General features: G+C 34.5%; 48 protein-coding genes (1 of these 48 running past the window's edge). 32 read left to right on the top strand and 16 right to left on the bottom strand.

Features of this window, described 5'->3' with window-relative positions; translation table 11 throughout:
* The 11 genes from M0051_RS14130 to M0051_RS14080 form a co-directional block, all read left to right on the top strand.
* On the top strand, window positions 1-949 hold the 3' portion of the coding sequence (locus M0051_RS14130) for a nucleotide sugar dehydrogenase (RefSeq protein ID WP_306742155.1). It extends 305 nt beyond the left edge of the window; 949 of the gene's 1,254 nt are visible here — the last part of the coding sequence; its start codon lies off the left edge, out of view; it ends in the stop codon at window positions 947-949.
* A gap of 5 nt (window positions 950-954) precedes the next feature.
* The gene (locus M0051_RS14125; RefSeq protein WP_306742154.1) at window positions 955-1,881 is read left to right on the top strand and encodes a glycosyltransferase family 2 protein; all 927 of its coding nucleotides are present in this window, start codon (window positions 955-957) and stop codon (window positions 1,879-1,881) included.
* Window positions 1,878-2,912, top strand: a complete 1,035-nt coding sequence (locus M0051_RS14120) for an EpsG family protein (protein ID WP_306742153.1) — start codon at window positions 1,878-1,880, stop codon at window positions 2,910-2,912. Before M0051_RS14125 ends, M0051_RS14120 begins: the two co-directional genes overlap by 4 nt.
* 12 nt (window positions 2,913-2,924) lie before the next feature.
* Window positions 2,925-3,500, top strand: a complete 576-nt coding sequence (locus tag M0051_RS14115; RefSeq protein WP_306742152.1) for a DapH/DapD/GlmU-related protein — start codon at window positions 2,925-2,927, stop codon at window positions 3,498-3,500.
* 5 nt (window positions 3,501-3,505) lie between these two features.
* A complete protein-coding gene (locus tag M0051_RS14110) occupies window positions 3,506-4,585 on the top strand; it encodes a glycosyltransferase (RefSeq protein ID WP_306742151.1) in 1,080 nt (359 codons plus the stop codon).
* A 12-nt stretch (window positions 4,586-4,597) separates the two neighbouring features.
* Window positions 4,598-5,410: a glycosyltransferase gene (locus M0051_RS14105; protein ID WP_306742150.1), complete on the top strand. Its 813-nt coding sequence runs from the start codon at window positions 4,598-4,600 to the stop codon at window positions 5,408-5,410.
* A gap of 7 nt (window positions 5,411-5,417) precedes the next feature.
* A complete protein-coding gene (locus M0051_RS14100) occupies window positions 5,418-6,410 on the top strand; it encodes an NAD-dependent epimerase/dehydratase family protein (protein ID WP_306742149.1) in 993 nt (330 codons plus the stop codon).
* Between the two features lie 41 nt (window positions 6,411-6,451).
* Window positions 6,452-7,612 carry a GDP-mannose 4,6-dehydratase gene (gene gmd / locus M0051_RS14095; RefSeq protein ID WP_306742148.1) on the top strand — a complete coding sequence of 387 codons (1,161 nt, stop codon included), beginning with the start codon at window positions 6,452-6,454 and terminating at the stop codon, window positions 7,610-7,612.
* A gap of 207 nt (window positions 7,613-7,819) precedes the next feature.
* Entirely contained in the window at window positions 7,820-8,974 is a 1,155-nt protein-coding gene (locus M0051_RS14090; RefSeq protein WP_306742147.1) for a GDP-L-fucose synthase, read from the top strand.
* 221 nt (window positions 8,975-9,195) lie between these two features.
* Entirely contained in the window at window positions 9,196-9,489 is a 294-nt protein-coding gene (locus tag M0051_RS14085; RefSeq protein ID WP_306742146.1) for a GIY-YIG nuclease family protein, read from the top strand.
* 206 nt (window positions 9,490-9,695) lie between these two features.
* Window positions 9,696-10,883: a mannose-1-phosphate guanylyltransferase gene (locus M0051_RS14080; protein ID WP_306742145.1), complete on the top strand. Its 1,188-nt coding sequence runs from the start codon at window positions 9,696-9,698 to the stop codon at window positions 10,881-10,883.
* A gap of 405 nt (window positions 10,884-11,288) precedes the next feature.
* Here M0051_RS14080 and M0051_RS14075 read toward each other — a convergent pair whose 3' ends face one another.
* From M0051_RS14075 to M0051_RS14060, 4 genes are all read right to left on the bottom strand, one after another.
* The gene (locus M0051_RS14075; RefSeq protein ID WP_306742144.1) at window positions 11,289-11,639 is read right to left on the bottom strand and encodes a hypothetical protein; all 351 of its coding nucleotides are present in this window, start codon (window positions 11,637-11,639) and stop codon (window positions 11,289-11,291) included.
* A gap of 458 nt (window positions 11,640-12,097) precedes the next feature.
* Window positions 12,098-13,006: a carboxypeptidase-like regulatory domain-containing protein gene (locus M0051_RS14070; protein WP_306742143.1), complete on the bottom strand. Its 909-nt coding sequence runs from the start codon at window positions 13,004-13,006 to the stop codon at window positions 12,098-12,100.
* 424 nt (window positions 13,007-13,430) lie between these two features.
* Window positions 13,431-13,559 carry a hypothetical protein gene (locus M0051_RS14065; RefSeq protein ID WP_306742142.1) on the bottom strand — a complete coding sequence of 43 codons (129 nt, stop codon included), beginning with the start codon at window positions 13,557-13,559 and terminating at the stop codon, window positions 13,431-13,433.
* A 1,670-nt stretch (window positions 13,560-15,229) separates the two neighbouring features.
* Window positions 15,230-15,367, bottom strand: a complete 138-nt coding sequence (locus tag M0051_RS14060) for a hypothetical protein (protein ID WP_157471414.1) — start codon at window positions 15,365-15,367, stop codon at window positions 15,230-15,232.
* 988 nt (window positions 15,368-16,355) lie between these two features.
* On the opposite strand from M0051_RS14060, the gene M0051_RS14055 reads away from it, so the two are divergent.
* The gene (locus M0051_RS14055; RefSeq protein WP_306742141.1) at window positions 16,356-17,525 is read left to right on the top strand and encodes a hybrid sensor histidine kinase/response regulator; all 1,170 of its coding nucleotides are present in this window, start codon (window positions 16,356-16,358) and stop codon (window positions 17,523-17,525) included.
* A gap of 35 nt (window positions 17,526-17,560) precedes the next feature.
* On the opposite strand, the gene M0051_RS14050 is transcribed toward M0051_RS14055, so the two are convergent.
* From M0051_RS14050 to M0051_RS14025, 6 genes are all read right to left on the bottom strand, one after another.
* Window positions 17,561-17,920 carry a four helix bundle protein gene (locus M0051_RS14050; RefSeq protein ID WP_306742140.1) on the bottom strand — a complete coding sequence of 120 codons (360 nt, stop codon included), beginning with the start codon at window positions 17,918-17,920 and terminating at the stop codon, window positions 17,561-17,563.
* A gap of 83 nt (window positions 17,921-18,003) precedes the next feature.
* Window positions 18,004-19,911 carry a DUF3857 domain-containing protein gene (locus tag M0051_RS14045; RefSeq protein WP_306742139.1) on the bottom strand — a complete coding sequence of 636 codons (1,908 nt, stop codon included), beginning with the start codon at window positions 19,909-19,911 and terminating at the stop codon, window positions 18,004-18,006.
* Between the two features lie 208 nt (window positions 19,912-20,119).
* The gene (locus tag M0051_RS14040; protein WP_306742138.1) at window positions 20,120-22,096 is read right to left on the bottom strand and encodes a DUF3857 domain-containing protein; all 1,977 of its coding nucleotides are present in this window, start codon (window positions 22,094-22,096) and stop codon (window positions 20,120-20,122) included.
* Between the two features lie 165 nt (window positions 22,097-22,261).
* A complete protein-coding gene (locus tag M0051_RS14035) occupies window positions 22,262-22,864 on the bottom strand; it encodes an HD domain-containing protein (protein ID WP_306742137.1) in 603 nt (200 codons plus the stop codon).
* 137 nt (window positions 22,865-23,001) lie between these two features.
* On the bottom strand, window positions 23,002-23,664 hold the full coding sequence (locus tag M0051_RS14030; RefSeq protein ID WP_306742136.1) for a DUF2461 domain-containing protein: 663 nt from the start codon (window positions 23,662-23,664) through the stop codon (window positions 23,002-23,004).
* Between the two features lie 11 nt (window positions 23,665-23,675).
* The gene (locus tag M0051_RS14025) at window positions 23,676-24,020 is read right to left on the bottom strand and encodes a DsrE family protein (RefSeq protein WP_306742135.1); all 345 of its coding nucleotides are present in this window, start codon (window positions 24,018-24,020) and stop codon (window positions 23,676-23,678) included.
* A gap of 303 nt (window positions 24,021-24,323) precedes the next feature.
* Between M0051_RS14025 and M0051_RS14020 the strand changes: the two genes are divergently transcribed.
* Genes M0051_RS14020 through M0051_RS14000 form a run of 5 tightly spaced genes read left to right on the top strand, consistent with a single transcriptional unit; the run spans window position 24,324 to window position 30,791 of the window.
* Window positions 24,324-25,496, top strand: coding sequence for a hypothetical protein (locus tag M0051_RS14020; protein ID WP_306742134.1), 1,173 nt, complete (start codon window positions 24,324-24,326; stop codon window positions 25,494-25,496).
* Between the two features lie 33 nt (window positions 25,497-25,529).
* Window positions 25,530-26,828 (top strand): YaiO family outer membrane beta-barrel protein, encoded by a 1,299-nt coding sequence (locus tag M0051_RS14015; protein ID WP_306742133.1) that lies wholly within the window; start codon window positions 25,530-25,532, stop codon window positions 26,826-26,828.
* A 6-nt stretch (window positions 26,829-26,834) separates the two neighbouring features.
* A complete protein-coding gene (locus tag M0051_RS14010) occupies window positions 26,835-28,148 on the top strand; it encodes a CotH kinase family protein (protein ID WP_306742132.1) in 1,314 nt (437 codons plus the stop codon).
* A gap of 10 nt (window positions 28,149-28,158) precedes the next feature.
* Window positions 28,159-29,349 (top strand): HEAT repeat domain-containing protein, encoded by a 1,191-nt coding sequence (locus M0051_RS14005; RefSeq protein ID WP_306742131.1) that lies wholly within the window; start codon window positions 28,159-28,161, stop codon window positions 29,347-29,349.
* Window positions 29,346-30,791, top strand: coding sequence for a glycosyltransferase (locus M0051_RS14000; RefSeq protein WP_306742130.1), 1,446 nt, complete (start codon window positions 29,346-29,348; stop codon window positions 30,789-30,791). The genes M0051_RS14005 and M0051_RS14000 overlap by 4 nt, the downstream gene beginning before the upstream one ends.
* Here M0051_RS14000 and M0051_RS13995 read toward each other — a convergent pair.
* From M0051_RS13995 to M0051_RS13980, 4 genes are all read right to left on the bottom strand, one after another.
* The gene (locus M0051_RS13995) at window positions 30,788-33,793 is read right to left on the bottom strand and encodes an ABC transporter substrate-binding protein (RefSeq protein ID WP_306742129.1); all 3,006 of its coding nucleotides are present in this window, start codon (window positions 33,791-33,793) and stop codon (window positions 30,788-30,790) included. The two genes, M0051_RS14000 and M0051_RS13995, sit on opposite strands and share 4 nt — an antisense overlap.
* 104 nt (window positions 33,794-33,897) lie before the next feature.
* On the bottom strand, window positions 33,898-34,479 hold the full coding sequence (locus M0051_RS13990) for a DUF3332 domain-containing protein (RefSeq protein WP_306742128.1): 582 nt from the start codon (window positions 34,477-34,479) through the stop codon (window positions 33,898-33,900).
* Window positions 34,480-34,674: 195 nt separating this feature from the next.
* The gene (locus tag M0051_RS13985; protein ID WP_306742127.1) at window positions 34,675-35,916 is read right to left on the bottom strand and encodes an ammonium transporter; all 1,242 of its coding nucleotides are present in this window, start codon (window positions 35,914-35,916) and stop codon (window positions 34,675-34,677) included.
* 37 nt (window positions 35,917-35,953) lie between these two features.
* A complete protein-coding gene (locus tag M0051_RS13980) occupies window positions 35,954-36,301 on the bottom strand; it encodes a P-II family nitrogen regulator (RefSeq protein ID WP_306742126.1) in 348 nt (115 codons plus the stop codon).
* Window positions 36,302-37,110: 809 nt separating this feature from the next.
* Here M0051_RS13980 and hisG point away from each other — a divergent pair.
* The 8 genes from hisG to hisIE all read left to right on the top strand — a co-directional run bounded on the left by hisG (window position 37,111) and on the right by hisIE (window position 44,290).
* Window positions 37,111-37,971: an ATP phosphoribosyltransferase gene (hisG, locus tag M0051_RS13975; protein ID WP_120239391.1), complete on the top strand. Its 861-nt coding sequence runs from the start codon at window positions 37,111-37,113 to the stop codon at window positions 37,969-37,971.
* Window positions 37,972-38,011: 40 nt separating this feature from the next.
* A complete protein-coding gene (gene hisD, locus M0051_RS13970) occupies window positions 38,012-39,310 on the top strand; it encodes a histidinol dehydrogenase (RefSeq protein WP_306742125.1) in 1,299 nt (432 codons plus the stop codon).
* Window positions 39,307-40,359, top strand: coding sequence for a histidinol-phosphate transaminase (gene hisC / locus M0051_RS13965; protein WP_306742124.1), 1,053 nt, complete (start codon window positions 39,307-39,309; stop codon window positions 40,357-40,359). Before hisD ends, hisC begins: the two co-directional genes overlap by 4 nt.
* Window positions 40,360-40,362: 3 nt before the next feature.
* The gene (gene hisB, locus M0051_RS13960; RefSeq protein ID WP_306742123.1) at window positions 40,363-41,508 is read left to right on the top strand and encodes a bifunctional histidinol-phosphatase/imidazoleglycerol-phosphate dehydratase HisB; all 1,146 of its coding nucleotides are present in this window, start codon (window positions 40,363-40,365) and stop codon (window positions 41,506-41,508) included.
* A 3-nt stretch (window positions 41,509-41,511) separates the two neighbouring features.
* Entirely contained in the window at window positions 41,512-42,102 is a 591-nt protein-coding gene (hisH, locus tag M0051_RS13955) for an imidazole glycerol phosphate synthase subunit HisH (RefSeq protein ID WP_306742122.1), read from the top strand.
* Between the two features lie 10 nt (window positions 42,103-42,112).
* On the top strand, window positions 42,113-42,844 hold the full coding sequence (gene hisA, locus M0051_RS13950) for a 1-(5-phosphoribosyl)-5-[(5-phosphoribosylamino)methylideneamino]imidazole-4-carboxamide isomerase (RefSeq protein WP_306742121.1): 732 nt from the start codon (window positions 42,113-42,115) through the stop codon (window positions 42,842-42,844).
* Window positions 42,845-42,847: 3 nt separating this feature from the next.
* Window positions 42,848-43,603 (top strand): imidazole glycerol phosphate synthase subunit HisF, encoded by a 756-nt coding sequence (gene hisF / locus M0051_RS13945; protein WP_306742120.1) that lies wholly within the window; start codon window positions 42,848-42,850, stop codon window positions 43,601-43,603.
* Window positions 43,604-43,669: 66 nt separating this feature from the next.
* The gene (hisIE, locus tag M0051_RS13940; RefSeq protein WP_306742119.1) at window positions 43,670-44,290 is read left to right on the top strand and encodes a bifunctional phosphoribosyl-AMP cyclohydrolase/phosphoribosyl-ATP diphosphatase HisIE; all 621 of its coding nucleotides are present in this window, start codon (window positions 43,670-43,672) and stop codon (window positions 44,288-44,290) included.
* A gap of 192 nt (window positions 44,291-44,482) precedes the next feature.
* Here the strand turns inward: hisIE and M0051_RS13935 are convergent, their stop codons facing one another.
* Together M0051_RS13935 and M0051_RS13930 are read right to left on the bottom strand one after the other, a co-directional pair.
* Window positions 44,483-46,123: an ATP-binding protein gene (locus M0051_RS13935; RefSeq protein WP_306742118.1), complete on the bottom strand. Its 1,641-nt coding sequence runs from the start codon at window positions 46,121-46,123 to the stop codon at window positions 44,483-44,485.
* 133 nt (window positions 46,124-46,256) lie between these two features.
* A complete protein-coding gene (locus M0051_RS13930; RefSeq protein WP_306742117.1) occupies window positions 46,257-46,775 on the bottom strand; it encodes a nitroreductase family protein in 519 nt (172 codons plus the stop codon).
* A gap of 174 nt (window positions 46,776-46,949) precedes the next feature.
* Between M0051_RS13930 and M0051_RS13925 the strand changes: the two genes are divergently transcribed.
* The 7 genes from M0051_RS13925 to M0051_RS13895 all read left to right on the top strand — a co-directional run bounded on the left by M0051_RS13925 (window position 46,950) and on the right by M0051_RS13895 (window position 57,543).
* Window positions 46,950-47,978 carry a carbohydrate-binding family 9-like protein gene (locus tag M0051_RS13925; RefSeq protein ID WP_306742116.1) on the top strand — a complete coding sequence of 343 codons (1,029 nt, stop codon included), beginning with the start codon at window positions 46,950-46,952 and terminating at the stop codon, window positions 47,976-47,978.
* A gap of 284 nt (window positions 47,979-48,262) precedes the next feature.
* Window positions 48,263-51,439 carry a TonB-dependent receptor domain-containing protein gene (locus tag M0051_RS13920; RefSeq protein ID WP_306742115.1) on the top strand — a complete coding sequence of 1,059 codons (3,177 nt, stop codon included), beginning with the start codon at window positions 48,263-48,265 and terminating at the stop codon, window positions 51,437-51,439.
* A gap of 103 nt (window positions 51,440-51,542) precedes the next feature.
* Complete coding sequence (ggt, locus tag M0051_RS13915) at window positions 51,543-53,246, top strand: gamma-glutamyltransferase (protein WP_306742114.1); 1,704 nt, start codon at window positions 51,543-51,545, stop codon at window positions 53,244-53,246.
* Between the two features lie 474 nt (window positions 53,247-53,720).
* Window positions 53,721-54,266 carry an NUDIX domain-containing protein gene (locus M0051_RS13910; protein WP_306742113.1) on the top strand — a complete coding sequence of 182 codons (546 nt, stop codon included), beginning with the start codon at window positions 53,721-53,723 and terminating at the stop codon, window positions 54,264-54,266.
* Window positions 54,250-54,999: a hypothetical protein gene (locus M0051_RS13905; protein WP_306742112.1), complete on the top strand. Its 750-nt coding sequence runs from the start codon at window positions 54,250-54,252 to the stop codon at window positions 54,997-54,999. Before M0051_RS13910 ends, M0051_RS13905 begins: the two co-directional genes overlap by 17 nt.
* 76 nt (window positions 55,000-55,075) lie before the next feature.
* Entirely contained in the window at window positions 55,076-56,458 is a 1,383-nt protein-coding gene (locus M0051_RS13900; protein ID WP_306742111.1) for a capsule assembly Wzi family protein, read from the top strand.
* A 125-nt stretch (window positions 56,459-56,583) separates the two neighbouring features.
* Complete coding sequence (locus tag M0051_RS13895) at window positions 56,584-57,543, top strand: glycosyltransferase (RefSeq protein WP_306742110.1); 960 nt, start codon at window positions 56,584-56,586, stop codon at window positions 57,541-57,543.
* Window positions 57,544-57,671 lie beyond the last annotated feature (128 nt).

The following is a 57,671-nucleotide window of genomic DNA, read 5'->3' as shown; positions in this document are numbered from 1 at the left end:
TGCTAAATTCCTTAAAAAGGAGGATGTTGTTATATATGAATCAACTGTATATCCGGGATGTACAGAAGAGGTTTGTGTACCTATCTTAGAAAAAATATCTGGGTTAGTTTATAATAAAGAATTTTATTGTGGCTATTCACCAGAAAGAATCAATCCAGGTGATAAGGTTAATACATTAACAAAAATCAAAAAAGTGACTTCAGGTTCTAATGAGAAAACTGCTGGTTTTGTAGATGATTTATATAAATCAATTATCGAAGCAGGTACGCATTTAGCATCAAATATCAAAGTAGCAGAAGCATCAAAAGCTGTAGAAAATGCACAAAGAGATGTAAATATTTCATTTGTAAATGAGTTAGCGTTGATATTTGATAAATTGGATATTGATACATCTGAAGTTTTAGATGCAGCCGGAACAAAATGGAACTTTTTGAAATATAAGCCAGGATTAGTTGGAGGGCATTGTATTAGTGTTGATCCATACTACCTTGCTTACAAAGCAGAATCAGTTGGTTATTTGCCTAATGTTATATTGTCAGGAAGAAGAGTTAATGATAATATGGGAAATTTTGTTGCAAATAAGGTTGTAAAACTTATGATACAGAATGGACACCGTATTAAAGATGCTAAAGTGCTTATTTTAGGTATAACATTTAAGGAAAACTGTCCCGATATACGCAATACAAGGGTTGTAGATATCTATGATGAATTAAATGAGTTTGGTGTAAATGTCGATATTTTTGATCCTTTGGCAAGTCATGAAGAAGTTAAAGAAGAATATGGCATAGATATGATCTCAGAAATTAAAGATAAGTACAATGCAATTATTTTAGCAGTTTCGCATACGGAAATTTTAGAACTAAATATTTCAAACCATTTGCTTGAAGATGGAATTGTATATGATACAAAGTCTGTATTAGATAAGAAACTAGTTCATGGTAGACTATAATTAATATGAAAAAATTAGTAAGTGTTATAATTCCTACATACTCAAGACCTACTTATTTAGTTCGTTCAGTGCGAAGTGTCTTAAACCAGACTTATAGTTGTATAGAAGTTCTGGTTATTGATGATAACAATCCCAATACTCAAGGAAGAAGAGAGACGGAAGCTGTAATGAGACAATTTAAGAATGATAAGAGGGTAAAATACATTCAGCATCCTAAAAATTTGAATGGTTCTGCAGCTAGAAATTCGGGTATAGCGAACTCAAAAGGGGAGTATATTGCACTTTTAGACGATGATGATGAATTTTTACCTCAGAAGATAGAGTTGCAAGTTAAAAAATTAGAAGACCTTGATGACTCATGGGGGGGATGTTATTGTAGTTATCAATTTTCACTTAAAAATAAACCTTATCGAAAAATAGAAAAACTTGAAGAAGGTAACCTATTAGAAAGCTTACTATTAATAAAAAATTCGATTTGTGGTGGATCAACGTTAATGATTCGAAAAAGTGTTTTTGAAGAACTGCAAGGTTTTGATACATCTTTTCGACGGTATCAAGATTGGGAGTTTCTGGTTCGTTTTTTTCGTCGATACAAATTAGCTCAATCAAAAGAAGTATTAACCAATATCAATATGGATTCTCGTATTAATGCGGGCAGTGCAAAAAATGCAATTGAGTTTAAGGAAAAGTTTTTAAATGAATTTGAGAAGGATATAGATAAATTACCTAATCGAAATTTGATTTATAAGACACATTGGTTTTTAGTTGCAAATCTCTTATTTGAAAAGAGAAGTTATTTTTTAGCAATACAAATGCTAAAAAGAGCTAAAACATACTCACCTATTTCATTTAGAGATATAGCGTATTGTATATTTAATATTATTGAAGGAATAATACCTGTTAAGAAACTTATTCAGAGACGAATGTTATGATAGTTTACATTGTGACTTTTTCTGTAATGATTTTGTTGACACATAATATGTTTAACGGAAAATATGATTTTGGTAGAATTATATCTTTCGTGATTCTATCATTATTCGTAGGTTTTAGGTATGATGTAGGTGTTGATTATCTTTCTTATAAAGCTGCATTTGAAGATTTGACCAATAGCAAATGGCTTGAACCTGGTTACTATGCTATTAATGTTATTGCAAATGAGTTTATAGGAAAATTTTTTGGTGTTACTTTATTAACTGGAGTAATAACATTAGGTTTTTTTTATAGCGGAGCAAAGTCTTTAACACGTTTTTTTGCTTTTACTTATTTTTTATTTTTAGTATCTCCAAGTGGTTATGGATTTATAGTAAATGGAATGAGGCAAGGAATTGCTGTAGCGATCTTTTTTTATGCTTCTAAGTTTATTGTTGAGAAACAATTGTTTAGATATGCGGTATTTATTGTATTTGCAGCTTTATTTCATAAATCAGCAATTTTACTATTGTTAGTATACCCAATAGCACATATTAAACTAAAACCAATTTACTATTTAATTAGTTTTTTAGGAGCATTGCTTCTTTCTTTTTTCAAGGTGTTCTATAATGTTTTTATTTCTATTCTTTCACTAACTCCTTATGGAAAATATGTGTTATTAGATGATATGATTAAAAATGTTGAAACAAATTCAGGCCTGGGTTTTCATTTTTCTAATCTGGTAGGAGTGTTTGTGCTGATATTTGCAAGAAAAATAATTAATAGAGGAAGTGCTGCCTTGGTGTATTTTAACTTATATTTTTTGTTTTTAGTATTACGAAACGTATTATTTGATATTAAGATTCTATATCGATTTATTGTGTATTTCGATTGGTTTTCTTTTTTGGTTATTCCATTTTTCGTTTATTACTCATTTACTGATAAAAGTAGAAAGGTAGTTTGCATAGTATTGATATTAGCTTATTCTTTAATTTTCATTAAAGCTATTAATAATGAAAGTTATAAACTAATTTATCATCTTGTTTCATTTTAGAATTGTTATTTTATGATCGCTAAAATTGTAAAAGGGATTTTAAGGTATCCCTATTGGTTTATCAAAGAGTTTATAGCCTTAATGAATTTAAGGATTTGCAATCCTACTTGTTATATCGCAAGAAGGACTTTTTTGAATATCGATAAGGTAAGTTTTTGTGAATTTGGTCAAGAGGTATCGATTGGTAATTTTACTACAATACATATTCGGAATTATTGTAAAAATAAAAATAATTCGAAATTGATTATTGGTGATAATACATACATTGGAGAATTCAATAATATTCGTGCTTCAGGTGCCGAAATAACAATTGGTAAAAACTGTTTAATTTCACAACACGTATCTATAATTGGTTCTAATCATAACTATGATAAAGGTAGTAATATTGAGGAACAAGGATGGGATGAGACTAAAAATTTTATACAAATTGGAGATGATGTATGGGTAGGTGCTAATACTGTTATATTGCCAGGAGTTAAGATTGGTGATGGTGCAATTGTTGGTGCTGGATCAGTAGTTACGAAAGATGTTAAACCATTTGATATAGTGGTTGGGCATGCTGCTAAGGTTTTGAAGCATAGAGAATAAATAAAATGAAAGTAAGGAAAAAACAATTAAATGTTCTTCATGTGGTATCAGGAGAATATAAACCTGGAAATGGGATCTATACAGTTGTAAATACTTTATTAGAAAATCTACAAGATGATATTCAATGTTCACTTTTGATATCAAATGATTTTCAATCGGAAAAATACAATGTATATTCTCGTAACCAGATCAAATTTAATGCATTATTACAAAGTGAAAAGATAGATTTAGTTATATTTCATGGAATTTTTTTTCCTCAATATCTAAAGGACTATAAATATTGTATAAAATTTAATATTCCATACCTTGTAAAACCACATAGTAGTTTAATGCGATCTTCTTGGAGTAAAGGTAGATTAAGAAAGAAAATATTCTATTATTTAGGACTTAAACAGTTTCTGTATAAATCAAAAGGGATACTTTTTATTAATAAAGAGGAGGAGAAGAATTCATTTAACTTTTGTCCTAATTCGTTTATTGAAAGAAATGGAATAAACTTCAATGATGAATATTTTCCTAAAAAAACCTCGTCAAAGGTTCGTTTTTTGTTCTTTTCCAGAATTGATTTTCATCATAAAGGATTGGATTATTTGCTAAAATCATTGCTACTACTAAAGAAAAAGAATTTATCAGATTTAATTGAATTTAATTTCTATGGTCCTGGCTCAAAAAGTGAAGTTAAAAAAATGGTAAGTTTTCTAAAAAGAAACAACTTAAGTTTTGCACAATATTTAGGACCAGTTTATGATAAAATTGGAAAGCAAAAAATGTTTGAGAATTCTGACATTTTAATATTAACAAGTCGTTATGAAGGTTTTCCAACCGTAATTCCTGAATCATTATTTAATGGGATTCCTCCGTTAGTAACTCCAGGTACAAACGCAATGTTTTTAAATGAGGATAAAATAGGGTGGAATTGTAAACTAAATGCAAATGAAATTGCTGAGAAAATTATTTCTGCAGCCAAAGAATATAAAGAAAATGGGGATTTGATTAATAATAGGTGTATTTCATATGTAAAAGAAAACTTTGTTTTAGAGAGATCACTTAAAGAGACAATGGATATTTACAATGTGTTTAAATAGAATTTTAGAGTTATGAATTTTTCAGTTTTATTATCGGTATATTATAGGGAAAATCCCATTTTCCTCAAAGCAGCTTTAAATAGTATTTGGTCTGAACAAACTGTTAAGCCAAGTGAAATTGTTCTTGTAAAAGATGGCCCTTTAAGCGAACCGTTAGATCAGGTGATAGATGAATTTCGAAATGTAGCACCATTAAAGGTAATTGCACTTGAAAAAAATGTTGGTTTAGGAATGGCTTTAAATATTGGCCTTGAAAAATGTAATTATGAATTAGTTGCACGTATGGATACTGATGATATTGCATTTAAAACAAGATTTGAAAAGCAATTATGCTTTTTGGTGAATAATCCAGAAATTGATATTGTTGGCAGCTGGTTGGATGAGTTTGAATCAACCCCAGATAATGTAATTTCTCAAAGACGAGTACCTGAATCGGCCATTGAAATAAAAGAATTTTTAAAGAAGAGAAATCCTTTAAATCATCCTACGGTAGTTTTTCGTAAATCATCAGTTCAAAAAGTAGGTGGTTATAAGCACTTTCATTTGAATGAAGATTATTACTTATGGGCCAGAATGGTTGCTAGCGGAAGTAAGCTTTATAATATTCAAGAAAGTTTACTTTATTTTAGAGCAGGTCGAGAAGTATTTAAGCGCAGAGGTGGCTTTAATTATGCTCTTCAGGATTATAAACTTCAAAAAGAGTTTAAAAGATTAGGAATTGTAAATAGGAAAGAATTTATTATCAATTGTTGTACAAGGTGTACAAGTCGCTTATTACCTAATTTTATTAGAGGAGCTTTGTATAAAAAATTACTAAGAAATTAATATTCAGATGAAAAATATAACTCTTATAGGCGCCTCTGGTTTTGTAGGCACCAGACTTACCAGTATCATAAAGGAGGATTTTGAGCTGAAAATTTTTGATAAGCAAGTAAGTCATTTTTATCCGGAATTAGTGACCATAGGGGATGTTAGAAACCAGGATCAATTGGATGCCGGATTAGAAGGGCAGGATACTGTAGTTTTATTGGCTGCAGAGCATCGTGATGATGTAAGTCCTACATCCCTATACTATGATGTGAATGTACAGGGAACTAAGAATGTTCTGGAAGCTATGGATAGAAATGGTGTAAAGAATATCGTTTTTACAAGTTCAGTTGCTGTTTATGGATTAAATAAAAAGAATCCGAATGAGGAACATCCTGCCGATCCTTTTAATCACTACGGAAAAAGTAAGTGGCAAGCTGAAGAAGTTCTCAGAGAATGGTATGAAAAAGATCCAGAGAACAGATCTTTAACTATTGTTAGGCCAACTGTGATTTTTGGCGAGCGTAATAGAGGGAATGTGTTTAATTTATTAAAGCAGATTGCATCAGGTAAATTCTTGATGGTTGGAAAGGGGACAAACTTCAAGTCGATGGCTTATGTTGGGAATATCGTTGCCTTTTTGAAATACCACTTAGAAAATGTAAAACCTGGATATCAGGTCTACAATTACATTGATAAGCCAGATTTGTGTATGAATGATCTTGTAACACAGGTAGAAAAAAGTTTGGATAAAAAGATCCCATCAACGCATTTCCCATATTGGTTGGGAATGCTTGGAGGTTTTGGATTTGATTTATTAAGTTCGATTACCAGAAAGAAGTTTACGGTGAGTTCTGTGCGTGTCAAGAAATTCTGTGCAACCACTCAGTTTGATGCTACAGCAGCTCATTCTAGTGGTTTTAAAGCTCCTTACTCTTTGGCAGAAGGCTTACACAATACTTTACATTATGAATTTGTAGAAGATAATAATGATGGTATAACCTTTGTGACAGAGTAGTTTACTGCAATATTAGTTCAATCAATAAAAAATTAAATATAATGTCAAAAAAAGTAGCATTAATTACAGGAGTTACCGGTCAGGACGGAGCTTACCTTTCAGAATATTTACTAAAAAAAGGATACATTGTTCATGGAATGAAACGTCGTTCCTCTCTATTCAATACAGAAAGAATTGATCACATTTACCAGGATCCACATGTAGAAGATCGTAATTTCATTTTACATTATGGTGATTTGACCGATTCAATGAACATCACAAGAATTATTCAGGAAGTACAACCAGATGAAATTTACAATTTGGCTGCCATGTCACATGTAGCGGTAAGTTTTGAAACGCCTGAATATGTTGGTAATGCGGATGGATTGGGAACGCTTCGTATTTTGGAAGCGGTTCGTTTGTTGGGCTTAACAGAGAAAACTCGCATTTACCAGGCATCTACTTCTGAATTGTATGGTTTGGTGCAGGAAGTGCCACAAAAGGAAACCACTCCTTTCTATCCTCGTTCACCATATGCAGTAGCAAAAATGTATGCATACTGGATTACTGTAAACTATCGCGAGGCTTATAAAATGCATGCTTCAAATGGGATTCTTTTCAATCACGAATCGCCAATTCGTGGAGAAACTTTCGTAACCCGTAAGGTAACACGTGCCATGAGTCGTATTGCATTGGGAATGCAGGAAAAAGTTTACATGGGTAACCTAAGTTCAAAACGTGACTGGGGACATGCCAAAGATTACATTCGTGCAATGCATGCCATTCTTCAACAAGATGAGCCTTCAGATTACGTAATTGCAACAGGTATTACAACGACAATTCGTGATTTCATTTTATTGGCAGGTAAGGAAGCAGGTTTAACAATCGAATTCCGCGGTGAAGGAGTGGAAGAAAAAGGTCACTTGGTTGCTGTGGATGAAGTTTTATTTGCAGAAAGAGTGGGAGCTCAATATTTAGAAGCCATCAAAGACCGTGTAGCAAATCAGGAGCAAATTGTTGGTGTAGATCCACAATATTTCCGTCCAACAGAAGTAGATCTATTGATTGGTGATCCAACAAAATCGAAAACTGTATTGGGTTGGGAGCCGGAATACGATTTGGCAGGATTAGTAGAAGACATGATGCAATCGGATATCAAATTGTTCAAGAAAGATGCTTACCTGAAAGAAGGTGGGTATAAAGTATTGAATTATTTTGAATAGTAACCTATAATAAAGGCTGTCATTGCGAAGCCGACAGGGGAGGCTGTGGCAATCTCTTTGAATTAGTAGTCTCCAAATTATTAGGGAGTACACAATGGCGACAGATTGCTTCATTCACTCTCGTTCATTCGCAATGACAGAATAATTAGAGGAAGCGAAGTAGTATCTTATACAGATTGCTTCGCTTCGCTCGCAATGACAGAAGACATGAATAAAGAAAGCAAAATATACGTTGCAGGCCACCTTGGTCTGGTTGGTTCTGCAATAACCAAGAACCTTCGTTCTAAGGGCTATAACAATTTGCTGTTTCGCTCTTTAGAGGAATTGGATTTGACGAATCAAGCTGATGTAGATAAATTCTTCGAAGAAGAGAAGCCGGAGTATGTGATTTTGGCTGCTGCAAAAGTTGGAGGAATTGTTGCGAACAACACGTATCGAGGTCAGTTCATTTATGAAAACATGCAGATTCAAAACAATGTGATTCACCAATCCTATGTACATGGAGTGAAGAAATTGTTGTTCCTTGGATCTACTTGCATCTATCCGAAAATGGCACCACAACCAATGCCCGAAGATTGTTTGTTGACCGATACATTGGAATATACCAATGAACCATATGCCATTGCAAAGATTGCAGGTTTAAAGATGTGTGAGTCGTACAACTTACAGTATGGTACCAATTTTATTTCGGTAATGCCTACCAATTTGTATGGACCAAATGACAATTTCAATTTGGAGACATCTCATGTATTGCCAGCAATGGTTCGTAAAATTCACTTGGCAAAAGCATTAGAGGATCAAAACTGGGATACCATTCGTGAAGACTTGAACCGAAGACCAGTGGAAGGAGTTGATGGAAATGCTAGCGATGAGGATATTCTTCAGATATTAAATAAATACGGTATCTGTCATTGCGAGGGAGCGATAGCGGACGAAGCAATCTCTTCGAATCGAGTAAAACTTGACCTTTGGGGTACTGGAAAACCAATGCGTGAATTCCTATGGTCAGAAGACATGGCTGATGCTTGTGTATTCCTTTTGGAGAATCGCAATTTTGCAGATGTCATTGCGAGCTCTTCCTGTCATTGCGAGGGAGGAACGACCGCGGCAATCTCTTCGAATAAGGAAATCCGCAACACCCACATCAACATCGGAACAGGAAAAGAAATTTCAATTAGTCAATTGTCCGAAGCAATTCAAAAAGAAATTGGCTTCAAAGGCATCATTGAGTTTGATATCACAAAACCAGATGGAACCATGCGTAAACTAACTGATCCTTCTAAACTTCACAATTTAGGTTGGAAGCATACCATTGAATTGGAAGAGGGAATCAAGTTGATGTATGAGCATTACCTAAAATAGAACTGTCATTGCGAGGAGGAAGAATGACGACGCGGCAATCTGCCCAATTATTCTGTCATTGCGAGCGCAGCGAAGCAATCTGTTCGCAATAGGCAGAATGCATAATAGAGGGACTACTGATAGTTGATAGATTGCTTCAGTCACTATCGTTCCTTCGCAATGACAAATAACACCTGTCATCACGAGCATAGCGAAGTGATCTGTCCGAATAAAGAGTAATAATGGAATACCGTACCTATCAAGTATACATTCTCACCAACAAGAACCGAACAGTTCTTTATACTGGTGTGACTTCAAACTTGAAAGAACGTGTAGATCAGCATAAAGAAAAGTTAAACTCTAAGTCATTTACTGCTCGATATAATGTAGACCATTTGGTTTATTATGAGCAGTTTTTTGATATAGGAGAAGCCATTGCAAGAGAAAAGCAAATAAAAGCTGGCTCAAGACAAAAGAAGTTGAATTTGATTAATGAGTTCAATCCGGAATGGAAGGATTTGTTTGATCAATTATGACTGTCATTGTCCATTCAAAACTGTCATTGCGAGGAGAAGGAACGACGACGAAGCAATCTGTTCGAATACGGTATTTCTGCTAGCACAAAAGACAACACAATTTTCAACAGATTGCCACACTCACTATCGTTCCTTCGCAATGACAGATGAAGGGACGTTCTTTCGCAATGACAGAAAAAATTATCACACTACAAAAAAACTACAAAATGAATCATAACAACTACATCATCATCATGGCTGGGGGAGTAGGCTCCCGTTTCTGGCCCATGAGTACAGAAGAAAAACCAAAGCAATTTTTGGATGTCTTGGGCATAGGCAAGAGCTTGTTGCAACAAACTGTAGAGCGGTTTAAAACCATTGCCCCGGCTGAAAACATCCTAATTGTAACATCGGCCAAATACAAGCAATTGGTAACGGACCAATGTCCGGAATTGTTAGAGGGCAATATTCTGTTGGAGCCTTGTATGCGAAATACAGCACCATGCATTGCCTATGCCGCCTATAAAATCAAAGGATTAAATCCTGAGGCAAACATCGTTGTAGCTCCTTCGGATCATTTGATTACCAATGAGTCTGAATTCATCCGAATTATCGAAAATGGCTTGGACTTTACTGCAAATAATGATGCCTTATTAACTTTGGGAATTCAGCCACATCGTCCTGAAACAGGGTATGGGTACATACAAGCGGCTTCGCCTTCAATTAATAATGAACAATTAATAATTAATAATAAGGAAGGAGTGCACATTGGCTCAGAAGGTCAATCTTATGAGATAATGCCAAATACAGAAAATGGTGCGCAGGCTGACTTTCCCCCTTTAGGGGGAACCGAAGGGGGTGTGCGTAGGGTTTCTGCCTTCAAAGAAAAACCAAACTTAGAAACCGCCAAAAAATATCTTGCAGCAGGCAACTATTTCTGGAATTCAGGTATTTTCTTGTGGTCACTGAAAAGTATTCTTTCTGCTTTTGAAAGTTTCGTGCCAGAGGTGGCAGCCATTTTCCAAAAAGGAGAAGAGTTCTACAATACAGATAAAGAACAAACCTTTATTGATGAAATGTTCCCTACCTGTACCAATATTTCTATCGACTATGCAGTGATGGAAAAGGCCAATAATATTTTTGTTCAACCGGCAGATTTTGGATGGTCTGATTTGGGGACTTGGGGATCACTTTGGGAAAAACGTGAGAGAAATGAAGCTGGAAATACCGTAGTAGGAGAGAAGGTTCATTTGTTTGAAGCGGACAATTGCATTGTAAACATGCCCAAAGACAAGAAGGTTGTAATTCAAGGTCTACAGGATTACATTGTGGTAGAAGACAATGAGGTTTTGCTAATCTGTAAAAAAGAAGAGGAGCAGCGTATTAAAGAATTCCGCGCAGCGGTAATAGAATAAACTATCGATCTTCCTCTCCAAACAGGTAATTCTTTACCCGTGGAATCGATGGTTGAAAGCTCGAAGAAAAACTCTTCGGGCTTTGTATTTTGACAGAGAACCCTCTCCCGACCATTCGGGATCGGGATGACAACTGGCTCGAACTGCCTAGAAAAACTTCTGATCATCCTGAGCGCAGAGAAGGATCTGTCTTTTTTTTGAAGGGATTCCTCGATACCCCGGAATGACTTTGTTTCGCACTTTTCTCCTTTATATTTGTTTTTTGGATAATATCATGAGATGCCTCTCCCGACCATTTGGGATCGGGATGACAACTGGTTCAAGCTGCCTGCAGAAAGCTGTATGCTGTGAGCTGATAGCTTTTCAAAAAAGATTGTCAGTCTGCGAAATATAGAACCTAAGTGATCAGTGTATATCATATCCATCATCAACATCTGCGTCTAAATGCTTTGAGTCTTTTTTGAATCTTCTTCCTTTCACCTTGGGATTTGGGCTTTGTGTTTTGGAGTTTAAATTGAGAGATCCCTCGACAGGCTCGGGATGACTGCAGCTTTCTCCTTTCTCCTTTGACCTTGTTTCTTGAGCTTTGGGTTTTGTGTTTTGGAATTTGAATTTTGGGCTTTGGAGTTTAAATTGAGAGATCCCTCGGTTCCTCGGGATGACTGCAAGCTCGGGATGACTGCAAGTTTGAGCTAACTGCAAAAATACCTGGTCATCCTGAACGGAAGAATATAGTGAAGGATCTGTTTTCTTCATGCTACTACCTTTTCATCTGTTTAAATTTTATTTTTTGGTTAGATGGAACTCTCGATGAATTTAATCATTCTCGTGTGTGTAATTTAGAATGCTAAAATTCATGTTCGTTTCATTTTAACAATTCCACTCTTTACATTGAAGAGATCCTTCTCCCGATCAATAGGAATCAGGATGACCAGAAAATTGCAGTGGCCAGATCATAAATAATCATCTATAGGGAAGTTTAAATAACAGCAGAATATGCCATCCGTAATCGCAATGATTTTGCAGGATTCAAAGAAATAAAATCATAATAATCTGCGTCTATAAAAAAAGAGATACAAATCAATGCACCTCTTTTAATTACTCATTGTTAATTATTCATTACTAATTGAGAGTTCGCACCCCCTTGTCAGCCCTGATTTTAGCGATAGGCACAATTACCTTTCTACCATTCGACTTTTCTACTATTCCACTATTCATTCGACTGTCTCAAGTTCAATCTCCAGCACATTGGTTTCTCCCAGTCTATGAATCAGATCCAGGCTGATGCTTTTGTAGGTAACCGCTTCCACTTTTACGGTATAAGTACCAGGCTCCAGTTTTTTGATTCGAAAACCTCCCTTTTTCCCTTTTACCTCATGATCCAAATCGATGGATTCGATAATCACGTGAGCTTGTGGAACGGGTAATTTGGTGCTCTTGTCCAAAATGGAACCTTTTACAGCCAGAGTGCTAGAGTTGGGCTTCTCAATTTCCGAGGCTTCCACATAGGTATGATAGAAATCGGGTTCCGCATCCTCAAACATCGATTCCATCACCTTGTCCAACCTTTCCTGAATGATGTGCAGACCATCTGCATGAGCCTCACTTAGGTCTTGTTGGGCAATTTTCTGTTTGCCAATCAAAACCTTTGGCCTTGGAGCCAAGGCTTCGTAGTTGGTAAATAGGGTTTTCAGATCTTCCAAATCCTGGCTTGCAAGGCCAGTTTCACTGATGGTTTCACCCAATTTTTCCAGGTATTGAATACTATATTCACATCTACTAATCAACTTTTCATCCGAAAGTCGATTCAAACTGCCTTCACTGCCTTTAAAATTTGGCAATTCTGCTGTGATCTCATTTTTGATACAATAGTTGTATATCAACATATTGCATTTGGAGAGATGCTTGGCCAATTGATTTTTTACATTCCTTTTGCTTAGGGTAGAGCCCGAATAATCCTGAGTGAGGATTTCCCAGGACAGTTCAAACTTGTTGAAGCTGGCAAAGAGGGCATCAAAGATTTCCTTCAGAACAGGGATGGCATCAATTTTTGCCTGGTTTGCGCTATAGAAGTCCTCAAGTCTTCTTTTCATTTCACGATAAGTAAAAAAAATTCTTTTCATTGTTAGAGTAGTTTTTAATGACAAGTGCTGCATGGGCAGGAACATGTCAGATGAAAAATAATTGGTATGTACAAGTGGTATTTTAGACGATTACAAGTTCGTCAAGTAGGCTATCATTGGATAGTTGAGAGAGTTGGTGGTTTAAAGCAACAGTTATATAGACTTCTGTGCTAATCCCACAATTTTTTGTGTCGAAAACAGCTTGCTCTGTATTCCAAACAGATGCTTTTATATCGTCACTGAACTTTTCTGTGTCATAAACAGGGTCAGCAGTGTAATCCCCAGAATTTTTTGAATCGCAAACGTCTTGCTCTGTATCATCAACAAACATTTTGTATCGTCCCCACACTTTTCTGTGTCATAAACCGAGGTTGCTGTGCCATCCCCGTAACTTTTTGTGTCGTAAACATCTTGCTCTGTATGGTCAGCATACACCATTTGTATCATCCCCACACTTTTCTGTGTCATAAACCAAGGCTGCCGTATCACCCCTGCAACTTTTTGTATCCTCAACGTCTTGCTCTGTATCGTAAACCAATATGCTTTGTATCATTCCCGAATCTTTCTGTATTACAAACACAGGCTTTCATCTTGCTCTCGGGCACTTCTCTAGCATTAACAGCAGCATTTCAATCTCTTGCAGTAATTTTATATATTGGATACATTAAAATTTATTTGTTCATTTAGGGAGACTTTATTTTAATCCGGTGACTTACTGTTTGTCTACAAATTCTTCCATTTATACTACTTGTATGCATGAAAAAATCAATAAGCCACCGGATACTTTTAGTTTCTTTCAATGGGTGATCTTATAGATCTGCCTGTTTCAAGCAATAAGTTTACGCTATACATCATACTTATTTATAAATTACAACAACTGCAAAGTACAATACAAGCGGAAATATATGTTCGTGAGATATATTTAGGCTCATTTAAAGAACCTTATAAATAGAATATCGGTATCCCGATTAATTTGTAGACAATATAAAGGTAAACAAAATAAATTGATAAGAGCAAAAAAAAATATTGGATAATTGAAATAAATTTTAAAATAACTTAAACCATTGGAGAAAAATCAATGATACATAAGGCATTCAAAAGGGATGACAAACAAAAGCTCGTAGAAATACTAAGACATTTATAATTGTTGTAGAAATACACTTCATCAGCACAAATCATATCCATCCTCAACATTTGCGTCTAAACCTTTGAACTCTTCGTAAATCTCCTTCCTTTATCCTTTATCCTTTATCCTTGGGATTTTTCTTCCGTCGCATGTGAACGATCTTCATTAATCAAGGGCATGTAGTTGCAACGATATTTGCATGAACCATATACCTTGGGCTACATTCGCTTTGCTCCTTTACCCAAGGCTATAAAGATTACGCCTCTCTGGGGCTTTATTTACCAATGATTAATGACCAATGACCATACCTTTTCTCGGTGACTGTCCAAAAAGCTTTCGGGATTAGCCTATGTACACTCTTCAAGACTTTTCTAGACCATTTGACTGTATATTCTAAAGAAAATAAGAACGTAGTTCCAAACTCCCTCTCCTTGAGGAGAGGGTTGGGGTGAGGTAGTTGTAAGAAAAGAGGCACAAACCAATGCATTGCATGTAACTGTTCATTACTCATTGTTAAAATGACCAATTGCAGGCTAGAAATTACTCCCATCCGGGATTGGAGTGACAACTGGTTCGATCTGCTTGCTGGAAGCTGAATGTTGTCATTTGTGTTCATCTGTGGACAAAACTTATCCGCGAAAATCATATCCATCCTCAACATTTGCGTCTAAACCTTTGAACTCTTCGTAAATCTCCTTCCTTTATCCTTTATCCTTTATCCTTTATCCTTGGGATTTGTGCTTTGGAATTTGGGATTTAAATAGAGAGATCGCTCTCCCGACCATTCGGGATCGGGATGACTGCCTTGAGTAATTAACAATGAACATTACTGTTTTGAAACCATACGGTTCTTTACGAAACAGCTTCATTTGAGTTCATCTGTAGACAAAACTTATCTGCGAAAATCATATCTATCATCAAGATCTGCCTTTAATCCTTTGTGTCCTTGGTGAATTCCCTTGGTTTGCCTTTGTGGTTAAAATTTACAATCCGTAGCGATCCATTTGTGTTCTTTTTTATTTGTGGAGAATCATTGGAAAAGAATAAAGCCCCAAAGATAAATTCCTTGAGGCTTTTATTATTGAATATTTATTTCTTTAGAAACAAAAATCCAAAACTTTAGCGGCATTTTCCTGGTCACCATTCTCTAAAAGATCCTGGGCCATTTTAATCAATTGATTGTCTGCCGCCCCATTTTTAATAGCTTCCGCTATTTCCTTTGGCAAGTTTTCCATTGTAGTAAGTGTTTTAAAAAAGTAGTGTCACACAAATGTATGAAAATAATTTGTACTGTCAAGCTGTCAAATGTGTCAACTTATATTTTTAATGGTAAAATTAGGTCATTTTATTATCGAAAACGTTTGATTCGTCTAAAGGCAGTCGAACAGTCAAACAGTCGAAAAGTCTAACAGTCTAAGAGTTTGGGAAATTCATTGCTGTTTCCATAGCCACTTGGCTTTAGCCTACTCCCAAAACCTAAGGGATCATTCGGGATCGGGATGACTGCAACTTTCTCCTTTCCACTATTCCACTTTTCTACCATTCTACCTTTCTCCTTTTTGTATTTTCTTTCGTCGCATGTGAACGATCTTCATTAATAAAGGGTATGTAGTTGCGACGATATTTGCATGAACCACATACCTTGGGCTACATTCGCTTTGCTTATTTACCCAAGGCTATAAAGATTATGCCCCTCTGGGGCTATATTTACTAATGATTAATAGCCAATTGCTGTTAAACCTGCCTGCTGTAAGCTGAATACTTTTCTGTAGAGTCACATGGTCACACAGTCAAATTGTCCTACAAAGTCAAGCATTCCTATTTTTACGTCATCCTTTAAACTTTCTCCTTTCTCCTTTTGATTTTCTACCTTTCTATCCTTCCACTATTTCTACTTTTCTATGGCACAATGTTTTCAATATTCGACAATTAGACCATTCGACAGTTAGACTGTTTGACTGTTCGACATTTAGACTATTTGACTGTTAGTCTATTTGACCATTCGATCCTGCAAAAAAAGAGACACAGCCCTATGTACTTCTTGTAATTATTCATTGCTCATTATTAATTACCAATTGTCATTTCCACTTTTTGCCTTTTTATTATCAAAACTTAAGATTAATATGTTATATTTATGCTTTGATTGGGATAAGCCCCCTTTAAGTTCTTATTCGTAATCAACTCAATTAATACAACTTAAACCCCTTCAAATAAAGTTTAACAATGAAGAAACATCGTATTCTTATCGTTGATGACATTCCCGAAAACATAAAAGTTTTAAAAGCAATCCTTTCCGATTCTTCTTATGAAATTCAGTATGCACTGAATGGTAAAGATGCTTTGATGCTTTGTGTGGCGGATAGTTTTGATTTGATATTGTTGGATATCATGATGCCAGAAATGGATGGATATGAAGTTTGCAAGTATCTGAAGTCAAAAGATAAAACCAAGGATATTCCGATTATTTATCTTACTGCCAAGGTGGACAGCGAGGACATTGTTAAAGGATTTGAAACTGGAGCGCAGGATTATGTCACGAAACCCTTTAATCCTCAAGAGTTGATTGCCCGTGTAAATACACATCTCGAATTGAAGCATAAAAATGAATCCTTAAAGTTCATGAATTTGCAATTGGAAGAGCGAGTGGCTGCTCGTACCATGGAGTTACAGGATACGAATAATGAATTAAAAGAGGCAAACCTTCAGTTGTCAAAATTGGAGGATGCCAAGAACGACTTTCTTTCTTTAATGTCAACCGAATTGCGCGAACCATTAAATGGCATCGTGGGTTTTGCGGATATGTTGGAGTTCTCGATCAAGAATAAAACCAACTTAAAATATGTTCGCTTCATCAAACAAGCGGTTGAAAAGTTGATTGGCGTATCAGATATTGCCTTATTGCTTTCTGCCTTACGATTCGAGCGTTATGAAATGAAAGTACAAGGCCTGCCTGTATATGAAATCGTAAAAACGAGTGCTGATAAACTGAAAGGGCTGATTACAGAACGCAAAATCAAATTGAAGATTGATATACCAAAAAACTACATCATTCGTGGTGACGAGCGTTTACTGTTGGTTTGTATGGAGAAAATCATTGAGAATGCAATTACAAATACTCCATCGCGTTCCGAAGTGTATGTAGGAGCCGAATTAATGGGGCAAAAAATTAAAATATTTGTAAAAGATGCGGGAACGCATTTTGTTGAAGGAGAGATGAATTATACCTTCCGATTCTTTGATTTAGAAAAAAACGAGCGTACCGAAGAATTCAAAAGATTTTCACCGGGTTTGGTAGCCGTTAAATTGGTAATGGATCTTCACAAGGCCAAAGTAGATGTTGAAAACCTGAAAGAGGGTGGGGTTTGTGTTTCATTTCTACTTCCGGAATATTAAAAGCAAGAAAGTAAAATTGTAGAAAGGTAGAATAGTTAAGGCCGTTGTTGAAGTTTCTTAATTAGATTCTGTATGCTACCTGAGATCTTCATGCCTGTTTCTCTTAGATCTCTTGCTTCGTTTTGAGTTATATAATTAAGGTCTTCTGCTACGTATAACATACTTCTTACTTCAGCACAAGACGATTTAGCAATCCGAAGGAATTGAACAAATTCTTTATTTGAATATCGTTCAAATCCTTCAGCTATATTATTCATCACAGAAACAGAAGCTCGTTGAATTTGATCCTTGAATCCATAATCTTTTTGTGAATTGAAAGAATTGTAGATTAGTTTTACAAAAACTCTGGATTCTTGCCAGATTATTAAGTCCTCAAAGCGATTAATATTTGCCATACTTGCATATAAAATTTACCTTTCTACTATTCTACTATTCTACTATTCTACTATTCTACTATTCTACTATTCTACTATTCTGTTTAAATCTTCTTCAAAACCAACTTTGCCTTATCGGCTCTAACTACTGATTTTTTATAATTTCTTAAGTCATCATATCGCTCTGCTGGCAAGTCAAATTTTTTGTATTCCACTTTTCGGATGTAAATCACTTTGTTGCCATCTTGTTTCACTTCACTATAGTAGTTGCCAAAATCCGATTCAATCACTTTATTTTCAGGAATACTTTCCATTTCATAGCCATCCGGTAGAATGAATTGTATGCTATCGGTATCACAATATTCACGTTTATAGTAGATGTCTGTTTCGCGATTTCTTATTTTCTTAGGAGCTCTACTGGTTCTGTTGATCAAATTAAGAGGAATGAATAAACGATCGCCCGATTTGGAAGCATAGTTTCTGATGTCCAATTCAAGCTTTAAAACCGAACTTGGAATTCTTGTTAATTCTTTCGATACTTCATGGTTCTTGATTTTAAAATCAGGAAGCTCCAAATCACTATAGATTTTCTTTTTCTGATCTTCGGGGCTTAGGTGCGAAAGTCCGGCCAGGTATGAATATTGCAAGCCTCTGCACTCTTCTGTTATGTTTGCAGTAGCTGTCCCATCGGCATTAATAATGATTTCCCCACTTTTGTTTTGGGTATTATCTGCCATTTTATATTCTGGCGTTCGAACCAAATGTCCACCTTTTTCATTAATGGCTAGTACGGTTCTGTCGTCGGTACTCGAACTTAAGAATCCACACGGACTGAATTTATTGGTACATTCCAGCCAAACGGTATCCTTTTGTAAGGGTACCATTAATATGATGTGGTTTCCAAAGTTTTTAACGAAAGTAGTATCAAGATCGCGTTGTTTATTCGCCGATGTGATAATGGTGTAGTAGGATGGGATATCAATTACCTTGAGAAGGGTCTTCATGTAATTCGATAAAGCCTTACAATCGCCGTAAGACTTATCCTGTACATCTTGTGCAGGAAATGGTTGTTGACTACCAATACCAACTTGAATGCTAACATAGCGGGTTTTGTTTTGTAAGTATTCATAAAGGGTTTTCACCTTCTCAAAATCCGTCTTACAATCTTTTACCATTTCTTTTACTTCAGCAATGGTATTTTCATCCAAAACATCTCTACCATGATTTAGTTTAGAGAACCATTTTGCCAATTCGTTCCATGAGCTGGTATTCCCATCAATTTTGTCGTATTGAAATTTTGTAGGAGCACAAATTAACAGTGGTCCTCGAATTGAGTAAGGCGAAGCATAGGGTTCATACTTGTATGCTTTTAGATTACTTGCTTTCCAGCATAGTGATGTTTTATTTTTGATATTTGTTTTTTCGGGTTCAATGACTGCACCGTAAAGCTTGTGTTTGAAGCAAGATGGATCACTGGTTATAATTTTATAGGTACTTGCTTGAACCGAACATCTGTAACCATCATAAGGATACCAACCAGCAATGCTTGTGTATTCGTTTAATGTTTGATTGTATGAATATACAATTGTATATGGATAATTTTTTTGAACGGCTTCATATTGTTTTACCCTGTTATCAGAAAACATCGATTCACCTGAGGCACTATAGTCATTTATTTCTGAGGATTTTACTTTTTCGATTAAATTCCCTTCTGCATCATATATTGCAATTTGCAAATTGCTTAAAGGCATTGATTTGTCATAGGATGCAACAATTTCAGCATATTCATCGCCAGATTCATTCAGGATGGTTATGGCTCTGTTGTAGGAGTATTTTAAATTATAGATCGAATTGATTTCAACAGTTGTCTCGTCAAATCTAATTACAGCATCAGCATTCTCTTTTAGTTCTTCTGGTATTTCACTTACAGGGAAAACAGGCGATTTTTTTGCGGATAGTTGATTTGTACATAGAAATGTCAACAGCAACAAATAAATGTATCGGACTTTCATAGGTATTGCTTAAGATTTTAAAAAATTGCATAAATTAACAATGAACGGCAAGCAAAGATCAATGGTTAATTTTTGTGGAAGAAATAAACTATTGTCAATCTTCTCTTAAAATAGATCGTCGATAAACGATTTGTACTTCATTAATTCTTTGCTCTACTGTTCATCATTTCATTAATAATTCATCCATTATAATTATTAACGGTATATCTTACATTCGTTTAAGAACCAACATTTCTGCATGCTTGGCTACAATTAAGTTGTAAAATTCTTTTAGGTTAGGATATTCATTAAACAAGAATGTGCGCTTGTTGATTTTAAATCTACTAACCACCATAATTTTATTGCCATTCTGATTTGCAGAATACATGAATTGACCTGATTTTTCAGGAAGGTTGATTCTTGCAGGAGCAGGCTTGCTCTCTAGTGTATATCCTTCAGGAACGGTAAGTTCAAGCATAAAAGTTCTGTCGATAGGATAAGTGAAATCAACAGGATATTTTCTTTCTTCCAGGGTGAAAGGATTTTCCTCAATTTTATTCACGATAAATGGATTAAAATAGATAAGGTCATTTACGCTTTCAAGCTCTTCGGTCATTTCGACTTCCATTTTTGAAACAACACTTTTTTCTACTTCTTTAAGGTTTTTGATTTCAACACTTTCTACATCGATAAGCTTATAAGCTTCATCCATGGTTTCAACAAGTTCTTCTTCACTTTTATCTTGAATGGCATCTCTAAATTGTAAAGCTGTAAATCCATTTAGCGAAAAATCCAGCTTGCCTGAAACCACGCCATCTTCATCAAGTTTTAGTTTTGCAATGGTTGCTGATTTTGAAATGCTACTTGACTTGATATCTACAAAGTAAGATCCCTGGCTACTAATCAATCTTCCTTTGTCATTGATACAACGCTCAGGAAGAAGATTACATGGGCAATTGGGATCCGTAGCATCCAGATAAATTCTATTTTCCCCAACTTTACAACTTGCGATTACATAGTTGAATTGGGATTGACTAGGAGAGAATAAACTCAATAAACCATTACTTCTGGTACTTAAAACCACAGGATCTGCTTTAATGCCTAATTTATTTAGTAGAACCACTAGCATTAAATTGATATCAGCAACATTTCCCTTTTTCTCTTTGAATGCAGCGCGTAATGTAGAAGTCGTGAATTTTCCATAATAATCATCCCACTTCATATTAGATTTAATGTAATTGAATGCAGCCAGAATCTTATCTTCATCCGTTTCTGTTTTGCTAGTAATTTCAGCAACCACATCTTTTAAAAATCCACCTGATTTTAACTGTTGACCAAAATATTGGCTTTCCATTAGGGTTTTATTAATCTTATCCCAATTCCCGGTTAAATTTTTGTAAACGCCGTAACTGTTTTTGGTTCCGGCAATTTCAAATTCAATGGCAGACATGTAATTTTTGCTAGAAGTGGTAAAAGGTTCTTTTTTAAAAGCAGGTACATCTTTAATGGCGAATCGATATTGGTCTATGGTAAAAGTTTTACCACTGTTAAAAGTTCCATTCCCATAATTGTGCTCGTTAATATCAAAGCTTAAATATCCTTTTGCATTTCTTTTATAATCAAAGTATTCAGGAACATTAACTCTAAATTCACTCCAAATGGTTGGAATACTGCGTTGAAAATACCAGGGACCTATATTCCAAGGAATATCGGAAGTGATTGAATACATGAATTCAACGACTGATCCTGGTTTAACATTTTCACAAGCCAGTTTATAGGTGTAAATATCATCAGAGGATTTCTCAAGAATTCTGTCTTTGCCACTAACTTTTGTTTTTACAACTTTTCCATTTTCTAAATTGTAGGTACACGCTTTAACTGTTCCCACATTAGATCGTGTTTTATCAAAAGAAAATTCAAGATCAGCGTAATCAAGACCTTCATCTTTTAATATTTTTATCCTGATGATTCTTGTGTAATTGTATTGGAAATCTCCAGTGGTTGTCATGTATGGAATTTCGCTTACTCCATAATCACACAAGTAAACAGCTACGGCAGTAGTGTCTTTTTCATATGTTTGCATTTTTAGCTCATCATTACTTACTTTTCCGAATTTAATTGGAGCTTTAGCCGCAAAACTAAAATTACTAATAAAAAGAATTGTTAATCCAAGAACAAGAGTTCTAAGAATAGTAAAGTTTTTCATAGATAAATAGGATTAGTTTACAATTCGGATAATATAGTAAACTAAAATTTAAGAATGAATATATATTAAGCTAAGTTGTATAAGTTGCAATTAAAGTGCTCTGCAAAATAGTATCTGATAAATGGTCAAGTTCCTTTTGGCATAATATTCTAATATTTAGAGCTGCTATTTGCAATTACAGTGCGACAAAAAGTATTTCTTAAGGTTTTTTTCTTTTAGGAATTGAAGAACCTTTTTACCGTAGGTAGTAAAGTAACAATGATCTTTAAGGAACTCAAGATTCTTATCGCACCAATATTGTTTCGGTATTTCGGTTGAGGTAACCGTTTCCAGTTCCTTTAGTAAAGAAAAGCTTCTGGATTCATAATCATCTAAGCTGAGGTGATACATATCAGCATCGCAAAGAATTTTTTCAAGTTCATTTGCAGGTTGAGGAGGGTAGTGCGTAGCTAATATACAGTTGATAACCTTATTAATCTTGGAAGCAGGATAATGAATTTTGCTCAAGAATTCTTTTGCAATTTTAGTTCCGGCCTTTTCATGGCCAAAGTAAGTAACAGCATGACCTGAATCGTGAAACCATGCAGCAATAATTACAATTTCAGTATCACTTGTTGAAAGACCTGAATTTTTTGCAATTTCCTTACATGCTTCTACCACCTCTTTGGTATGCTTTAGGTTGTGGTAGCATAGGTTTTCGGGCAAGTCACATAACAAATCTGTGACAAATTCTTCAACTTTTAATATGTAGTATTTGCTGTCGTACATTTATTGCTTAATTCTGTAGCTAAGTAAGTTATGAATAGGCAGACAAAAAAATGTTTTCTATTAAAAGATGTTATTCTTTGTTAATTCGAAAAAAAACTTGGTTCTATTGGTTGAAACGACATTTCTTGAGTTTTGTTTTATAAATCTTGAACTATTTCGTTTAAGAATCGGTTCAGCGGATACAGTGCTTTGAAGGAATTGTCAATTTCTTTAACAAATTGATCAGAATTGACCGTTTGATCATCAATCATCTTAGAAACCGCATAGTGTTTGTAATTGAGTAAGTCGATATGTTCAAAGTCTTTTGGAAATCCTTTTGGAGCTGTTTTTAGTTTTTCTCCATACAATTCTGGAAAATGTTTTTTAAACTCTGCATTCTCAATGATTTCTTTAAATTCTTCAGGGTGATGAAAGATTTCATTTCGGATGGCTTTTAAAACATTTGAGGCAGGCATATAGCATCCACCACCAAGGAAACATTGTTCCGGTTCTATGTGTATATAATAGCCACCATAGCGACTTTTTCTTCCGTTTTGGGCAATAAAAGCTCCAAAGTTCGTTTTGTAAGGCCTTTTATCTTCCGAAAAACGAACATCTCTGAATATCCTAAACAGGCAATCTTTTGCGTTTGAACCAGAAACACTTGGATCAAAAGTTTTGATTTGCTCTATACTTAATTCAACGAAAAGTTGAAAATCCTTTTTTGCGGTTTCATACATTTTTTTGTTGGCATGAAACCAATCTCTGTTGTTATTCTCTCTGAGCTCTAATAGAAAATCAAATACAGATTTGTTAAGCATTTTAATACGATTTAGAATGTAATTACTTTATAGTCTTTTTGTAAATATTGAGTTAATGGTTTTCCCATGTATTTTACCTCAATACCAATTTCAGAGAGTTTATCCGAAACCTTATACATATCAGCACAAGCCTTGCAAGCATATACTTTTATTCCTACTTCTTTCATTTTTTTAATGTATTCTTGAAGATCGGTGTCTTCACTAAGAAGTTTCGACGATGGCCCCCAAATTATAAAATTTATTTCGTCCCACCATCCAAATTTTGCAGCATTATAGGCATACATGAAAACCATTTTTTCAGCTACTTCTTTATCAGCACTTGTCCAAACTACTGCAAGTTTATTGTTTTGATTCATTTTAATGTTAGAAGATTGAGAAAGATTATTTTTTGCACTACAATTTACCAACGAATTTGTACTGAAAAAAACTGTCAAAACGAAAACTAATAAAATCTTATTCATGGATGATTAAATTTATTTAATAAATCAAAAAAAAACGTTTAAATAAAAAAAAGTATTCTTTAAAAATGTGTTGATTAATTAAATAGGAAAATAGTCATTATATGGATTAATTAAAAATACTTATCAAAAAAGTATAACTTATTTATGAAACTTTCCGTTATAAGGGTGAATAATAAGTATTTTTAATATAAAAATTAAATGTGGAAGTTAGTTCGAACATTGGTTTTTCTTATTTTAATTATTCCAGTAATTTCATGGGTTTCATGGAAACTGGAAAAAAAGAGACCCATAAATTTACTTGTAATTGATAAGACAACTCCGGAAAAGGATTTCTCGGAACACTTGTCTTTTTTCTGGGTAGCCAACCAAAGTAAGTGGGTTAAGCCAAATAGAGAAGAGTATGATTATGCGAAAGATTTTCTAGGCTTTCATCCTGATGAAAAGGGCCAATATGTAATAAAGGACTTAAAGGTATATGGCAAGGAAAGTAGTGCAAAGCTAGCTGATTCATTAGATGTAGTATTTTTTGCAGATACATATGGTATTTACAATTCCAACTGGAAAGATCATCCTGATTATGGCAAAGATACCATCTCACTTTTTTACGGCGGGCTGCAGGCGGAAGAATTTAATCTGCTTCGTGAATTAAAAAGAAAAGGAAAAACAATAATCGCTGAATTTAATCTCTATGCTTCTCCTACATCTCCAGTAATCCGAAAGCAAACCGAACAGCTATTGGGAATTAAATGGAGTGGTTGGGTCGGAAAATATTATCAAACTTTGGATACATTGATGGATCCGGAGATTCCTAAGTGGATACCTGATTTATATCGTAAGAACTATAATTCAGAATATCATTTTCGAAAAGGAGGAATTGTTTTAGTAAAAAACAGGGAGCAGATTATCATTTTGGAACAGGATGTACACCTGAATGAAAGATTTCCAATTCTAAGATCTTCCTTAAGTACTCAATTGGAGTACAATGTGCCAGAGGAAGTTTACTATCCATTTTGGTTTGATATTCATGAAACAGATGACCGAAATCATGTGCTGGCAAATTTTGAGATTGACGTGAATAAAAAAGGGAAACATTTATTAGATTCTTTAAAAGTACCAAATAAGTTTCCAGCAATTATTGAACATGATGAGGATTATAGATTCCTTTATTTTGCTTGTGATTTCTCAGATAACAAAATGGGGATTTATTCCTCCTATTTCCGAGGAATTGAAAATATCAGTAGTGCTTTTTACAGCCCGTATCAAATTAAAGATAGAAAAATGTTCTTTTGGAAATATTATCGACCATTTATGTCGACGGTAATGGATAGTATTAGTGAAAGGCAGGAACGCAAAAAGAAATATTTGGATTGAAATTCTTATAGGATATAACTGAATAAATTGAATATGATTAAACTTTTATCTCTCTCATTAGTGATTTCTTTTACTTGGATGTGTTCAATAAATTTGAATGCTCAGGAAATTGATACGCTTAATTCAAAGAATTTTATTACTGAGTTTAAGGAAGCACAAAGGCTTGCATTTGATGGAAATAGATCAGAGGCAAGAAGTATTTGTTATAAGATACTTAAAGGTCAGCCAAACTTTTATGATGCCAGAATTCTAATAGGAAGAACATTTGCATGGGATAAAAGTTATGCTGAGGCAAGAAAAGAATTGCAATTGGTTCTGGATAAAGATTACGATAATAAAGATGCAATATCTGCATTGATTGATTTGGAAAAGTGGTCTGGAGAGCTTGCTAAAGCATTGTTTTATTGTGAATACGGACAATCTTTTTATCCCAGAGAGGAAGATCTCTTAATCAAGAAAATTAAAATTCAGCAAGAAATGGGTTTGGATGCTAAATCTTTGCAAACCATAAATGAGCTGTTGGAAATTAATCTTGGAAATGCTGAGGGAATCAAACTTTTTAAGGCTTACAAATCTGCTACAAGGAAGTATTCGTTAATTGTGAAGCATGATTTTGAGCACTTTGAAGAGCCATATGTGCGAAGGTGGCATGTCAGTTCATTTCAAGTTTCAAGAAGAAATTCCTGGGGAAGTTTAATTGGAAAAGTAAATGTAGGAGATTTGGTAAAGGAAGGAGAAGGCTTGTGGTCCAATGAAATTTCCAAGCAGTTTGAAATAGATGCTTATCCACGTATTTCAGCAAGCAATTACATGTACCTGAACTATGGATACTCTCCAGATAATTTATTTCCTGAACATAGAGCTGGAGCTGAATTTTATCAGAAATTACCTGCGAAGTTTGAAGCATCAGCGGGCGTCCGTTTTTTAAGATTTGATGGAAGTGCTGGCCACAAAAATGTGTACATCTACACAGGTTCGGTTGGAAAGTACTACAGAAATTATTGGTTCTCATTGCGTGGATATTTTACTCCAAAGGATAGTGATGTTTCAAGATCCGTGTTCTTTATTACAAGGAGATATTTGCGAGATGCCAAGCAATATATTGGATTGGAGTTGGGAACTGGAACATCTCCGGATGAAGCAAGAGGAAATGTGTCGAATTTTGACACTTATAAATATGATAGCTGGAAAGTTCGATTGGCATATCAAGATCAGTTAATTGATAAAAGATTAACCTATTTGTTGCGTGCCGGTTACGAAAGAGAGGAATATGAAGTAAATGAAAAAAGACGCATACTTACTTTCTCAGTGAAATTGTCGTATCAACTGTAAATGAAAATGATGAAGTCTGTACTCATATTGTTGTGCTGTGTTGTTGTAAGTTCTGGTGTATTTGGTTCAAATAATCAGGACAAGAATAAGAGTGTGGCTGGAGGTGAAATATTTGGAAGTGAAAAAATTCATGAGATAAGAATTAACTTTTTGCAATGTTCTGCATGGGATTCATTGGTCAATCATAAAGATATTCGTGACTCTTTAAATTTGAATAGGTATTTGCAGGGAAATGTAGAGGTGAATGGAAAGAAACTTTTTGCCTGTGGAGTAAGAATAAAAGGAGAGTCGTCATATGATTTCTATCCAGGAAGGAAGAAATCTTTGAAAATAAATTTTGGGAAGTACATTAAAAAGCAAAAGCTAGATGGTTTAAAAACCATTAATCTGAATAATGCTTTTAAGGATCCCACTTTTATGAGAGAAAAAATATACCTGGATTTTATGAGATCGGAGGGATTGCCTGTTCCAAGATCTACTTACGCAAATGTATATGTAAATGACGAGCTGTTTGGTTTGTATGTGTTGGTTGAAGAAATCAATAAAGGTTTTGTAAAAAGAAATTTTGGGAACAAGAATGGTGCATTTTTTAAAGGAGAGCCCAATGCAAGTTTGCTTTACATAGGCGATAATCAGTTGGATTACGAACGATCTTATAAGATAAAATCAAAGGATAGAAAAGACTATCAGGTATTGATGGATTTTATTAAAACGCTTGATGGCTGTGTTAAAATGGATCAGAATGCTTTAAAATATCTAGAAGAGGTTTTTGATGTTTATGAATGCTTAAAAGTATTTGCAATAACCAGCTTGTTTATGAATGTTGATGCTATGAATTTGTTACATCGTCATAATTACTATTTGTATAAGAGTACTTTAGATCATCAGTTTAAATGGATTCCTTATGATGGAAATTATGCATTTTGTGCATTTAGTTCAAAGTTTACGATGCATGAGGCGGAGAATTTAAGTGTTTATTTTATGAATGACAGGTATGAAAACTCCTTGATGAAAACTGTTTTCGGAATTAAAAAATACCGTGAATTTTATACAAACTATATAAAGGAGTTACTGAATGAAAAGTTTACAACAGATTATTTAGAGCCTAAAATTGATAGGCTTTCCATTGCGCTTAGAAAGCATGTTTATCAGGATACAATGAAAATGTATAGCAATTCAGAATTCGAGAAGAATCTGATGATACATTTGGGAGATGAGTTGGATCCGGGAGCATTCATTCCAGGGTTAAAGACTTTCGCAAAAAAGAGAGTCCAAGCTGTACGAAGAGAACTAAATATTAAAAGAAAGAACAGAAATTAGAGTGTTATTATTGGATCAGCATATTATTCTATTTGACTTTCAGGAATTGGTGAGTTCAACTCCAGATCTCTTGTTTATTGTCTTCGATTTTGTAGGTAATATAATCGATCGGATACAGGCTGTGATCAATTATTTTTTTGAGAGATTGCCATATAATGCATTGAATCGGTTGATTGTATACATGATACTGGTCTTTTTTGTGTCGTTGATTGTATTGTTGCCAACAATTATAATCTCAAAATTATACTTGGCTTATCAAAAGACAAGATACAATCAAATTCATGTAAAATATTCTCAGGCTATTATAGCTTACTTAATAGGAAATAAAGAAGCCAATGAAATCTGTAATAGGAATAAGCTAAAATCAAGCCGCTTCCATCGGAATGTAATGATTGGTGTTTTGATGGCAATTGATAAAGCTGAAAACAAGACTGTGAGTGATAAGATAAGAGCTGTGTATCTGGATTTAGAATTAAATCAAGAATCAATTCGAAAGCTGGATAAGTTTTCTTGGAACAAAAAGATTTTCGGAATTCGAGAATTAAGTCATATGAGAGTTAAGTCCGAGAATCAGAAAATTATTTCTTTTCAGCAGAAAAACAATGATGTATTGAGGATAGAATCACAAATGGGATTAATGAAACTCTTGCCCTTTGTTCCTTTTGCATTTTTGGATTCGCAGGAGAAGCCTTTTACGGTTTGGGAGCAAATTAATGTATTTGATTTGATACGAAAAAACAGGATTGAAATTCCTGAGTTTCATTTGTGGTTGGATCATTGGAATGATTCGGTAGTAATGTTCTGTTTGGATATGATTAGAGTATTGAAACAAAAGCAAGCCGCACCAAAGGTTTTAGAATTGATAAATCATGATAATGACTTTGTAAAGGGAAAAGTGATTAAAACATTAATTGATCTGGAAAGTTATGAGGCAATTGCAAAGCTTAAGGAAATGTATCATTTGGAAGAGTTGCCAAATCAATTAAATATTCTTAGATCCATTGGACAGTTAAAAATGGAATCGGAAATAAACTTTTTGGAAGATAAACTGAAAAGCGATGAATTTAAGATTAGGATGGAGGCATGTAAATCAATTGCAAAAATTGGAGAAATAGGTGTAGCCAGACTTAATGTTTTATTTGTAAATGCTGATGAAGAATTACAAGGGATAATCAACCACGTATTAGATCCTAGAATATGAATTACGACGAGTTAATAAGGTTTATTAGTTATTTTTTGGATAAGATATTTATATCTTATGCATTCTTATTGATATTTAGTTATACAGCACTGAGTATTGTGTCGGGTATTGCCTTAAATTACTATCTAAAAAAGAATAGTTTTGTCGATTATAGTGTGATTCTTGATTCTCCTCTTGCTCCTTCGGTTTCAGTTTTGGTTCCTGCCTTTAACGAAGCAAAAACAATAGTTGATAATGTAGAGTCTATTTATACAATACATTACAATAACTTCGATGTAATTGTTGTAAATGATGGAAGCACGGATACCACTTTTGAAGAGTTAAAAGAAGCATTCAAGTTAGAGCGAGTTAATTTTGCAATCAATCATGAGATAGAAACAAAAGGGGTTCGAGGAGTTTACAAGTCGAAGCTTGAGACTTATTCAAATTTAATAGTTGTTGATAAAGAGAATGGAGGAAAGGCCGATGCTTTAAATGCAGCGATTAATGTTTCTGATAAGGATTTATTTATGGCTATAGATGCTGATTCGATTTTGGAACCTGATGCCGTATTAAAGTTGGTAAAACCATTCTTGGAAAGAACAGATAGAAGAGTAATAGCAGCAGGTGGTGTTGTTCGTATTGCAAATTCGTGCGTAATTGAAAATGGTAGAATAGCAGAGGTTTGTGTGCCAAATAATTTGCTCGCCAGAATGCAGGTTTTGGAATATACAAGATCATTTTTAATGGGGCGAATGGCTTGGGCCAAATTAGATGGTTTGATTATTATTTCTGGTGCCATGGGAATGTTCGAACGCGATGTAGTCGTGCAGAGTGGAGGATATGCTCATACTATAGGAGAAGATATGGAGTTGGTGGTGCGAATCCGCCGTTACATGTCGGAGCAAAGAGAAAAGTACAAAATAGAATATGTGCCTGATCCTTTGTGTTGGACTGAGGCTCCTGCAGATGTTTCTACTTTTGGTCGCCAAAGAAGCAGATGGACTAGAGGTACGATAGAAACCTTAACCGATCATTCAAAAATCTTCTTTTCACCGAGGTATGGAGCAATGGGGATGCTTGGATATCCATTTTGGTTTTTGTTTGAATGGTTGGCTCCGTTGGTCGAAGTTTTAGGTATTATCTATGCCATTATTCTTTATTTTACTGGAAATTTAAGCTTGAATTTTATTCTGATTACATTTCTTTTTGTATATACATTTGCCTTGTTTTTTACAACTTGGGCAATACTCTACGAAGAATTAACCTTCCATAGGTACGAAAAGAAAGGAGACGTATTTAGATTATGGATAGCAGCTCTTCTCGAGCCATTTATATTGCACCCAATATCTCTATTTTTCTCCATAAAAGGCAATATTCAATATGCCATGGGAAATCGAAAATGGGGTAAAATGGAACGTAAGGGTTTCAAACACAAGCAAAAATCAAAATCGAAAGTTTAAATGCTGGCCAATAAGAATTGATCTATTCTATTTAATAATTTTTCTGGATTTAAAGGTTTTGAAAAAAAGTCATTACAACCTGCCGATAAAGCTAGTCTTTTATCACTTTCTGATGCGTAGGCAGTTTGCGCAATAATAGGTGTATTCTTGAGATACTTTCTGATTTCTTTAGTAGCGTCCAGTCCATTCATTTCAGGCATCTTAATATCCATTAAAATCAAGTCTGGTTGGTATCCTGATTCGCATAATTTTACAGCCTCTTTGCCATTTTTACTTAAGGTGATGTTTGCACCGGTATTATCTAGCAATTCTTTTAGAAAATTAATGTTTATATCAACATCATCTACAATAAGAATTTCCTTACCACTCCAGGAGAATCTATTTTGTTGATTGTTGTTTTCTATTACTTCTATTTCTTTTTCTTGTATTGGAATATAAAATTGAAATTTAGAACCTTTATTTTGATTAGATTCTAGTTCTAATTTTCCATCCAAAAGTTCAATAATACCTTTTGAAATAGGTAAACCTAGACCAACTCCTCCAAATTGTCTTGTATATACATTTTCTATTTGGCCAAAGCGTTCAAATATAATGGAATGCTTTTCTTTAGGTATTCCTATTCCTGAATCTTCGACAACGAAAAATAATTTTGATTCGCTTAAATGAGTACTAATTCTAATGTATCCTTCTTTTGTGAATTTAAGAGCATTATTGATCAGATTAATTAAAACTTGTTTAATCTTTCCAAGATCAGACTCAATTTTATCCAATTCTTTTGGAACATGATTGATGAATGAAATTTCTAGATTTTCTTTCTGATATTTTGGTTTTTCAATTATAAATAATGTTTCAAGATCATTAAATAGTTTTGAAATGGAAAAAGTGCTTTTTATTACTTTCAATTGATTGACTTCTAAATAGGATATGTCTATTATGTTGTTTATGATTTCCAATAGCTGACACCCATTTTGATTCAAAATATCAATATACTGTTCCTTTTTGGCTTGAGATAGATTTTCTTTTAATAATAATTGACTAAAACCTAATATCCCATTCATGGGAGTTCGGATTTCATGACTCATATTGGCAAGAAATGCTGATTTTAACCGATCACTTTCTTCTGCTTTTTCAAGTGCAGCTTTTAGTTTATTTTCGGCTTGTTTTAGTGGAGAAGTATCTATAAGAAATCCCAAGAATTCATCATTATGAATTTTCACAGCACTAATAAATGCCGGGAATTTTCTATTTTCAACAGACTTAACCATAACTTCTCCTTGAATTTTTCCTGACTCCAAAAGTTGTTTCATCATCTCAACGTTTTTTGCGAGCTGCCACGAAGAGAAAAAATCTTTTATGTAGTAATTAATTTCCTCAGATTCTACAATATCCAAGAGCTTTAGAAAGGCAGGGTTTGCAAACTTTACTTTGGTTTTTTTATCGAATATTACGAGGCCATTTGGAGATTCTTCGATGTAGGTTCTAAGTTTGTATTCGCTTGCGATTAAGGCCTGCTCTATCTCTATTCTTTTGCTAATATCATTCATCAGCCAAATTTCTTTACCATCGAAACGGTAGGCGTGAAATTCAACTTGTTTTATTTTCCCTGATTTCGTAATAATGGATGTGATTGTTGGATTTTTAAAATTCTTTGATTTGTTAGTCTTGTAAATTTGATAATTTATCTCTTTCTGATCTCTGTAAATGGCAGTAAACCAAGAATTAATATCGGGAGTGTCTTCATTGGTATATTCGGTTATTTCAAAGGCTTTTTTATTGGTAAACAAAACATCCCCTTCAACGAGAATAGCTCCGGAAGGTAAGTTTTCAATAACCTCTCTAAAACGTTTTTCAGATTTAATTAATTCCTCATTTTTCAGCCTAATATTAGCAGTTTGTCGGTCAACAGCTTTTTTTAATTGTTTATTGAAAATGTATAGATACAGTGAAATTATTACAACAATCGATATTGTTATAATAGATGTGATTAGTGCCCATTTTAACCATGTTGGAGTTTTAAATTGCTCTTGTTTATAAATAAAACCACTTAAATCATAATTAGTAGAAACCATTCCCATTTGAGCACAAATTCTTGCAATATTATCCAGTCTACCTGGATTAATATGACCAATTTCTACATAATCATTTAAAATTAACTCTTGAATTTGTTTTGCTTCAAATTGAAGGTGCTTTTTACTTTTTTTAACTCCATAGGTATTAATGAGTATATCAATGATTTCATCTTGATTTTTTAAAGCATATTCCCAGCCTTTTTTTGTGGCTCGAATAAATGCATCAACTCGTTTCGGGTTATTTTTAACTTCATTTTCAGTAGTAAATATTCCATCACCGTAAAAGTCAATACCATAGTTTTGAGGGTAAATGATTGTGTAATCTATTCCTTGCTCACTTAAGAAATAAGGTTCGTTAGTTGAGTAGGCATTTAAAACATCTGTTTTACCCGTAATTAAATCATTAATATCATAGGAGGTGGTTAATCTAAGTATATTGTCTAAAGGAATTCCTTCTTTGTAGAAAATAGCTAAGAGTTCAGGATCTCTATATTCGTCCAGAAGCATTACCCGTTTGTTGATAAGGTCATGGGCTGTATTTATCCCTGATTTTTTTAGGCTAAGGAATATTGATGGTGAACTTTGAAAGATAGAGGCTAGAAGAACAACTGGTTTGTTATTAATACGCTCAATAAGGATATCATTTGCACCTACACCATATTCAGCATCGCCCTGCAAAACAATTTCTACTGCGTTAACCGTCCCACCTTCTAAAAGTTCTACATCTAAACCTTCATTCTTATAAAATCCTTTATGTAATGCAGCATAATATCCGGCAAATTGAAATTGGTGATAATATTTTAGCTGTAATCTGATTTTATCAAAGTTCGGAGCTTTTTTGGGGTCGCTGGCTTGAGCATTAACAGCAAGCAAAAAAAAAGCAAAGATTAAGATCAGATTAAAAGAGAGGAATGATATTGGTGATTTGTTCATATTAACAGCATTTAACGTGCTGTCAATAAAGTTACATTTATAGTATGGAGCATCAAAATTTTGAGAAAGAAAAATCCCCGACTTTCAATAGTCGGGGAGGAATGTTATTTCATTGCCCAATTGATGGAGTTGGAATTAACCTGTTCTTTAATAAGTGCTAAATCATAGCTGTTTGGGTTAACTTGAATCATCTCGCCATTTGGCTTGTAGATTTCTATTAGGTTAGCTTCTTCATTTAAACTAACTAGTTTTTGTAATTCTTTATCTCCATCTTTTAGGCTCCAGCTTGAGCTAGTTGGATCGTATACCAATTCAGCATAATTGCCTTTGTTAGGACCTTGTAGTTGTTCGATGTGAAATTTATTTTTTGTAGCTGTTATTCTGTATTTTTTACCGTCTTTTTTCACAATCTGAACATCTTTTTCACCTTCTTTCATTGCTACAGGATTATCTCCAGACCAAAACTCAATGGTATTTAAAACTAATCCATCAACCAGAACAGCAACCTCGTAAACAGGAATTACAACAAATGCAAAAAATACCAATGCATTTGTAAATTTATCTCCTACAGTACCATTCCATTCATGAAGGTTTTTGGTCAAACGAAACGGTCCGTAACAGCCAGTTTGTCCAATACTAAGAGTGAAGAATAGACAAGCTAATAAGAAAACATTAATCTTTTTCATGTTCATCAATTTAATTTATTAATATGTGTTTTTTAAGTTTTTTCTTTCTGCAAAAGAACGTCAAATAAAATTAAATATTGTCATTCATTTTGTTTTTGCTCTCATGAAATTACAAAGTTTTTTTTTATTAAAAAAGATGATGGAAGAATCTTACTTCACATCATCTTTATTGAGAAACGAGTATTTGTTTGGTAATTAATGGTATGCTTTTTCACCGTGTTCGTAAATATCTAAACCTTCTTCTTCAACAATTGCAGGAACTCTAAGACCAATTGATTTGTCTAGCATTTTGAAGAGAATATAAGCAGTTCCTAAAGCCCAGGCTGCAATGCTTACAACACCTAAGGCTTGAATACCAAGTAGTTTAAAACCACCGCCATGTAATAGTCCACCATCAGTGGCAAAAATTCCTACTAAAAGAGTTCCTAATGCTCCATTCACGCCATGTACAGTAATTGCACCTACAGGATCATCAATTTTAAGTTTCTTGTCGACAAACTCAACTGAAAATATAAGAGTAATACCTGCCAAAATACCAATTACAATTGCAGCATGAGGCGTTACAATATCACATCCGGCAGTAATGGCAACAAGTCCCGCCAATGCACCATTTAAAGTTAAGGAAAGTGTAGGGCGTTTATATCTCATCCAGCTTACTGCAAGTGCTGCAAGAGTTCCGCCAGCTGCTGATAAGTTGGTTGTTAAAAAGATATGAGAAATGGCAAGGGTATTATCCGATCCAGAGGCAGCCAGCTGAGAGCCAGCATTAAATCCAAACCATCCGAACCATAGGATAAATACTCCGAGAGCTGCAAAAGTTAAGTTATGTCCTGGTATTGCATTTGCTTTCCCATTGTATTTACCTATACGTGGTCCGATAAGGGCAGCACCTACCAATCCCATCCATGCACCAACTGAATGGACAACACTTGAACCTGCGAAATCGTGGAAGCCAAGATTGCTTAACCAACCGCCACCCCATACCCAGTGCCCGGAAATAGGATAAATAATTGCTGTGGTGATTATACTAAAAAATAGATAGGTTTTAAATTCAGTTCTTTCTGCTACAGCACCTGATACAATTGTTGCTGCCGTGGCTGCAAATACGGTCTGAAACATTAGAAATGAATAGTCAATTTCGGGGCTTGATTCTTCCAGAAAGGGAAGCTTTCCAATGAATCCTCCTATATCAGAACCAAACATTAAGGCGTAGCCAATTAAGAAAAATGAAATTGATCCAACACCAAAATCCAACATGTTCTTCATTAGGATGTTTGCCGTGTTCTTTGCTCTTGTAAAGCCAGCTTCTGCCATTGCAAATCCAGGCTGCATAAACATTACTAAAGCAGCAGAAAGTAGTACCCAAACTACATCTAATGAATGACTCGTTGCTGTAACTGTTGACTGTATTGTGTTTAAACTTAGAGTTTCTTCCATGATAATAATTTAATTTCGTGAATAATTAATGCTAGCTCTATTCTTCATCATATAAGGAGCGATCGCCAGAATCTCCTGTTCTGATTCTATAGGCATCAAGAACTTCATAGATGAAAATTCTTCCATCTCCTATTTCACCTGTAAATGCATTTTCACGAATGCTAACAATACAGCTATCTACAAATTTGTCTCTTACTATAAATGATATCATAGTTCTTTCGATACTACTGGTATCATATTTAACGCCTCGGTATACTCTTTTTTCCACCGATTTTCCTACACCTCTTACATCCCAAAATGTCAGGTAGTCGATGCCTATTTCGTGTAGTCCTTTCTTAACGTCTTCAAATTTAGTTTTGCGAATAATCGCTTCGATCTTTTTCATAAATTTTTCTATTATAAGATTTTAATTTCATTGAGTCTTCTAGTTTGAAACACCGAGGTTCCCCGGATTAAGGAGCCTCGGGTTTCGTATTTAGACCAAGCGTAAATTCGACTGTTGTCGAAAAATTGAAGAAATTGACAGTTTTTGATGTCTTGAATAAAGCAGGTGTGCTTTATCTTCTGAATTCCGAAAATTGATTTTCATGTGGTTAATAATGGTTTTTAATAATAGTTAGCAATTTTAGTTTTTTCTTAAGCAACCCATTCTTAAAAAAGGGGGGTGTATTAAATAATTGTGGTTTTTTAATAAATACACCTGGTATTTTTAGGGGTTGCTTTTGTAAAAGTATTAAAAATATCATACTAACAAATAAAAATGAGGGGTTCTTTTCTCGAAAAGTGCATTTTTTTTTAATTATATCGTTTTCGAAGAGGGGGTGTGTCGAATTATTTTGTTTTTTTAGAGAATATCCCTGTGAAATAATGGGGGTGAGTTTGAAAATAGAGAAATTTGTGTGATGTTGTTTTAGAATAGAATCTATGTTGCTAAATCGTTAACTTTTCAATATTCTTGAAAAAAAGATTTGTCTGAAAAAAAATAAATGCTAATCTTTGCTCCACACAAAAAGAACAAAAATGAAGTTTATTGCATTACATCATCGTCATCATCATTTTACTTACCCGCAGGTGAGCTGACGATGTTATGCCTTATTCTAAAAGATATTTTAACTAACATTATTAATGCCCGCCTGATTCAGGTGGGCATTTTTTTTACCCATAATGGATCAGGAGGTCTCAAAATTTTAAATCATGGGTGAAAAATTAAAAATTGCAGTTCAAAAGTCAGGAAGACTTAAAGAAGATTCTCTTAAAATCCTTAAAGAATGTGGAATTTCCATCGACAATGGAAAAGATCAGTTAAAAGCCAGTGCCTTTAACTTTCCATTGGAAGTTTTGTATCTTAGGAATTCAGATATTCCTCAGTATGTGGAGGATGGAGTGGCTGATATTGCTATTGTAGGTGAAAATGTTGTAATAGAAAAACAAAAAGAACTTGAAATACTACAGAAGCTTGGTTTTTCGAAATGTAGGTTGGCAATGGCATTGCCAAAGGATGTTGAATACAATGGTCTGGAGTATTTTAATGGTAAAAGGATAGCTACATCCTATCCAAATTCTTTACAGCTATTTCTTGATGAGAATAATTTGAATTGCGATATACACGTTATTTCTGGTTCAGTTGAAATAGCTCCTAATATTGGCTTGGCAGATGGGATTTGCGATCTTGTAAGTTCAGGCAGTACTTTATTTAAAAACGGATTACGAGAAGTAGAGCAAATTCTAAAATCAGAAGCTTGTTTGGTTGCCAATAAAAATATGTCTGGTATAAAACAGGCCATTCTGGATAGACTAATGTTCCGATTGAAATCTGTTTTGGCAGCAAAGAACAATAAATATATTCTTTTGAATGCTCCAAATGAGAAGGTCAATGATATCATCGAAGTATTACCTGGAATGAAAAGTCCTACGATTATGCCATTGGCCCAGGAAGGATGGAGTTCTTTACACTCTGTAATTAACGAAAATGACTTTTGGGGAGTGATTGATCAGTTAAAATTGAATGGTGCCGAAGGTATTTTAATCATCCCAATTGAAAAGATGGTACTATAAATTAAACAGGAAAAGACTATTAATCACAGAATATTTAATCATGCAAGTAATAAAATACCCCAATAAAAAAGACTGGAAGGCGATTTTGTCACGTCCTTTGATTGATAATGATGATTTGGAGGATGTTGTAAACCAAATTTTTAATGAGATAAAAACTAGTGGAGATAAGGCTCTGAGAAAATATACCTGGCAGTTTGATAATATTAAAATTGATAAGCTTGAGATTAGCCGGGAGGAAATTGATAAAGCTGAGGAACTGCTAAGTTCGGAATTAAAAGATGCTTTATTGGTTGCTGCCAATAACATTAAAAAGTTTCACGCGGCACAATGTCAGGAAACTGAAATTATCGAAACCACCAAAGGTGTTGAGTGTTGGAGAAAAGCTACGCCAATAGAACGAGTGGGATTATATGTTCCGGGAGGAAGTGCTCCTTTGTTTTCTACCGTTTTGATGTTGGGAATTCCGGCAAAACTGGCAGCTTGTAAGGAGGTTGTTTTGTGCACACCACCGGGTAAGGAGGGTAAGATTGATCCGGCAATTCTATACGCCAGTAAATTGGTTGGGGTAGATAAAGTCTTTTGTGTAGGTGGAATTCAGGCTATCGGGGCAATGGCATTTGGAACAGAAAGTATTCCTAATGTGTATAAAATTTTTGGTCCGGGAAATCAATTTGTTACTGCTGCAAAGCAGAGGGTAAGCAAATTGGGTGTGGCAATTGACATGCCTGCAGGCCCTTCTGAAGTATTGGTTTTAGCAGATGAAAGTGCGAATCCCGAGTTTATTGCTTCCGACTTGTTATCACAAGCTGAACACGGGGCAGATAGCCAAGTGATTTTTGTGACCTGGGAAGAATCATTAGTTAAAGAAGTTCAGTTGGCAGTTGATAGGCAGTTAAACAAGCTTTCTCGAAAAGAGATTGCCGAGCAGGCCTTACAGAATTCTAAAATTATTTTGGTTTCTTCATTGGATGAAGCATTGGACTTGAGTAATGAATATGGTCCTGAACACCTTATTGTATCTGTAAAGGATGAAGGAAAATGTGTAGACAATATATTGAATGCAGGTTCAGTGTTTTTAGGAAATTATACACCAGAAAGTGCGGGTGATTATGCTTCAGGTACAAACCACACATTGCCTACCAATGGATTTGCTAAGTCCTTTTCAGGTGTAAGTCTTGAATCTTTTATGAAGAGTATTTCATTTCAAAAGATTAGTGAAAAAGGTTTACTTGAGCTGGGACCAGTAATTGAGGTAATGGCAAAAGCTGAGCAATTGGATGCTCACTGTAATGCAGTAAGTGTGCGTTTGCAAAAATTGAGAGAGGAGGTCAAAGGATGAATACAACATTTACACTTGATAATCTGATTCGACAGAATGTGAAACAATTGGTTCCATACTCTTCTGCTCGCGATGAATTTTCGGGCAATGGCTCTGTTTTTATCGATGCTAATGAAAATCCATACGAAAATGGAGTCAACCGTTATCCAGATCCCTTGCAAAATCAATTGAAAAAAAGATTAACTCAACTAAAAGGAGTTTCTCCAACAAGAATGATTCTTGGAAATGGAAGTGATGAGGTAATTGATCTATTGTTTAGAGCATTTTGTGAGCCTAATAAAGACAATGTTGTGATTTGTACACCTACTTACGGAATGTACGAGGTGGCAGCCAATGTTAATGCAATTGAAATTAAAGAAGCTCCTTTAGATAAGGATTTCCAACCCAATATTGATTTGGTAATGGATCTCTCGGATGAGAACTCCAAGATGTTGTTTTTGTGTTCACCTAATAATCCGACTGCAAACCTGTATGATGAAGATAGGATTGTTCAACTCCTGAAAGTATTTCCAGGGATTGTAATTGTTGATGAGGCTTACATTGATTTTGCTCCTGGTAAATCAGTCCTGGATAAGTTGGAAGAATATCCAAATTTGGTAATTCTTCAAACTTTGTCGAAAGCTTGGGCTATGGCCGGAATTCGATTAGGAATCGGTTTTGCATCAGAAGAGATTGTTAAAGTGTTGAATCGCATTAAGCCGCCATATAATGTAAATAGCCTAACACAAACAAAAGCATTGGAATTGCTTGATGATGAGGCGAGGTATTTAAATCAGGTGAACGAAATTTTACAAGACAGGCAAGTGTTAAGCAAGTATCTTTCCGGTTTATCATATGTGGAAAAGATTTATCCAACAGATGCTAATTTTATTTTGATTAAGGTGAATGATGCCAAAGAGCTATACAATTATCTATTGGAAAAAGGAATAATTATTAGAGATCGTTCAAAGATTGTTGGCTTGGAAAATTGTGTAAGAATAAGCATTGGCACCCAAGAAGAAAATAAGCTATTGTGCAAATCATTAAACGAATACAACTCTAAATTTTAAGCTATGAATACAAAAAAGAAAGTTCTTTTTATCGATAGAGATGGTACTTTAATACTTGAACCTCCTGTAGATTACCAAGTGGATAGTTTAGAGAAGCTGGAGTTTTATCCGGCAGTTTTTAGAGGATTATCAAAAATTGTTGATCAGTTGGATTATGAGTTGGTAATGGTGACCAACCAGGATGGTTTGGGGACCGATTCATATCCTGAAGAAACATTCTGGCCTGCACAAAACAAGATGTTGAAGACCTTTTCAAATGAAGGAATTGAATTTAGCGATATCTGCGTTGACAGAACTTTTCCTGAAGAAAATTCACCTACCCGTAAGCCGGGAACTGCTCTTCTGACCAAATACTTTTCGGAAGAATACGATTTGGCCAGCTCTTATGTAATTGGTGATAGGTGGACAGATGTGGAATTGGCCAAAAATCTGGGATCGAAAGCCATTTTTATCACATCAAGTGGAAATATTGGAGATGATGAATTGACGGAATCTAAAAATGATCTTCAAGCTTGTATTGCTCTAGCAACAGATAGTTGGATAAAGATATTCGAGTACCTAAGACTAGAAGAGAGAACAGCAAAAATAGTGCGCTATACCAAGGAAACTCAAATCGAAATCAAACTGGACTTGGATGGAGAAGGAAAGGGAGAATTTGATACCGGAATAGGCTTCTTCGATCACATGTTGGATCAAATTGCCAAGCATGCAGGTGTTGATTTATCTGTAAAAGTTAAAGGTGATTTGGAAGTTGATGAGCATCATACCATTGAAGATACTGCCATTGCATTAGGAGAAGCTTTTAATAAAGCACTAGGTTCAAAATTAGGCCTTGATCGTTACGGTTTTTCTTTGCCTATGGATGATTGCTTAGCACAAGTATCCCTGGATTTTGGAGGAAGAAACTGGCTGGTTTGGGATACTGAATTCAAACGTGAAATGATTGGAGGTATGCCTACTGAGATGTTCTATCACTTCTTTAAATCATTTACCGATGGAGCTGCATGTAATTTGAATATTAAGGCAGAGGGGAAAAATGAGCATCACAAGATAGAAGGCATTTTTAAAGCCTTGGCTCGAGCCATTCGTATGGCCATTAGAAGAGATGTAAACTGCTTGCAATTACCAACAACAAAAGGAAAGTTATAAAGAATGAAGAAGCAAAATATTGTAATTATAGATTATGATGCGGGCAATATTCAGTCGGTAAAATATGCCTTTGAGCGATTGGGAATTACTCCAATAGTTTCTAAAGATAAAGCGGTGATTCGTAATGCAGACAAAGTGATATTTCCTGGAGTAGGAGAGGCCTCATGGGCAATGAATTCTCTAAAAGAAAATGATCTGATTGATTTGATTCCAGAGCTGAAACAGCCAGTATTGGGAATTTGCCTGGGAATGCAATTAATGTGTGAAAGTACTGAGGAAGGGAACACCAAGGCTCTAGGTATTTTTCCTGTATCCGTAAAGCGTTTTACCAATGAGCAAAAAGTACCGCATATGGGCTGGAACCAGCTGGATGATTTAAAAGGAGGATTACTGAATGGTATTAAGCCAAGTGAATTTTCCTACTTTGTGCACTCTTACTATGTGCCACTTATAGAGGAAACAATTGCCAGTTGTGATTACATTGTACCTTTTAGTGCCGCCTTGCAAAAAGATAATTTTTATGCATGTCAGTTTCATCCCGAAAAGTCGGGTGATGTTGGAGTAAAAGTTCTGAAAAACTTTATCAATCTTTAAGAAAAAAGCAATGGCAAAAATTAAAATAATACCAGCAATAGATACCATAAAAGGAAAATGTGTTCGCTTAACCAAGGGGGACTATAATACCGAGAAAGTGTATAGCGAAGATCCTTTGGAAGTAGCAAGAAATTTTGAAGCATTAGGGATTACAAGATTGCACCTGGTAGATTTGGAAGGTGCAAAATCAGGACACATTTGTAATGCCGAAGTTTTAAGGAGAGTAGCGGAAGGTACCAATTTGAAAGTAGATTTTGGTGGAGGAGTAAAATCCAATGAAGATATTGAATTGGCATTTGAATCAGGTGCCAACCAGGTTACAGGAGGAAGTATAGCAGTATCGAATCCGGAACTAATGGAGAGCTGGCTCGATAAATATGGCGCAGATAAAATAATTCTGGGTGCAGATGTTAGAAATGAAATGGTTTCCATTTCAGGATGGCAGAAAGATTCGGATTATCACCTTTATAAATTCCTTGAAAAATATCAGGCCAAGGGAGTAAAGAGTATTATATGTACCGATATTTCGAAAGATGGTATGTTACAGGGACCTGCTGTAGATTTGTACAAAGGAATCATGAAAGAATTTCCGGAACTCAACTTAATTGCCAGTGGAGGTGTGAGTAATATTGAGGATGTTCGAGTGTTAAATGAAATTGGGTGCTGGGGAGTAATTATCGGTAAGGCGATTTACGAAGAGCGAATTGATATGAAAGAATTGGTTAACGAATTTATATTGTAAGTTATGCTATCGAAAAGAATAATACCATGTTTGGATGTGAAGGATGGCAGAACGGTAAAGGGAGTTAACTTCGTTGATCTTCGTGATGCCGGTGATGCGGTTGAGCTGGCTGCTTACTACGCGGAACAAGGAGCCGACGAATTGGTATTCCTTGACATTACAGCCACCCACGAAAAAAGGAAAACTTTGGTTGAATTGGTACAAAAAGTGGCCAAAGAATTGAATATTCCATTTACCGTTGGAGGTGGAATATCAACACCTGAGGATGTAGGTGTTCTTTTAAATGCTGGCGCAGATAAAGTATCTATTAACTCAGCAGCAGTGCGAAATCCGCAATTGATATCCGATTTGGCAAAAAGGTTTGGAAGTCAGTGTGTAGTTTTAGCTGTTGATGCCAAATGTATTGATGGCAATTGGGAAGTGTATTTGAATGGTGGTCGACTGCCAACCGGAATCGATTTATTTGAATGGATTGTAAAGGCAGAACAACTTGGAGCTGGTGAAATTCTGATCACATCCATGAATCACGATGGTACGAAAAATGGTTTTGCCAATGAAACATTAGCTGAGATTTCTGAAATGGTAAATATTCCGGTAATTGCTTCGGGAGGCGCAGGTAATATGGAGCACTTTGCCGATACGTTTATCGAAGGAAAGGCTGATGCAGCTTTGGCAGCAAGTGTTTTCCATTTTAAAGAAATTGAAATACCAGAACTGAAGAAATATCTGAAAGCTAAAAATATCCCAGTAAGAATTTAACCGCATAAAATAGGGGGAGGATAGACAGTGTAAGTCTTAAATCTCATAGCACAAAATGTAATAAAAATGAATTTTAAAGATCTAACAAACCAAATTGATTTTAATAAAGGTGATGGCTTGGTTCCTGCCATTATACAAGATGTAAAAACCCAAAAAGTATTGATGTTGGGTTATATGAATAAAGAGTCGTATGAAAAGACTATTGAATCGGGAAAGGTAACTTTTTACAGTAGAAGCAAACAAAGATTGTGGACCAAAGGAGAGGAGAGTGGAAATTTCCTAAACCTAAAAGATCTAAGTTTAGATTGCGATAAGGATACACTATTGATAAAAGTTGATCCTGTTGGACCAGTTTGTCACAAAGGAACAGATACATGTTGGGAAGAAGCTAATGAGGTAAGTTCCATCGACTTTCTTTTGCAATTGCAGCAAGTAATTACTGAAAGAAAAAAGAATTTATCAGAGAAATCTTACACGGCAAGTTTGTTTCAAAAGGGAATCAATAAAATTGCACAGAAAGTAGGAGAGGAAGCTGTTGAGTTGGTAATTGAAGCCAAAGACGATAATGAAGATTTATTCATGGGCGAGGCAGCTGACTTGATGTTTCACTACTTGGTTCTTTTATCGGCAAAAGGATATAGTTTAGAGCAAGTTGTTGCCTTATTGGAAACAAGACATTCTAAATAAAGTGAATAGTGGCTTGAGTTTTATACCAATTATAGTACTTAAAGTGCCTAAAATATTTAAAGTACTTAAAGTTATATTGAAGAATAATTCTGTACACAGGAACAAAATCTCGTTTTTTATTCAAATTCAGATTGAGACATGTAGCTAAAACTTCAAGTACTTATCACTTTAAGTATTTTAGGCACTAATTATTTAACGTATGGGGAGGGTGAAATAGAATGAGGAGCCTTCTCCATATTTTGATTTTACCCAAATTTGCCCACCCATAATTTGCAATAATTTTTTGCAGATGTTTAAGCCTAAGCCTGAGCCTCTATATAAAACAGTCTTGTCAATTTCGATTTTTCGAAATCTATCGAAAATATAGTTTAGGGATGATGGTTCGATTCCTATACCTGTATCTTCTATACAGAAAATTAACTCACTATCACTGTTATAGCTAGCATAAACGCTGATGGTCCCACTGTCGGTAAATTTTATGGCATTTTCAATTAAGTTATTAAAGATTTGCTTTACTCTTAATTGGTCTGCGGTAATTTTAAAATCATCTGTATTTAACTGATTGAGAAATCGAATTTTAAGATTCTTCTTTTGGGTAATATTTTGGGTTTGAATTTCGACAATATCTTTGATGAGCTTTACAATATTAAATTCTTGATAGGCTAATTTGATTTGACCTGATTCTATAATGGATACATCTAAAATCTCTTCGATTAAGTGGGTTAAATCATTACAATTTGATCGGATAATATTTGCAAATAAATCGGTTTTTTCCTGACTTAAATCCTTTGATATTAAAAGTTCTGAAAACCCTTGAATGGCATTTAATGGAGTTCTTATTTCATGGGACATATTGGCTAAAAATGAGCTTTTTAGAGTGCTGCTTTCTTCGGCTTTTTCTTTTGCTTTTTTTAGTTCCTTTGTTTGTTTTGCAACATTTTTTCTTAAAGCCTTGTTCCATATCCACATTAATAGTAATCCTAATGCAAATATTAGTAAAGTAGCTACTAAACTTCTCCAAAAAATTGGTTTCTGCCAGAATGGTCTAGAATTAATTTGAATATAATGATTATAGATTTGGCTTTGCTCTTTTGGGCTTATTTCAGCTAAGCCTTTTGAAATAATTCTTGCCAACATTGGTTGATCATTTCTTATGGCAAAGCCAAGTTTATTGTCGTAGTTAGCATTGCCAACAATTTTAACATTTGGGATTAATTGATTGTGAATGACGTGAATGCCATATCCTTGTTGCGTAATTACAACATTGATCTTTTTAGCTGATAATTTAAGAAGACATTCCAAATCGCTTTTGAAAGGAACCAAATTGATTTCAGGATACATTACTTCAAGATGTTCTTGTATCGCATAATTATCCACTACTCCAACATCTATATTTTCTAATTCTTCAATTTTGACATTTTCAGGAGCATCATTTCTCATAAAAATAACATGAGGAATTGAAATGAAGGGTTCGGTAAAGAAAAAGTGCTTCCTTCTATAAGGAGTTTCTTGAATCTCTAGAATGATATCAACATCCTTGTTTATTCCCGCTTGGAGTATATCTTTCCATGTGGGATATATTACTTTTTTAAATTTATAATCAAGTTTTGTTTCGAGTAATGAAAGAATATCGATAGAAATTCCAACTGATTTACCTTCTTCATCAGTGTATTGAAAGGGAGGGAAAACTGAAGATACTGCAATAGAAATACTAGGGTGTTCTTCTAGCCACTGTCTCTCTTTAAAAGTGAGGATGTCATATTCTTTTCTTGAACAAGAAAGAATAATGAGAAGTGAGAGTAGAAGAAAAATGAAGTGCGTTTTACGTCCCATGCAATAAGCTAATTTTAAGGACTTAAAATAATTAATTTAAATCAAAATTCATATATGAAGTCAAATCATTTGAGCAAAAAAAAGCTTGTAAAATTTTAATATTTACAAGCTTTACATTCTTTTCAGAATATCATTAGAAATGATTTCGATGAATTTTTTCTCTTTTTAGAAAAGATTCATCTCTACCTTCCTTAATTTGATCTTTATGCCCAATGCCTATAATAGCTAGAACTTTTTGATTTTTTGGAATGCCTAATAGATCTTGAATGTATTCTTCTGCTGATGAATTCTCATTATGCTCGCGATCTCTTATTTGTACCCAAGTAGCTCCCAAATCTTCTTTTTCGGCTTGTAGCAACATGTAGGCGGCTGCAATTGAAGTATCTTCAATCCACACATCGCTTATTTCTTCATCTCCTGTTATTACTATTGATATTGGAGCATATTTAAGAAAACTTGCACCTCCAGGTTTACTTTCTGATAGTTTCAGGTTAAGCTCTGGCTGATCGCACACAATAAATTCGCACGGGTACTTGCTTTTTGATGATGGAGCCAATAAGCCTGATTGTAGGATTCTATCTAGTTTTTCTTCTGCTACTTTTTCGGTAGTAAATCTTCTTACACTTCTTCTTTTGTAAAGTATATCTAGCATGATAAATTTTCGTTTAATACAATTTCAAAAATAGGAAATTAAAACTAAACTAGTTTAGCTATAGAGGTATGTAACAAACATGTTGTTCATGCACTATTTTATTTGTATATATGAATTCCTCCTTACCTAAATTATTCATTACTTTTATGGGAAAATCCGCTAAAAAGTATTGTTATGAAGAGTTTTGTCATGTTATTTTTGATCTTGTTGGCATTTGGTGTAAGTGCTCAAGATTATCCAGAATCATATATGTGTTATAAGGCTGGTGCCGATATTAATATTGATGGATTGTTGTCTGATGAGGAGTGGTCTAAGGCCAAATGGACCAGTAAGTTTGTAGATATTGAAGGAGATAAGAAGCCAAAACCCAAATACAAAACACGAGTGAAAATGCTGTGGGATGAAAACTATTTTTATGTAGCTGCAGAATTGAAGGAGCCACATATTTGGGCAAAACTAAAACAGCGTGATACCGTAATTTTTTACGATAATGATTTTGAGGTTTTTATTGATCCTCAAGGAGATAATCATAGGTATTACGAGTTTGAAATTAATGCATTAAATACCATTTGGGATTTAATGCTTGCCAAACCATATCGCGATGGTGCACCTGCTATTAATGCATGGGATATTAAAGGATTAAAATCAGCAGTGAAGATCTATGGAACATTGAATAATCCTGATGATAAAGATAAAAAATGGACCGTAGAAATTGCTTTTCCCTGGAAGGTTTTGAGAGAGTGTGCATACCAAAGAAGAAAACCAAAATCGGGAGAGCAGTGGAGAGTGAATTTCTCAAGAGTGAATTGGGAGATTGAGGTCAAAAATGGAAAGTACCATAAAAAAATGAATCCCGAAACAGGTAAAGTTTATCCGGAATACAATTGGGTTTGGTCTCCACAAGGAGTAATTGCAATGCATCAGCCAGAAACATGGGGATATGTTGAGTTTACTGATGAAATTGTTGGAGAAAAAGAACTAACTCCAAGAATAGATGAAGATTATTCAGCCAAAATAGAATTGATCAGACTTTATAATTTAGAGAAGAAAATGTATAAAAAGTATGGTAAATATTTCAACAAAATAACTTCGAACTATGCAGTTTTAATTGAAACAACTAGCAAGCAGTTTTTAATTTCAATTCAGGCTGCTTCTGGTAAAACATGGTTTATTAATCACGAAAGTAAAATATGGACTGAGTAATTAGATGGTATTGAGGTTGAAAATTCTTTTGCGAAATTTAAATTAAACAGTTTGTTTATTAGGGAGTTGTGTTTAAAGTAAAATTAATCTTCGCTATGTACCTATTTCTTTAGTGAATTTTAATGTCTGTGATTTTGGAACAAGGATTATATTAAACAATATGATAAAGGTTTGATCCTCTATTGTGTTGAATGTTAATAAATATGATATACGGATCTGTAGGTTTGTTTTTTGATTTTTTTTATTTTTATAATCTACCTAATTATAATCTAATCTTTGTTCAAATGAAGAAATTAAAATTATTATTTCTTGTAGCAGCATTGGCAGCTTACTTGCCAGGTGCTTTTTCGCAAGGGGTAACAACTTCGTCAATGCGCGGAAAAGTTGTTGATCCTCAAAACGCCCCTGTATTTGCGGCAACGGTTGTGGCAACTCACACTCCAACAGGTACGCAATATGGTACTATTACACAAGATGATGGCCGATTTGATATTCGTAATATGAAAGTTGGTGGGCCTTATATTGTAACCGTAACTTTTATCGGTTACAAAGAATCAAAGCAAGAAAATATTTACTTGCAGTTGAATAAATCTGCAGAAATTAACTTAGTTATTCACGAAGACAATATTCAGATTGATGAGATTGCAATAGTTTATGACAAAAACGATGTAATTAGTCAGGATAGAACAGGTGCCCAAACCAATGTAAATCGTGAAAGAATTGTTGCTTTACCAACAATTTCGAGAAGTCAGTCGGATATGACACGTTTGACTCCAGAATCAGATGGAAACAGCTTTGGAGGTCGTAACAATCTTTACAACAACTTCTCTTTAGATGGTTCTATTTTCAATAACTCATTCGGTTTGGATGTTGCAACGCCTGGTGGACAGGCTGATGCTCAACCTGTTTCGCTTGATGCGATTGATCAAATTCAGGTATCCTTAGCACCTTTCGATGTTCGTGAGGGGGGATTTACCGGAGCTGGTGTAAATGCAGTTACGAAATCTGGGACCAATGAGTTCAAAGGATCTACTTACTATTATTACCGCAATGAAGATATGATTGGTGATAAAGTAGGTGGATTGAAAGTGGAAAATTTCGACTTTAGCACCAAGCAATACGGTATTAGTTTGGGAGGTCCAATCATTAAAAACAAACTCTTCTTTTTCGTAAACTACGAGCAGGAAAGAAGAGATCAACTGGCTCATGGTTTTGTGGCTGATAATGGTACAAATACGGGTAATTCAAATACTACGAGTATTTCTGAAGCCGATGCAATTGCAGTAATGAATCACTTTGATGAAGAATGGGGGTATAAAACCGGAGCATATCAAGGGTATAATCACGAAACATCAAACGATAAGTTTTTGATTAAGTTGGATGCAAATTTGTCTAGAAATCACAATATGGTACTTCGTTACAACATGTTGGATGCCTGGAAAGATATTCTTCCACACCCGGAAGCAATTGGAGGACGTGGACCTACACCTAATCGTTTGCCATTCCAAAATTCATCATACCGAATTTTTAATAAAATTCACTCTGTTGTTGGAGAATTGCATTCAATGTTTTCAAGTAAAATTTCAAACAAGTTCATGGTAAGTTTTACTGCTTTTCGCGATAAGCGTAATCCACATTCAGCACCATTTCCAGTTATTGACATTTTAGATGAAAGAGAGAATATTGCCTTAACTGCGGGATCTGAAATGTTTTCTACTCACAATCGTTTGAACCAGGACGTATGGCAAATTTCTGATAACCTAACCTATTACGCAGATCGTCATGCCATTACGGTAGGATTCAATTATGAGAGATTTAAATTTGAGAATTCATTCAATTTATTCTATTATCCTTTGCTTGTAGCAAATAGTGTAGATGATTTTTTAAATAATAATTTAACCCTATTTGGAAATCCAGGTAATTACGATTTAAATCAAATGGTTACCGATTCTCAACAAAATCCATATGTGTGGTCTGATGTAGATGTTGCTCAAATCGCATTCTATGCTCAGGATGAATTTCAGGTTAATGATGATTTGAAACTTACATTAGGATTGCGAGTTGATTTTCCTAAATATTATAATGATATTCCACAAGATGAAGCTACTAACCGGGGGAGAGATTTTGATGGTTGGGTGGATGAAAATGGAAAATCAGTGAGATTGGATCCCGCAACCTGGCCAGATTCAAAACTTATGTGGTCTCCACGATTTGGTTTTAACTGGGATATAAAAGGTGATAATACCATGCAGTTACGAGGAGGATCTGGTATTTTCACAGGCCGTATTCCATTTGTATGGTTGGGTAACCAATCATCAAATGCAAGAATTGATCTGGGCTATGAGTTCCAGTTAAATGCTACCGCTGATGACTTTAAATTTCCTCAGGTATGGAAGAATAATATTGCCATTGATATGAAATTTGGAAATGGTTGGTTGGCAACAGTTGAAGGTATTTATTCAAAAGATGTGAATGCAGTAGTTCACAAAAATTACAACATGTTACCTCCAACAGGACAGCTAACAGGAACTGGTGATAATCGTGTTAGCTATTCAGGAAATGAAAATAACATTTACTCGCCAGCTACTGGTTTTGAAACATTTTTGGAAGCAGGTGCCATCGTGATGGATAATACTAGTAAAGGATACCAATTCACTGCAACTGGTAAGTTAGCTAAGAAGTGGGACTGTGGACTTTCTGCAGATGTAGCTTATACCTATTTGAATGCAAAGGACCTTACTTCTATTCCTGCAGAGATTGCGGCTGATGCTTTTCAAAGAAATCCTGTTGTCGGTAATCCTAATAATCCTGCGTATTCATGGTCACGATATGGATTGAGACATAGAGTAATTGCTTCGGCAATGTACAAGGTTAACTACGGTAAATTTGCTTCTTCATTCGCTATGTTCTACGAAGCTGGGAAAGGGAATCGTTACTCTTATACTTATATTGGAGATGTTAATAACGATGCGATTAGCAATAATGATTTGATTTATGTTCCTAGAAATTCATCTGATATTAGATTTGGAAAAGTGGAAAATGGAGTAGGAATCGAAGCCGCGGATGCTGCTCAGCAATGGGCTGCACTTGATGCATTCATTAGTCAAGATGATTACCTAAGAGATCAAAGAGGGAAGTATGCAGAAAGAAATGGTGCAATGTTGCCATGGTTTGGACAATTGGATTTCCGATTCATGCAGGATTACAATTTTGAGGTAGGAGGAAAGAAAAATAAACTTCAGTTCTCTTTAGATATATTGAATCTTGGAAATATGATTAGCTCTAACTGGGGGGTACGTCAGTTGCCAACAGAAACTCGTCCAATTACGGTAAAAGGAGTAGATAACAATGGTACTCCATGGATGGAGTTTAATACAAATTTAAAAGATTCATATACTGATGATGTTTCAGTTAGATCGAAGTGGCAATTGCAAATTGGATTGCGTTATATTTTCAACTAAAATTTAGTTTATTAAAATATCAAGGCGGTTGCATTTGCAGCCGCTTTTTTTGTATACATAAATGTATCTTTTTTTATCTTTAGACTTCATTTAACCCAACCATATGAAGCTAAACAAAACACTATCGGTAATTATTTCGCTATTTCTTTTATTAGCATGTAATCAAAAAAACAATTTAAAATCAGATAATATATTTAAGAATGGTGTTGTGGTTACAGCACACTATCTGGCATCTGAAGTGGGGACAGATATTCTAAAACAAGGAGGAAATGCTTTTGATGCGGCAGTTGCTGTGCAGTTTGCATTGGCTGTTGTTTATCCCAGAGCCGGTAATATAGGCGGTGGAGGATTTGCGGTTATTCGAACAGCGAAAGGAGAATCCATAAGCCTTGATTTTAGAGAAAAAGCCCCGAAAGCATCTTTTGAAGACATGTATCTTGATAGTTTGGGTAATGTTATAGATGGGTTAAGTCAAACTGGTCATCTTGCTGTTGGTGTACCTGGGAGTGTTGATGGAATGGTGAATTTACATCAAAAGTATGGCAAATTGACTTGGACTAAATTATTGCAGCCAGCAATTGATTTAGCAAGGGAAGGTATAAAACTGAGCAAATTGGAAGCAGATAAATTAAACGCTTACCGTGAAAGAATTTGTGAAGTAAATTCAGATAAATATGATTGCTGTTATGTGTGCCAAAAGGATTTTCAGGTAGGAGAGTTGCTAGTCAATAAAGATCTGGAAGAAGTATTAATTAGAATAAGAGATAAAGGAAGAGATGGCTTTTATTCAGGAAAAACAGCGGACTTAATAGTTGAGGAAATACAGAATGGAAATGGTCTGATTACTTATGCGGATTTAAAAGATTATAAATCTATATGGCGTCCTGCATTAGTTGGAAATTATCGTGATTGCAAAATCATATCAATGCCGCCACCATCGAGTGGAGGAATTGCTTTACTTCAACTATTAAAAGGTGCTGAAATATTTGATTTTCAAAAATACAGTCCAGGATCATTTGAACACATACATTTGATGGTAGAGTTAGAGCGAAGAGTATATGCTGATAGAGCAACTTGGCTGGGAGATCCGGATTATTGTTCTGTTCCTGTAAACAAGTTGTTAAGCGAAGATTATTTGGTTAATCGTTTTTCCAATATTGGTATGGATAAAAAATCGAATTCACAAGAAATAAAAGCGGGTAATGTAGAAGTAATAGAGAGTTTTGAAACAACTCACTTCTCTATTGTGGATAAATGGGGAAATGCAGTTTCGGTAACTACTACACTAAATGGGAACTATGGCAGTAAAGTAATTGTTAAAGGAGGAGGATTCTTTTTAAATAACGAAATGGATGATTTTAGCATTAAGCCAGGAGTGCCAAATCAGTTTGGATTGGTAGGTGGAAAAGCCAATGCAATTGAACCGGAAAAGAGAATGCTTAGTAGTATGACTCCAACTATTATTGAGAAAAATGGGAAACTGTTTATGGTAACTGGATCGCCAGGAGGTTCAACCATTATAACTTCTGTATTTCAAAATATTATCAATGCTGTTGAATTTAAAATGAATCCTCAAGATTGTGTAAATGCTCCAAGAATCCATTCGCAATGGTTACCCGACAAAGTATATGCAGAAATTGATGCAATCTCCCCATCAGTAAAAAGAGGTTTACAAGATCTGGGACATGTAATTCAAGAACAATCCAGAATTGGAATGATGGCTAATATAGCAATAAATGGCGATGGACTATTGGTTGGAGCTCCGGACACTTTGAGGCATAAAGATAGTAGAGCTATTGGCTACTAAATAAAAAAGGCATTTCCTTAAGAAATGCCTTTTTTTATATATGGTATTTGGGTTAGAATCAAAATGAATGGGGTGGCTTGAATACCTTGTTCAAGTAAAATTAGCGACCATTTGATTTGAATAGGATACAAGCTCTTTTTTTAGTCAGGATAAAAAATATTGAGCTTGGCCATACCCATTGTATTTGCTTCGGCACTAAAAGTAATAAGTTTTTGAAATAATCAAAGCACTGCAATCGATTTAAAAGCTAATTTGGGATGAATCCAAATAATAAAATCAGGTAGATTAATTATACTTTTTGTCAATGTATTTCATGTATTCAAAGGAAAATATTCCAAAATTAAACAGCTAATTATTGGCATTCAGATAACAATAAGTTAGTTTTGTCTTTTCATTATTTTTTTATTCTATTCAACTCTGTTGGTAAAGAATTTTTTTGAATTAAAAGTTGGATTCACTGTAAATCGTAAAGGTATGGCACCTACATTCCCAGAAAAAGTAATTCGATATTGTCCAAAATGTGGAAGTAGAGAATTTGTTTACAATAGGGATAATTCCTTTTTGTGTGGAACATGTTCATTTCATCTCTATATCAATTCAGCAGCAGCAGTGGCAGCTTTAATTATAAACGAGAAAGGGGAGTTGTTGTTGACTCGTCGCGCAATTGAACCACAATTGGGAATGCTCGATTTGCCAGGAGGATTTGTAGATGTAATGGAAACAGCTGAAAATGCTATACAAAGAGAAATTAGAGAAGAGTTGAATTTGGACATAAAAGAGATGAAATACTTTATGTCATTTCCTAATGAATATGTTTTTGGAGGATTATCGGTATTTACAACGGATTTGGCTTTTATATGTCAGATAAAATCGTTTAAAAATATTAAGGCTCAAGATGATATTTCTTCGTTTGAATTTTTTAAGCCAGCAGATATTCCATTGAATGAGATTGGATCGGTATCAATAAAAGAAATTGTAAAGTCATTTGTAAAATCAAAATTAGATGAGAGTAATAGTTAATCCAAAATATAAAAAGCTAAAATCATTTATAAATGAATTGCCAGAAATGTTTGAAACTTCAGGTGAATCAATTTATAAAGGAAGAAATGAAATAAAAGTTTTTGATTGTGATGGTGTTAAATTAAATGTAAAATCCTTTAAAATTCCTCATTTGATTAATAAAGTTGCATATGCTTGGCTACGCGGATCGAAAGCAAAACATTCCTATGAATATGCAATGAAAATGATAAGTTTAGGAGCAGATACTCCTGAACCTGTAGCTTGTGTTGAAACAATTAAAAAGGGTTTATTCCATAGAAGTTACTATGTTAGTATTCACCATGAATATGATTTTACCATTCGTGATTTAATTGGTTTCGAATTTCCGGATAAGGATAATATTTTACGTCAGTTTGCTGAGTATACCTATTGTAAACTTCATAAGAATTGTATTCATCACCTAGATTACTCCAGAGGCAATATTTTAATCAAAAGATTGAAGGATGAAAAATATCAATTCAGTGTAGTTGATATTAATAGGATGCATTTTGAGAAAATGCCTTACATGAAAGGTCTTAAGAATTTTGCTCAGATTTGGGCAAGTGACGAGGAATTGGAAGTGGTGGCGAGAGAATATGCTAACTTAAATGGAAAGAACGAAGAGGAAGCCGTGAAATTGTTAATTCAATTTGACAAAGAACATAAAGAAAAAATCAATCGAAAATTAGCAATCAAGAAGAAATTCAAAAAATAAAATTCCCTTTTTACTGTTTAATTATTTATTAATAGCGAATCATTGTTTTTTGAAAAATAGACTTAAAGTAAATTAGATGAAATTTAAAGGATTATTATTTGTGTTGCTTTTAATGGTAACATCAACAATTAGTGCTCAAAAACAAGTAAAATATGATGTTGGAATCTCCTCCTCAATTGGTAAAGATGGAGATCTGCCATTTTGGTTGGTTTCAAATAAAAGGGGGGTGGTTCCTTCTGAGAATTATGTAATGACCGATTTTACTTTAGGGATGAATTTTGATGATAACCGGAAGGATAAAATAGATTTTATGTGGAAGGCCAGTGGGATTGGATATACTGGTCATCAATCTGATTTATTGTTGGATGAGTTGTTTGTTGGTTTGCGATGGAAAATTTTCAATTTTTCATTAGGACAGAAAAGCGATGATGTTATCTACAATGGGATATCTTCTACAAATGGAAATTTGTTATACTCAAATAATGCCAGATCGTATCCTAGGTATGAACTTAGCATTCCAAATTGGACAGATGTTCCTTTTTTGAAAGGGATTTTATCTTTTAAAGGATTGTTGTCGGATGGATTAACTACGGATAATAGGTACATCGACAATGCCAGAATACATCACAAGAATTTTTATGTGAGATTTTTCAAAGATTCTAAATTAAGTGCAAGTGCAGGAACTGAGCATTATGTGCTATGGTCAGGAACTCATCCTCAACATGGAAAAATTTCAGGAGGTTTAGATAAGTATTTCAAGATGTTTACGGGTAGTGGAGATGACGAAGGAACTTTTACAAATGATGAATACCGTTTGGGTGACCACATAGGAAGTTGGCGTTTCGATTTGTTTTATAATGAAGAAAAATTTAGTTTAAATGCTTATTACCAATCGGTTTTTGAGGACGGATCAGGACGTAAATTTGAGAGCTTCCCAGATGCACTTTATGGTTTGTATTATACTAGAAAAGCAAATGAGAATTCATTGATTCAATCAGCTATAGTTGAGTTTTATCACACTACTGATCAGTCAGGAGATAAACATGGTTTAATTGATGGTGTTAATTATAAAGGGAATGATAATTACTTTAATCACGGCGAATACCGATCAGGATGGACCCACCATGCTAGAGTAATTGGTTCTCCACTTTTTGTTACCGGAGAAAGCAATGGACACACGATAATTGCTAGTAATAAATTTAAAGCCGTTCATTTGGGAGTAAAGGGTTTTTTAGGAAGCATACCATACAAAACATACTTCACTTTTAGCAAAAACTATGGAACAAATGCAGTTCCTTATGAAAATAGCTTAAATCAATTTTCAGGTCTTGTAGAACTTACGATTCCAGCTAAAAAACTTCCATTTAAAATTGATGTAGCTTGCGCAATGGATAAAGGTCAATTGTTTGAGGATAACCTTGGTTTTTTCATTCGATTGTCTAAATCAGGAATCTTATAATACGATTTAATTAAAAGAAAAATTTCTGAGGCTTGAAACTTAGCTCGAAAAGTATAATTTTGAGCATTCTAAATAAAATTTATACCATAATGGTTATTTAATTATAAAGTGAAAAATAATATAACATGAATATATTACTCGTTACAGAGTTAAAAATACCAGCTTTACTTTATGGAGGCACGGAACGTATTGTTTGGTGGTTGGGAGAAGAATTGGTAAGAAGAGGTCACAAGGTTAGCTTTCTAGCAGGGGAAGGTTCAACATGTGATTTCGCTAATGTTTATATGTATGATCCAAAAAAATCAATAAACGAGCAAATTCCAGATGGTACAGATGTTGTACATTGTCACTTTCCTCTAGACGAGAAGGTTGATTTGCCACATTTAGCTACACTGCATGGAAATAGCAAACCGAATGAACAGTATAATATTAACACTGTTTTTATTTCAAAGAATCATGCAGAAAGACATGGGAGTACAACTTTTGTTTACAATGGATTGGATTTTAATGAGTATGGTCCTGTTGATTGGAATTTAAAAAGAGAACATATGCTCTTTTTAGGTAAGGCTAGCAGAAGTAAGAAAAATCTGAAGGGATGTATAAAAATAGCAAAGGCATTAAATGAGAAGCTTGCAGTAATTGGAGGGCGCGGTTTGCCATTATCAAAAACTGTGAGGTATAAAGGTTTTTTAGGAGGCTTAAAGAAAAGTAAAGTCATTAATCAATCAAAAGCTTTATTGTTCCCTGTTATTTGGCACGAACCATTCGGACTGGCTATTGTAGAGAGTTTGTATTTTGGTGGACCTGTATTTGGAAGTACCTATGGTTCATTACCCGAATTAATCCCTTCTGAAGTTGGAGTTACATCTAATTCTTACTCAGAATTAATTCAAGCTGCAAGTAATTATAGAGACTATAATAGAAAATATTGCCATGAATATGTTTGTGATAACTTTTCGGTAAGAAATATGTGTGATGGTTATTTAAGCATGTACGAAAAAGTATTGAATGGCCATCAGCTAAATGAGAAAAACCCAGTTCATGTGATGGATTCCGAAATAAGGCATTATCCAATGCAAGAGTAATAAAAAAGGCTGTCATTTATGACAGCCTCTTTTTATAGTAGTATCCCATAAAGTGTGTAACTAAAGTTATTCTGATTTTTTCGGAGCCCAAAATTAGCTCAAGAAAAAAATCGGAAATAACTTTAGGT

It is taken from the genome of Marinifilum sp. D714 (genome assembly GCF_030851345.1).
Taxonomy (GTDB): Bacteria; Bacteroidota; Bacteroidia; order Bacteroidales; family Marinifilaceae; genus Marinifilum.
This window is presented reverse-complemented; position numbering and strand designations above follow the sequence as displayed.

Excerpts from the sequence above, each read along its gene's own strand:
- hisH (WP_306742122.1), top strand. The coding sequence starts at position 41,512 with ATGAAGAAGCAAAATATTGTAATTATAGATTATGATGCGGGCAATATT.
- M0051_RS14075 (WP_306742144.1), bottom strand. The coding sequence starts at position 11,639 with ATGAAGAAAACAGATCCTTCACTATATTCTTCCGTTCAGGATGACCAG.
- M0051_RS13935 (WP_306742118.1), bottom strand. The coding sequence starts at position 46,123 with ATGGGACGTAAAACGCACTTCATTTTTCTTCTACTCTCACTTCTCATT.
- M0051_RS14110 (WP_306742151.1), top strand. The coding sequence starts at position 3,506 with ATGAAAGTAAGGAAAAAACAATTAAATGTTCTTCATGTGGTATCAGGA.
- M0051_RS14020 (WP_306742134.1), top strand. The coding sequence starts at position 24,324 with ATGTGGAAGTTAGTTCGAACATTGGTTTTTCTTATTTTAATTATTCCA.
- M0051_RS14035 (WP_306742137.1), bottom strand. The coding sequence starts at position 22,864 with ATGTACGACAGCAAATACTACATATTAAAAGTTGAAGAATTTGTCACA.
- M0051_RS13905 (WP_306742112.1), top strand. The coding sequence starts at position 54,250 with ATGAGAGTAATAGTTAATCCAAAATATAAAAAGCTAAAATCATTTATA.
- M0051_RS14120 (WP_306742153.1), top strand. The coding sequence starts at position 1,878 with ATGATAGTTTACATTGTGACTTTTTCTGTAATGATTTTGTTGACACAT.
- M0051_RS14040 (WP_306742138.1), bottom strand. The coding sequence starts at position 22,096 with ATGAAAAACTTTACTATTCTTAGAACTCTTGTTCTTGGATTAACAATT.
- M0051_RS13930 (WP_306742117.1), bottom strand. The coding sequence starts at position 46,775 with ATGCTAGATATACTTTACAAAAGAAGAAGTGTAAGAAGATTTACTACC.
- gmd (WP_306742148.1), top strand. The coding sequence starts at position 6,452 with ATGTCAAAAAAAGTAGCATTAATTACAGGAGTTACCGGTCAGGACGGA.
- hisB (WP_306742123.1), top strand. The coding sequence starts at position 40,363 with ATGAATACAAAAAAGAAAGTTCTTTTTATCGATAGAGATGGTACTTTA.
- M0051_RS14125 (WP_306742154.1), top strand. The coding sequence starts at position 955 with ATGAAAAAATTAGTAAGTGTTATAATTCCTACATACTCAAGACCTACT.
- M0051_RS14050 (WP_306742140.1), bottom strand. The coding sequence starts at position 17,920 with ATGGCAAATATTAATCGCTTTGAGGACTTAATAATCTGGCAAGAATCC.
- M0051_RS14105 (WP_306742150.1), top strand. The coding sequence starts at position 4,598 with ATGAATTTTTCAGTTTTATTATCGGTATATTATAGGGAAAATCCCATT.
- M0051_RS13920 (WP_306742115.1), top strand. The coding sequence starts at position 48,263 with ATGAAGAAATTAAAATTATTATTTCTTGTAGCAGCATTGGCAGCTTAC.
- M0051_RS14070 (WP_306742143.1), bottom strand. The coding sequence starts at position 13,006 with ATGAAAAGAATTTTTTTTACTTATCGTGAAATGAAAAGAAGACTTGAG.
- M0051_RS14000 (WP_306742130.1), top strand. The coding sequence starts at position 29,346 with ATGAATTACGACGAGTTAATAAGGTTTATTAGTTATTTTTTGGATAAG.
- M0051_RS14030 (WP_306742136.1), bottom strand. The coding sequence starts at position 23,664 with ATGCTTAACAAATCTGTATTTGATTTTCTATTAGAGCTCAGAGAGAAT.
- M0051_RS14010 (WP_306742132.1), top strand. The coding sequence starts at position 26,835 with ATGATGAAGTCTGTACTCATATTGTTGTGCTGTGTTGTTGTAAGTTCT.
- M0051_RS14015 (WP_306742133.1), top strand. The coding sequence starts at position 25,530 with ATGATTAAACTTTTATCTCTCTCATTAGTGATTTCTTTTACTTGGATG.
- M0051_RS13900 (WP_306742111.1), top strand. The coding sequence starts at position 55,076 with ATGAAATTTAAAGGATTATTATTTGTGTTGCTTTTAATGGTAACATCA.
- M0051_RS14115 (WP_306742152.1), top strand. The coding sequence starts at position 2,925 with ATGATCGCTAAAATTGTAAAAGGGATTTTAAGGTATCCCTATTGGTTT.
- hisC (WP_306742124.1), top strand. The coding sequence starts at position 39,307 with ATGAATACAACATTTACACTTGATAATCTGATTCGACAGAATGTGAAA.
- M0051_RS14060 (WP_157471414.1), bottom strand. The coding sequence starts at position 15,367 with ATGGAAAACTTGCCAAAGGAAATAGCGGAAGCTATTAAAAATGGGGCG.
- hisG (WP_120239391.1), top strand. The coding sequence starts at position 37,111 with ATGGGTGAAAAATTAAAAATTGCAGTTCAAAAGTCAGGAAGACTTAAA.
- M0051_RS13895 (WP_306742110.1), top strand. The coding sequence starts at position 56,584 with ATGAATATATTACTCGTTACAGAGTTAAAAATACCAGCTTTACTTTAT.
- M0051_RS14055 (WP_306742141.1), top strand. The coding sequence starts at position 16,356 with ATGAAGAAACATCGTATTCTTATCGTTGATGACATTCCCGAAAACATA.
- ggt (WP_306742114.1), top strand. The coding sequence starts at position 51,543 with ATGAAGCTAAACAAAACACTATCGGTAATTATTTCGCTATTTCTTTTA.
- M0051_RS13980 (WP_306742126.1), bottom strand. The coding sequence starts at position 36,301 with ATGAAAAAGATCGAAGCGATTATTCGCAAAACTAAATTTGAAGACGTT.
- M0051_RS14025 (WP_306742135.1), bottom strand. The coding sequence starts at position 24,020 with ATGAATCAAAACAATAAACTTGCAGTAGTTTGGACAAGTGCTGATAAA.
- hisD (WP_306742125.1), top strand. The coding sequence starts at position 38,012 with ATGCAAGTAATAAAATACCCCAATAAAAAAGACTGGAAGGCGATTTTG.
- M0051_RS13985 (WP_306742127.1), bottom strand. The coding sequence starts at position 35,916 with ATGGAAGAAACTCTAAGTTTAAACACAATACAGTCAACAGTTACAGCA.
- hisF (WP_306742120.1), top strand. The coding sequence starts at position 42,848 with ATGCTATCGAAAAGAATAATACCATGTTTGGATGTGAAGGATGGCAGA.
- M0051_RS13990 (WP_306742128.1), bottom strand. The coding sequence starts at position 34,479 with ATGAAAAAGATTAATGTTTTCTTATTAGCTTGTCTATTCTTCACTCTT.
- M0051_RS13995 (WP_306742129.1), bottom strand. The coding sequence starts at position 33,793 with ATGAACAAATCACCAATATCATTCCTCTCTTTTAATCTGATCTTAATC.
- M0051_RS14090 (WP_306742147.1), top strand. The coding sequence starts at position 7,820 with ATGAATAAAGAAAGCAAAATATACGTTGCAGGCCACCTTGGTCTGGTT.
- hisA (WP_306742121.1), top strand. The coding sequence starts at position 42,113 with ATGGCAAAAATTAAAATAATACCAGCAATAGATACCATAAAAGGAAAA.
- M0051_RS14085 (WP_306742146.1), top strand. The coding sequence starts at position 9,196 with ATGGAATACCGTACCTATCAAGTATACATTCTCACCAACAAGAACCGA.
- M0051_RS14080 (WP_306742145.1), top strand. The coding sequence starts at position 9,696 with ATGAATCATAACAACTACATCATCATCATGGCTGGGGGAGTAGGCTCC.
- M0051_RS13910 (WP_306742113.1), top strand. The coding sequence starts at position 53,721 with ATGGCACCTACATTCCCAGAAAAAGTAATTCGATATTGTCCAAAATGT.
- M0051_RS13925 (WP_306742116.1), top strand. The coding sequence starts at position 46,950 with ATGAAGAGTTTTGTCATGTTATTTTTGATCTTGTTGGCATTTGGTGTA.
- M0051_RS14045 (WP_306742139.1), bottom strand. The coding sequence starts at position 19,911 with ATGAAAGTCCGATACATTTATTTGTTGCTGTTGACATTTCTATGTACA.
- hisIE (WP_306742119.1), top strand. The coding sequence starts at position 43,670 with ATGAATTTTAAAGATCTAACAAACCAAATTGATTTTAATAAAGGTGAT.
- M0051_RS14065 (WP_306742142.1), bottom strand. The coding sequence starts at position 13,559 with ATGATACAAAGCATATTGGTTTACGATACAGAGCAAGACGTTGAGGAT.
- M0051_RS14100 (WP_306742149.1), top strand. The coding sequence starts at position 5,418 with ATGAAAAATATAACTCTTATAGGCGCCTCTGGTTTTGTAGGCACCAGA.